This is a genomic window from Pseudarthrobacter sp. HLT1-3 (assembly GCF_059383535.1).
Genome location: NZ_JBWZCJ010000011.1, coordinates 57,672 through 113,205, shown reverse-complemented (window position 1 = coordinate 113,205; position 55,534 = coordinate 57,672). Strand labels below are relative to the sequence as shown.

Annotated in this window: 54 protein-coding genes (1 of these 54 running past the window's edge); 30 read left to right on the top strand and 24 right to left on the bottom strand. The window is 66.7% G+C overall.

All coding sequences use genetic code 11. From position 1 onward, the window contains the following. Nucleotides 1-147: 147 nt before the first annotated feature. Nucleotides 148-570, bottom strand: coding sequence for a PLD nuclease N-terminal domain-containing protein (locus tag AC50X9_RS11620; protein ID WP_494893714.1), 423 nt, complete (start codon nt 568-570; stop codon nt 148-150). Nucleotides 571-731: 161 nt separating this feature from the next. On the opposite strand from AC50X9_RS11620, the gene AC50X9_RS11615 reads away from it, so the two are divergent. Then, entirely contained in the window at nt 732-1,040 is a 309-nt protein-coding gene (locus tag AC50X9_RS11615) for a DUF4229 domain-containing protein (protein WP_494893711.1), read from the top strand. Nucleotides 1,041-1,275: 235 nt separating this feature from the next. Here AC50X9_RS11615 and AC50X9_RS11610 read toward each other — a convergent pair whose 3' ends face one another. The 5 genes from AC50X9_RS11610 to AC50X9_RS11590 form a co-directional block, all read right to left on the bottom strand. Further along, nucleotides 1,276-2,157 carry a 1,4-dihydroxy-2-naphthoate polyprenyltransferase gene (locus tag AC50X9_RS11610; protein WP_494893707.1) on the bottom strand — a complete coding sequence of 294 codons (882 nt, stop codon included), beginning with the start codon at nt 2,155-2,157 and terminating at the stop codon, nt 1,276-1,278. A 49-nt stretch (nt 2,158-2,206) separates the two neighbouring features. Continuing rightward, entirely contained in the window at nt 2,207-3,361 is a 1,155-nt protein-coding gene (locus AC50X9_RS11605; protein WP_494893705.1) for an AMP-binding protein, read from the bottom strand. Nucleotides 3,362-3,371: 10 nt separating this feature from the next. Further along, nucleotides 3,372-4,325 carry a 1,4-dihydroxy-2-naphthoyl-CoA synthase gene (locus AC50X9_RS11600; RefSeq protein WP_494893703.1) on the bottom strand — a complete coding sequence of 318 codons (954 nt, stop codon included), beginning with the start codon at nt 4,323-4,325 and terminating at the stop codon, nt 3,372-3,374. Nucleotides 4,326-4,346: 21 nt separating this feature from the next. Next, on the bottom strand, nt 4,347-4,787 hold the full coding sequence (locus AC50X9_RS11595) for a VOC family protein (protein ID WP_494893701.1): 441 nt from the start codon (nt 4,785-4,787) through the stop codon (nt 4,347-4,349). 158 nt (nt 4,788-4,945) lie between these two features. Beyond that, nucleotides 4,946-5,707, bottom strand: a complete 762-nt coding sequence (locus AC50X9_RS11590) for a CPBP family intramembrane glutamic endopeptidase (RefSeq protein WP_494893699.1) — start codon at nt 5,705-5,707, stop codon at nt 4,946-4,948. A 52-nt stretch (nt 5,708-5,759) separates the two neighbouring features. Here AC50X9_RS11590 and AC50X9_RS11585 point away from each other — a divergent pair, with 52 nt between their 5' ends. From AC50X9_RS11585 to AC50X9_RS11565, 5 genes are all read left to right on the top strand, one after another. Continuing rightward, nucleotides 5,760-6,737 carry a metal ABC transporter substrate-binding protein gene (locus AC50X9_RS11585; protein WP_494893697.1) on the top strand — a complete coding sequence of 326 codons (978 nt, stop codon included), beginning with the start codon at nt 5,760-5,762 and terminating at the stop codon, nt 6,735-6,737. After that, the gene (locus AC50X9_RS11580) at nt 6,734-7,612 is read left to right on the top strand and encodes a metal ABC transporter ATP-binding protein (RefSeq protein ID WP_494893692.1); all 879 of its coding nucleotides are present in this window, start codon (nt 6,734-6,736) and stop codon (nt 7,610-7,612) included. The genes AC50X9_RS11585 and AC50X9_RS11580 overlap by 4 nt, the downstream gene beginning before the upstream one ends. 3 nt (nt 7,613-7,615) lie before the next feature. Then, a complete protein-coding gene (locus AC50X9_RS11575) occupies nt 7,616-8,494 on the top strand; it encodes a metal ABC transporter permease (RefSeq protein WP_494893685.1) in 879 nt (292 codons plus the stop codon). A 161-nt stretch (nt 8,495-8,655) separates the two neighbouring features. Continuing rightward, nucleotides 8,656-10,329 carry an ABC-F family ATP-binding cassette domain-containing protein gene (locus AC50X9_RS11570; RefSeq protein ID WP_494893681.1) on the top strand — a complete coding sequence of 558 codons (1,674 nt, stop codon included), beginning with the start codon at nt 8,656-8,658 and terminating at the stop codon, nt 10,327-10,329. Nucleotides 10,330-10,635: 306 nt separating this feature from the next. Continuing rightward, nucleotides 10,636-12,096 carry an amino acid permease gene (locus AC50X9_RS11565; protein WP_494893679.1) on the top strand — a complete coding sequence of 487 codons (1,461 nt, stop codon included), beginning with the start codon at nt 10,636-10,638 and terminating at the stop codon, nt 12,094-12,096. A gap of 314 nt (nt 12,097-12,410) precedes the next feature. On the opposite strand, the gene AC50X9_RS11560 is transcribed toward AC50X9_RS11565, so the two are convergent. Further along, nucleotides 12,411-13,160: a dienelactone hydrolase family protein gene (locus AC50X9_RS11560; protein WP_494893674.1), complete on the bottom strand. Its 750-nt coding sequence runs from the start codon at nt 13,158-13,160 to the stop codon at nt 12,411-12,413. A gap of 737 nt (nt 13,161-13,897) precedes the next feature. After that, a complete protein-coding gene (locus AC50X9_RS11555) occupies nt 13,898-14,074 on the bottom strand; it encodes a CsbD family protein (protein WP_069949555.1) in 177 nt (58 codons plus the stop codon). A gap of 277 nt (nt 14,075-14,351) precedes the next feature. On the opposite strand from AC50X9_RS11555, the gene AC50X9_RS11550 reads away from it, so the two are divergent. The 6 genes from AC50X9_RS11550 to AC50X9_RS11525 all read left to right on the top strand — a co-directional run bounded on the left by AC50X9_RS11550 (nt 14,352) and on the right by AC50X9_RS11525 (nt 19,286). After that, nucleotides 14,352-14,810 carry an SRPBCC family protein gene (locus AC50X9_RS11550; RefSeq protein WP_494893671.1) on the top strand — a complete coding sequence of 153 codons (459 nt, stop codon included), beginning with the start codon at nt 14,352-14,354 and terminating at the stop codon, nt 14,808-14,810. Further along, a complete protein-coding gene (locus AC50X9_RS11545) occupies nt 14,810-15,493 on the top strand; it encodes a pentapeptide repeat-containing protein (protein ID WP_494893669.1) in 684 nt (227 codons plus the stop codon). The genes AC50X9_RS11550 and AC50X9_RS11545 overlap by 1 nt, the downstream gene beginning before the upstream one ends. Before the next feature lie 155 nt (nt 15,494-15,648). Continuing rightward, nucleotides 15,649-16,878 (top strand): thiolase family protein, encoded by a 1,230-nt coding sequence (locus AC50X9_RS11540; protein WP_494893667.1) that lies wholly within the window; start codon nt 15,649-15,651, stop codon nt 16,876-16,878. Then, on the top strand, nt 16,878-17,693 hold the full coding sequence (locus tag AC50X9_RS11535) for an enoyl-CoA hydratase/isomerase family protein (RefSeq protein ID WP_494893665.1): 816 nt from the start codon (nt 16,878-16,880) through the stop codon (nt 17,691-17,693). The genes AC50X9_RS11540 and AC50X9_RS11535 overlap by 1 nt, the downstream gene beginning before the upstream one ends. Nucleotides 17,694-17,695: 2 nt before the next feature. Then, nucleotides 17,696-18,568, top strand: a complete 873-nt coding sequence (locus tag AC50X9_RS11530; RefSeq protein ID WP_494893663.1) for a 3-hydroxyacyl-CoA dehydrogenase family protein — start codon at nt 17,696-17,698, stop codon at nt 18,566-18,568. Between the two features lie 94 nt (nt 18,569-18,662). Next, nucleotides 18,663-19,286 carry a GNAT family N-acetyltransferase gene (locus AC50X9_RS11525; protein WP_494893661.1) on the top strand — a complete coding sequence of 208 codons (624 nt, stop codon included), beginning with the start codon at nt 18,663-18,665 and terminating at the stop codon, nt 19,284-19,286. Here AC50X9_RS11525 and AC50X9_RS11520 read toward each other — a convergent pair. Continuing rightward, entirely contained in the window at nt 19,283-20,125 is an 843-nt protein-coding gene (locus AC50X9_RS11520) for an SGNH/GDSL hydrolase family protein (protein ID WP_494893659.1), read from the bottom strand. The genes AC50X9_RS11525 and AC50X9_RS11520 overlap by 4 nt on opposite strands. Before the next feature lie 290 nt (nt 20,126-20,415). Between AC50X9_RS11520 and AC50X9_RS11515 the strand changes: the two genes are divergently transcribed. Then, on the top strand, nt 20,416-21,129 hold the full coding sequence (locus tag AC50X9_RS11515) for a tyrosine-protein phosphatase (RefSeq protein ID WP_494893778.1): 714 nt from the start codon (nt 20,416-20,418) through the stop codon (nt 21,127-21,129). Between the two features lie 9 nt (nt 21,130-21,138). After that, the gene (locus AC50X9_RS11510; RefSeq protein ID WP_494893657.1) at nt 21,139-23,796 is read left to right on the top strand and encodes a S1 family peptidase; all 2,658 of its coding nucleotides are present in this window, start codon (nt 21,139-21,141) and stop codon (nt 23,794-23,796) included. Between the two features lie 80 nt (nt 23,797-23,876). Here the strand turns inward: AC50X9_RS11510 and AC50X9_RS11505 are convergent, their stop codons facing one another. The 3 genes from AC50X9_RS11505 to AC50X9_RS11495 all read right to left on the bottom strand — a co-directional run bounded on the left by AC50X9_RS11505 (nt 23,877) and on the right by AC50X9_RS11495 (nt 26,657). Further along, nucleotides 23,877-25,085 (bottom strand): globin domain-containing protein, encoded by a 1,209-nt coding sequence (locus tag AC50X9_RS11505; RefSeq protein ID WP_494893655.1) that lies wholly within the window; start codon nt 25,083-25,085, stop codon nt 23,877-23,879. A gap of 201 nt (nt 25,086-25,286) precedes the next feature. Continuing rightward, the gene (locus AC50X9_RS11500) at nt 25,287-26,012 is read right to left on the bottom strand and encodes a DUF4397 domain-containing protein (protein WP_494893653.1); all 726 of its coding nucleotides are present in this window, start codon (nt 26,010-26,012) and stop codon (nt 25,287-25,289) included. A 228-nt stretch (nt 26,013-26,240) separates the two neighbouring features. Then, nucleotides 26,241-26,657 (bottom strand): PaaI family thioesterase, encoded by a 417-nt coding sequence (locus AC50X9_RS11495; protein WP_494893651.1) that lies wholly within the window; start codon nt 26,655-26,657, stop codon nt 26,241-26,243. A gap of 163 nt (nt 26,658-26,820) precedes the next feature. Here AC50X9_RS11495 and paaZ point away from each other — a divergent pair, with 163 nt between their 5' ends. Then, nucleotides 26,821-28,932, top strand: coding sequence for a phenylacetic acid degradation bifunctional protein PaaZ (gene paaZ / locus AC50X9_RS11490; protein WP_494893649.1), 2,112 nt, complete (start codon nt 26,821-26,823; stop codon nt 28,930-28,932). Between the two features lie 214 nt (nt 28,933-29,146). Next, a complete protein-coding gene (locus AC50X9_RS11485) occupies nt 29,147-29,554 on the top strand; it encodes a VOC family protein (RefSeq protein ID WP_494893647.1) in 408 nt (135 codons plus the stop codon). Nucleotides 29,555-30,106: 552 nt separating this feature from the next. On the opposite strand, the gene AC50X9_RS11480 is transcribed toward AC50X9_RS11485, so the two are convergent. Genes AC50X9_RS11480 through AC50X9_RS11470 form a run of 3 tightly spaced genes read right to left on the bottom strand, consistent with a single transcriptional unit; the run spans nt 30,107 to nt 31,702 of the window. Next, nucleotides 30,107-30,502, bottom strand: coding sequence for an Asp23/Gls24 family envelope stress response protein (locus AC50X9_RS11480; protein ID WP_494893645.1), 396 nt, complete (start codon nt 30,500-30,502; stop codon nt 30,107-30,109). After that, on the bottom strand, nt 30,495-31,112 hold the full coding sequence (locus AC50X9_RS11475; RefSeq protein ID WP_494893643.1) for an Asp23/Gls24 family envelope stress response protein: 618 nt from the start codon (nt 31,110-31,112) through the stop codon (nt 30,495-30,497). Before AC50X9_RS11475 ends, AC50X9_RS11480 begins: the two co-directional genes overlap by 8 nt. Next, nucleotides 31,103-31,702 (bottom strand): RNA polymerase sigma factor, encoded by a 600-nt coding sequence (locus AC50X9_RS11470; RefSeq protein ID WP_494893641.1) that lies wholly within the window; start codon nt 31,700-31,702, stop codon nt 31,103-31,105. Before AC50X9_RS11470 ends, AC50X9_RS11475 begins: the two co-directional genes overlap by 10 nt. A gap of 190 nt (nt 31,703-31,892) precedes the next feature. Between AC50X9_RS11470 and AC50X9_RS11465 the strand changes: the two genes are divergently transcribed. From AC50X9_RS11465 to AC50X9_RS11445, 5 genes are read left to right on the top strand one after another with little or no spacing between them, the layout of a single operon-like run. Next, nucleotides 31,893-32,396: an Asp23/Gls24 family envelope stress response protein gene (locus AC50X9_RS11465; protein WP_494893639.1), complete on the top strand. Its 504-nt coding sequence runs from the start codon at nt 31,893-31,895 to the stop codon at nt 32,394-32,396. A 52-nt stretch (nt 32,397-32,448) separates the two neighbouring features. Next, nucleotides 32,449-32,628: a hypothetical protein gene (locus AC50X9_RS11460; RefSeq protein ID WP_494893637.1), complete on the top strand. Its 180-nt coding sequence runs from the start codon at nt 32,449-32,451 to the stop codon at nt 32,626-32,628. Continuing rightward, nucleotides 32,625-33,053, top strand: a complete 429-nt coding sequence (locus AC50X9_RS11455) for an Asp23/Gls24 family envelope stress response protein (RefSeq protein ID WP_494893635.1) — start codon at nt 32,625-32,627, stop codon at nt 33,051-33,053. Before AC50X9_RS11460 ends, AC50X9_RS11455 begins: the two co-directional genes overlap by 4 nt. Beyond that, nucleotides 33,050-33,637, top strand: coding sequence for a DUF6286 domain-containing protein (locus tag AC50X9_RS11450; protein WP_494893633.1), 588 nt, complete (start codon nt 33,050-33,052; stop codon nt 33,635-33,637). The genes AC50X9_RS11455 and AC50X9_RS11450 overlap by 4 nt, the downstream gene beginning before the upstream one ends. A gap of 47 nt (nt 33,638-33,684) precedes the next feature. Beyond that, nucleotides 33,685-34,302, top strand: a complete 618-nt coding sequence (locus tag AC50X9_RS11445) for a hypothetical protein (protein WP_494893631.1) — start codon at nt 33,685-33,687, stop codon at nt 34,300-34,302. A 348-nt stretch (nt 34,303-34,650) separates the two neighbouring features. Here the strand turns inward: AC50X9_RS11445 and AC50X9_RS11440 are convergent, their stop codons facing one another. From AC50X9_RS11440 to AC50X9_RS11420, 5 genes are all read right to left on the bottom strand, one after another. Further along, on the bottom strand, nt 34,651-35,478 hold the full coding sequence (locus tag AC50X9_RS11440) for a DUF427 domain-containing protein (RefSeq protein ID WP_494893629.1): 828 nt from the start codon (nt 35,476-35,478) through the stop codon (nt 34,651-34,653). A gap of 150 nt (nt 35,479-35,628) precedes the next feature. After that, a complete protein-coding gene (locus tag AC50X9_RS11435; protein ID WP_494893627.1) occupies nt 35,629-36,234 on the bottom strand; it encodes a TetR/AcrR family transcriptional regulator in 606 nt (201 codons plus the stop codon). A gap of 81 nt (nt 36,235-36,315) precedes the next feature. Then, on the bottom strand, nt 36,316-37,644 hold the full coding sequence (gene paaK, locus AC50X9_RS11430; protein ID WP_494893625.1) for a phenylacetate--CoA ligase PaaK: 1,329 nt from the start codon (nt 37,642-37,644) through the stop codon (nt 36,316-36,318). Nucleotides 37,645-37,660: 16 nt separating this feature from the next. Next, nucleotides 37,661-38,182 carry a hotdog fold thioesterase gene (locus AC50X9_RS11425; RefSeq protein WP_494893623.1) on the bottom strand — a complete coding sequence of 174 codons (522 nt, stop codon included), beginning with the start codon at nt 38,180-38,182 and terminating at the stop codon, nt 37,661-37,663. A gap of 238 nt (nt 38,183-38,420) precedes the next feature. After that, entirely contained in the window at nt 38,421-38,750 is a 330-nt protein-coding gene (locus AC50X9_RS11420) for a hypothetical protein (RefSeq protein ID WP_494893621.1), read from the bottom strand. Nucleotides 38,751-38,965: 215 nt separating this feature from the next. Here AC50X9_RS11420 and pta point away from each other — a divergent pair, with 215 nt between their 5' ends. Next, entirely contained in the window at nt 38,966-41,113 is a 2,148-nt protein-coding gene (gene pta / locus AC50X9_RS11415) for a phosphate acetyltransferase (RefSeq protein WP_494893619.1), read from the top strand. Nucleotides 41,114-41,160: 47 nt separating this feature from the next. Here the strand turns inward: pta and AC50X9_RS11410 are convergent, their stop codons facing one another. Together AC50X9_RS11410 and AC50X9_RS11405 are read right to left on the bottom strand one after the other, a co-directional pair. Further along, a complete protein-coding gene (locus AC50X9_RS11410; protein ID WP_494893617.1) occupies nt 41,161-41,424 on the bottom strand; it encodes a hypothetical protein in 264 nt (87 codons plus the stop codon). 249 nt (nt 41,425-41,673) lie between these two features. Further along, on the bottom strand, nt 41,674-42,387 hold the full coding sequence (locus tag AC50X9_RS11405) for a hypothetical protein (protein ID WP_494893615.1): 714 nt from the start codon (nt 42,385-42,387) through the stop codon (nt 41,674-41,676). A 261-nt stretch (nt 42,388-42,648) separates the two neighbouring features. Between AC50X9_RS11405 and AC50X9_RS11400 the strand changes: the two genes are divergently transcribed. The 3 genes from AC50X9_RS11400 (at nt 42,649) to AC50X9_RS11390 (ending at nt 45,045) form a co-directional block, all read left to right on the top strand. Then, on the top strand, nt 42,649-43,818 hold the full coding sequence (locus AC50X9_RS11400; protein WP_494893613.1) for an acetate kinase: 1,170 nt from the start codon (nt 42,649-42,651) through the stop codon (nt 43,816-43,818). 147 nt (nt 43,819-43,965) lie between these two features. After that, nucleotides 43,966-44,199, top strand: a complete 234-nt coding sequence (locus AC50X9_RS11395) for a DUF6480 family protein (protein ID WP_494893611.1) — start codon at nt 43,966-43,968, stop codon at nt 44,197-44,199. A 645-nt stretch (nt 44,200-44,844) separates the two neighbouring features. Next, nucleotides 44,845-45,045 (top strand): CPBP family glutamic-type intramembrane protease, encoded by a 201-nt coding sequence (locus tag AC50X9_RS11390; RefSeq protein ID WP_494893776.1) that lies wholly within the window; start codon nt 44,845-44,847, stop codon nt 45,043-45,045. Nucleotides 45,046-45,650: 605 nt separating this feature from the next. Here the strand turns inward: AC50X9_RS11390 and AC50X9_RS11385 are convergent. Beyond that, the gene (locus tag AC50X9_RS11385; protein WP_494893609.1) at nt 45,651-46,937 is read right to left on the bottom strand and encodes a benzoate/H(+) symporter BenE family transporter; all 1,287 of its coding nucleotides are present in this window, start codon (nt 46,935-46,937) and stop codon (nt 45,651-45,653) included. 108 nt (nt 46,938-47,045) lie between these two features. Further along, complete coding sequence (gene catA / locus AC50X9_RS11380) at nt 47,046-47,942, bottom strand: catechol 1,2-dioxygenase (RefSeq protein ID WP_494893607.1); 897 nt, start codon at nt 47,940-47,942, stop codon at nt 47,046-47,048. A 316-nt stretch (nt 47,943-48,258) separates the two neighbouring features. Between catA and benA the strand changes: the two genes are divergently transcribed. The 5 genes from benA to AC50X9_RS11355 form a co-directional block, all read left to right on the top strand. After that, nucleotides 48,259-49,641, top strand: coding sequence for a benzoate 1,2-dioxygenase large subunit (gene benA / locus AC50X9_RS11375; RefSeq protein WP_494893605.1), 1,383 nt, complete (start codon nt 48,259-48,261; stop codon nt 49,639-49,641). 36 nt (nt 49,642-49,677) lie between these two features. Beyond that, complete coding sequence (gene benB / locus AC50X9_RS11370; RefSeq protein WP_494893603.1) at nt 49,678-50,214, top strand: benzoate 1,2-dioxygenase small subunit; 537 nt, start codon at nt 49,678-49,680, stop codon at nt 50,212-50,214. A 123-nt stretch (nt 50,215-50,337) separates the two neighbouring features. Next, complete coding sequence (gene benC, locus AC50X9_RS11365) at nt 50,338-51,909, top strand: benzoate 1,2-dioxygenase electron transfer component BenC (protein WP_494893601.1); 1,572 nt, start codon at nt 50,338-50,340, stop codon at nt 51,907-51,909. Next, complete coding sequence (locus AC50X9_RS11360; protein ID WP_494893599.1) at nt 51,909-52,736, top strand: 1,6-dihydroxycyclohexa-2,4-diene-1-carboxylate dehydrogenase; 828 nt, start codon at nt 51,909-51,911, stop codon at nt 52,734-52,736. Before benC ends, AC50X9_RS11360 begins: the two co-directional genes overlap by 1 nt. A 61-nt stretch (nt 52,737-52,797) precedes the next feature. Continuing rightward, nucleotides 52,798-55,534: the 5' portion of an AAA family ATPase gene (locus tag AC50X9_RS11355; RefSeq protein WP_494893597.1), read on the top strand. Its footprint extends 95 nt past the window's final position; the window shows 2,737 of its 2,832 coding nt (coding positions 1-2,737); the start codon lies at nt 52,798-52,800; the stop codon falls past the right edge of the window.

Here is a 55,534-nt window from a genome sequence, read left to right as displayed (position 1 = left end):
CCAAACGCTCGCGCATGGGAGTCATGGGAGTGGGGTGACCGAGTGGGGCCCAGTACGCGTGGGACCCAGCGCTAAGGTACGTGACCGAGTGGGGCCCAGGACAGGCTACGGCTCAGGACGCTCAGGGAACGTGCCAGGGGAGAGGTACTACTTGACCTCGTCGGTGCCCTGCGTGTCGCCGCTTCCGCGGGCTTCGCCTGGCTCGGAGTCGTGGGGGCCCGGGGTGCCTTCGCTGTCGGCTTTGCGCTCCTTGGCGTCCAATTCGTCCTTGAGCTTCCTGAGCCGGTCGGCCTCGGCTTGCTGGCGGCGGCGGAGTTCGAGGTTGCGCAGGAAATCGGGGTCGTCGTCGGGCGCGAGGGTGTGGGTGTACGTGGCCCGCGCGGGGGTGGTGCCACGCGGCCGGCCGATGAGGAACCATAGAATGGCGCCGATCACGGGGAGTACGATCTGCACGACAATCCAGGCCGGCTTTGAAATGCCCTTGGTCTGGCGCGGGTCGGTGCGGATCACGTCGACAAGTCCGTAGACAAAAACGACGAGAACGGCGACGGTGACCACTACACGGAGCATGTAATCAGTCTAGCGTCAGGGGGACTCTCCGGGGTCTCCCGTCGTGCCGGTCCTGGAACGGACGATTGCAGGGCGGGCGGCAGCGGCTCGGGGCCGGCGGTGTGGCGGGGCTCCAGCCACGGTGGGACCCGGGTGCCGGCGGGGGCGGCTAAACTTGGAGGGTGGCTTTCCTGAAATACTCCCTGATCCGTCTGGCGCTCTTCGCGCCGCTGTTCGCGCTGTTCGTCTATCTCCAGCTCGGATGGCTGCTGGCTGTCCTCTGTGCGGGCATGATGGCGTTCGCGATCAGCTACCTCTTCTTCCAGAAGCAGCGCGACGCCGCCGCCGCGTCGCTGCAGCGGCAGTTCTCGGGCAAGGCCAAGCCTCTGCGCAGCGCCGGGGAAATCGACGACGCCGACGCCGAGGACCGCCTGGTCGACTCGCACCCGGACATCACCGTCCACACGGACAGCCGCCCAAAGGACGCGTAGCCGACCGAAGGACGCGTGGCTCCCCACGGGATGTGGGATCCGCGGACGCCTGGTGCTCTAAGGAACCTAACCATTCCAGACTCGGCAGTGCCTCCGGAGTCCCAGAGTCCGAGGGCCCGAGGGTCCTAGATGCCGCGGTCCTGGACATCGCCGAGGGTGCCGCGGGTCCTGGACATCGCGGAGGGATCGCCGGGGTCCTGGAACCCGTGCGAGGTCCTGGAACTCGTGAGCGGTCCTAGAACCCGTGGCTGACGACCAGGCCGACTGAGAACAGCACCGCGTAGCCGAGGTTGATCAGCCCGGTTTGTTTGAGCACCGGAATCAGGCTCTTGCGACGCCGGCCCGAGATCATCAGCCAGGACGGCATCAGGCTGGCCGGGATCAGCAGCAGCACAATCAGCATCCAGGGCCGGCCGGGCGCGAGCACAATCGGCAGCAGGATCGCGACGGCCAGCATCAGCACGTAGCTTTCCCGGGCATGTTTGTCGCCGAGCCGCACGGCCAGGGTCTTCTTTCCGGCCTTCCGGTCGGTGGGGATGTCGCGGACGTTGTTGGCCATCAGCAGGGCGCAGGCGATGAGGCCCGTGCCGATCGCGCCGATGATCGCGGCGAGGCTGATCTGCCCCGCCTGCGTGTAGGTCGTACCGAGCGTGGCCACGAGACCGAAGAACACAAAAACGAACAGATCGCCCAGGCCGAGGTAGCCGTACGGGTTCTTCCCGCCGGTGTAGCCCCACGCCGCGAGGACGCAGCCCACGCCCACCAGGATCAGCCACCACGCCTGGGAGAGGATGACCAGCGCCAGGCCGAACACCATCGCCAGTCCGAACGCGGCGAACGCGGCGTACTTGACGTGCTCGGGCTTCGCGGCGCCGGAACCGACCAGCCGGAGCGGTCCCACCCGGTCCTCATCGGTGCCCCGGATGCCGTCCGAGTAGTCGTTGGCGTAGTTCACGCCGACCTGCAGCAGCAGCGCCACCAACGCGGCCAGCACGGCGTTGAGCGGCAGGAACGCGTCCAGCTCGTACGCGGCCGCCGTGCCGATCAGGACAGGCGCAATCGCGGCCGGCAGGGTGCGCAGTCGGGCGCCTTGGATCCATTGAGCGGCTGTAGCCACGTTTCAGTACCTCGTGTTGGTTTGGCGGCGCCGGGAGTGCCCGGCTTATCTATTTTCCCTGATGCAGCTCTGTGAGCCGAACCGTCATCAACAGGCGGTCCGGTTTACCGTTCGGCAGCATCGGCAGCTCACCGGCGGCCAGCACGGTCTTCGGCGCCAGGCTGCCCAGCGCCCCCGCCCACGCGGCCCCCGCGGTGAAGCCCCGGAGGCCCTCCGGCGAGCTGTCCGCCACCGCCACGTACGCGGCGAGGGCCTGGCCCCACTCGGCGGAGGGGACGCCGGCGACAAAGGCGGCGCGGACGCCGTCGAGCTTCTCCAGCTCCGCCTGGACATGCGCGGCCGAAACCTTCACGCCGCCGGTGATCACGACGTCGTCGGCCCGGCCCAGGACGGTCAGCGTCCCGTCGGCGTCGAGCTCGCCGAGGTCGTTGGTGCGGTACCAGCGGACGCCGCCGTCCTCCACGAAGGTCGCCGCGCTGAGTTCCGGCGCGTCCAGGTAGCCGGCGGCGATGGTGGCCCCGCCGAGCAGGATCCGTCCGTCCTCCGCCACCCTGACCTGGACGCCGTCGAGCGGGACGCCGTCGTAGACGCAGCCGCCACAAGTCTCGGCCGAGCCGTAGGTGGCCACCACCCGCACGCCGGCATCCCGCGCCGCCGCGAGCAGCTCCGGCGCCGCCGGACCGCCGCCGAGCAGGATCCCGTTGAAGCGGCGCAGCGCTGCGAGGGTCTCGGCCGAGGGCGCGTCCAGCAGCCGCTGCAGCTGGGTGGGCACCAGCGAGGTGAAGCGCAGCTTGTCCGTGAGCTCCAGGGCCGCGGCAGTGAAGGCCTCGGGGGTGAATCCGCCGCTGAGGTCCATCGCCCACGGCCGGGTGCCGGCGAACAGCGACCGGACCAGCACCTGGACGCCGGCCACGTACTGCACGGGCAGGGCGAGCAGCCACTGGCCCTCGCCTTTGAGCGCCAGGGCGGTGGCCATCGAGGAGGCCGCCAGCGCGTCGAGGGTCAGCACGGTCGCCTTGGGCGTGCCGGTGGAGCCGGAGGTCCGCACCACGACGGCGGCGTCCTCAACCCCGGGGGTGTCGACCAGCTGCACGACAGGGGAGCCGTCCGGCCCGGCGGAAAGTTCGACGGCGGGGCCCTCACCGCGCAGGGCAGCGGCCAGCGCAGTGAGGGCCGGCTCGATGTTCACAGCTCCGGATGTCACGAGGGCCGCCTTAGAAGTAGTACGGGAAGTTGGACCAGTCCGGGTCGCGCTTTTGCAGGAACGCGTCCTTGCCTTCCACCGCCTCGTCCGTCATGTAGGCCAGCCGGGTGGCTTCGCCGGCGAAGACCTGCTGGCCGGCCAGGCCGTCGTCGGCGAGGTTGAAGGCGAACTTGAGCATCCGGATGGCCTGCGGGGACTGCCGGGCGATGTCCGCGGCGTATTCCAGCGCCACGTCCTCGAGCCGCTCATGGTCCACGGCCTCGTTCACGGCACCGAGCCGGACCATGTCCTCGGCCGAGTATTCGCGGGCCAGGAAGAAGATTGCGCGGGCGGACTTCTGGCCGATCTGGCGGGCCAGCAGCGCGGAGCCGTAGCCGGCGTCGAAACTGCCCACCGTGGCGTCGGTCTGCTTGAACTTGCCGTGCTCGCGGGAGGCGATGGTCAGGTCCGAGACGACGTGCAGCGAGTGCCCGCCGCCGGCCGCCCAGCCGTTCACGACGGCGATCACCACCTTGGGCATGGTGCGCATGAGCCGCTGGACCTCGAGGATGTGCAGCCGGCCGGCGCGGGCCGGGTCGATGGTCTCCTGGGTCTCGCCCTCCGCATAGCGGTAGCCGTCGCGGCCGCGGATCCGCTGGTCGCCGCCGGAGCAGAACGAGTGGCCGCCGTCCTTGGCGGAGGGTCCGTTGCCGGTAAGCAGCACCGTTGCCACGTCCGGGGTCATCCGGGCGTGGTCCATGGCGCGGTACAGCTCGTCCACGGTGCCGGGGCGGAAGGCGTTCCGCACTTCGGGCCGGTTGAAGGCGATGCGGACCGTGGGCAGGTCGCGGACCACGGTGCCGTCCGCGGAACGCTCCACCTGCCGGTGGTAGGTCATGTCCTGGAAGTCGTCGAAGCCGGTCACGGTGCGCCAGCGGGTCGGGTCAAAGACGTCGGATACCTTGGCGGGGATTTCGTTGCTCACAGTCCGAGTCTAGTAATGGCCTCAGCTGATGCAGAACTCGTTGCCTTCCGGGTCCGCCATGGTGTGCCAGGAATGCGGGCCCTCGTTGGCGGTCCAGAGGAAGGTCGCGCCACGCGCTTCGAGGGCGGTCCGGACCGTGTCCTTGTCCGCGCCGGCGATGTTGACGTCCCAGTGGATCCGGTTCTTGACGGTCTTGTCTTCCGGCACAGTCTGGAACAGAATCCGCTGGGCCGGCGGCCTGGCGTCGAGTTCCGCGGGCGGGCGGATGGCGGCGCCGGTGGCCCACACGAGGTTGCCGTTGTGCAGCTTGGTTTCGTCCTCCGTGGCGAAGCCCTGCCCGATCATGGAGCGGATGAAGTTCGCGTCCTGCGGCTCCACCGCCCACTCGAGGGTCTCGGCCCACCAATCGGCGAGCTCATGCGGATGCCGGCAGTCGACGACGATCTGGATGTTGAGTGTCATGGAAAGAAACTACGACGTCGGCGCCGGCGGCGGTAGGGGGCGGCGGTGCCATCCCGGCACGCCCGTCACCCGACCAACACCACCCTAAGCAACGCGGGGTCACCTAGCGCCCATGGTGGCCGCCGGAATGGGCCGTAGGTGACCCCGCGTTGGTTGGGTCAGCCCTGGATCTGCTGGAGCTGCTCCATCAGTTCCGGCGGGATGGCGTAGATAAAGACGACCGCCAGCAGGTTCTTCGAGGCGTGCACCAAGTAGGAGAACATGACATTCCGGCCGGTCCAGACGTAGACAAACACCAGGACCACGCCCATCGCCAGGTACGGCATCAGCACCGGAAGGGTCAGCTCCTCCTGCCCGACAATGTGCAGCGCCGAGAACAGCAGCACCGACAGCACACAGCACACCCAGATGTTGACCCGCCGGCTGAGCTTGCCGATCAGCAGGTGGCGGAAGATGTACTCCTCCACGAAGGGCCCCACGAACACCAGCAGGGGCACCATCAGCCAGGCCGGCACCTGCTGCATCAGCGCCTGCAGGCCGGCCTGGTTCGCGGACATCTGCACCGGGCCCGTGAGCGAGACGAGGACGGCGGTGAGGATCATCATGGCCACCACGGCCAGCGGGACCATGAGCAGCGTGAACCAGGGCCGGGTGGCGAGAACCCTGAGGTCCCGGGCCGCAACGTGCCGGGCCGCGGCCAGGGCCAGGATGCCGATGCTGCCATAGAAGATCAGGTTGACGGAGTAGGACGCCACCGCCGGGTTCGGCGACAGCTGCAGCAGCAGCGGAACCAGCAGTCCGCCGGCCACAGCGAAGAAAGCGGCCACTGCCACATACAGGCATGCCGTGACGAAATCGAGCCGCGAGAACCGGTAGAGTTCCGGCCGCGGCGCGGGAGGTGTGCGGAGAACGGTGCCCATGCCACCAGCCTAGCGCCGTAGCGGAACGGTCGACTCCCGTATAATATTCGGTATGCCTAATAATTCGTTTCGGTGTGCCAAAGTTGTCCGCCGAACCCGTGGCCTTCGGGCCGCCGGAGCCGCTGTCGCCCTTCTGCTCGGGCTGTCGCTGGCCGCGTGCGGCAGTGCCGCCTCGGGCCAGGGCGCAGGCGCGGGTTCCGGCAAAGACAAGCCCGTCGTGCTGACCACCTTCACCGTGCTGGCCGACGTGGCGCAGAACGTGGCAGGGGACAAGCTGCAGGTCGAGTCCATCACCAAGGCCGGCGCCGAAATCCACGGCTACGAGCCCACCCCGGGGGACATCCGCAAGGCCTCCAAGGCGGACCTGATCCTGGACAACGGCCTGAACCTTGAGGCGTGGTTCGCGCAGTTCGTTGAGGGGCTGGACGTTCCGCATGCCGTGGTGAGCGAAGGCGTGGAGGTGCTGTCCATCAGCGAAGACTCCTACCAGGGCAAGCCGAATCCGCACGCGTGGATGTCGCCGGTGAACGTCCAGCTCTACGTGGACAACATGGTGAAGGCGTTCTCGAAGCTCGATCCGGACAATGCGGCGGCCTTCGAGGCGAACGGCGCGGCCTACAAGGCCCAGCTGCAGTCGGTCAAGGACGAAATGGTCCAAAAGCTCGCCACCGTCCCCGAGGCGCAGCGGGCGCTGGTGACCTGCGAGGGCGCCTTCTCCTACCTGGCGCGCGACGCCGGCCTGCGGGAGGTCTACATCTGGGCCGTCAACGCCGAACAGCAGGCAACCCCGCAGCAGATCACCAAGGCGATTGAATTCGTGAAAGCCAACAAGGTCCCCGCTGTCTTCTGCGAGTCCACGGTGTCGGACGCCCCGATGCGCCAGGTGGTGGAAGCCACCGGTTCGAGCTTCGGCGGCGTGCTGTACGTGGATTCGCTATCCGAAATGGACGGACCGGTCCCCACCTACCTGGACCTCATCCGGCACGACTCCAACCTCATCACCGAAGGCCTGACGGGAGCGGCATCATGAGCAGTCCAGCCATTCTGGTGGAGAACGTCACCGTCCACTACGGGGAGGTCCTGGCGCTCGACGCCGCCTCGCTGACCATTGAGGCCGCCCGGATCTGCGGACTGGTGGGCATGAACGGCTCCGGGAAGTCCACGCTGTTCAAGGCGATCATGGGAATGGTCAAGCCCGACGCCGGACGCGTCCTTATCAACGGCGAACCACCCGCCAAGGCACGCAAACGTGGCGGGATCGGCTACGTCCCGCAGAGCGAAGACGTCGACTGGCAGTTCCCGCTGTCCGTCCGCGACGTGGTGATGATGGGCCGCTACGGGCACCAGGGCTTCACCCGCCGCCCGTCCAAAGCGGACCGCGACGCCGTCGACCTCGCCCTGGACCGGGTGGAACTGTCCGAGTTCGCCGGCCGCCAGATCGGCCAGCTCTCCGGCGGCCAGAAGAAGCGCGCGTTCGTGGCCCGGGGAATCGCGCAGGGTGCCACCATGATGCTGCTGGATGAGCCGTTCGCCGGCGTCGACAAGCGCTCCGAAGCCACGATCACGCGCCTGCTGAAGGAGCTCGCCGCGGACGGCTGCACCATCCTTGTCTCCACGCATGACCTGCACGCGCTGCCCCAGCTCTGCGACGAGGCCGTGCTCCTGATGCGCAGGGTCCTGATGCACGGCCCGCCCGAGGTCGTGCTGCAGCCGGAGCACCTGGCCAAGGCGTTCGGCCTCGACGTCCTCAACCGGGAGCTTCCCGAGCGGGATCCTGCCGGGCGGGACCCTGCCGGGCGCGGCCCGGCGAGACCTGGCGTGCCGGACCCCGGACTTCCCGGAGCGGACCGTTCGAGCCCTGACCTTTCGAGCCCTGACCTTTCGAGCCAGCCGGGAGGGCACTGAGCCATGGATTTCCTCGACCTCCTGCTGGAACCGCTGAGCTATGACTTTATGGTCCGCGCCATCGTCACCACGGCGCTCGCCGCCATCGTCTGCGCCGTGCTGAGCTGCTGGCTGGTGCTTATCGGCTGGTCGCTGATGGGCGACGCCGTGTCCCATGCCGTGCTGCCCGGGGTGGTGCTCGCCTACATTGTCGGGGCCCCGTTTGCCCTCGGGGCGCTGGTGTTCGCGCTGATTGCGGTGACCCTGATCGGGGTGGTCCGCAACACCAGCCGGGTGAAGGAGGACGCGGCAATCGGCATCGTGTTCACCTCGCTCTTCGCCCTGGGCCTGGTGCTGATCTCCGTCACGCCGAGCCAGACCGACCTCAACCACATCATCTTCGGCAACTTGCTGGGCGTCAGCATCCCCGACCTCATCCAGGTGCTCGTGCTGGGGGTGGTTGCCTTTGCCATCCTGATCCTCAAGCGCCGGGACCTGACGCTCTACGCCTTCGACCCCGTCCACGCCCACGCGATCGGGCTGTCCCCGAAGCGCCTGGGTGCGCTGCTGCTGGGCCTGCTGGCGCTGACCTCCGTGGTGGCGCTGCAGACCGTGGGCGTGGTGCTGGTGGTGGCCATGCTGATCATTCCCGGGGCCACCGCCTACCTGCTGACGGACCGCTTCTCCCGCATGCTGGTGATCGCCCCGGTCATTTCCGCGCTGTGTTCCATCGCCGGCATCTACCTCAGCTACTATCTGGACACCGCCTCCGGCGCCATGGTGGTCCTGACGCAGGGCGCCGCGTTCGCCGTCGTCTATCTGTTCAGCCCCCGGCAGGGTCTGATCGGCACACGGCTGGCGAAGGCCCGCCGGAAGAAGGCGGTCGCGCTCGCCGCCGTCTGAGCCCCCCAGCTTGAGCCCCTGCCCGACGGCGGTACCGCCCGCCGCCGCCTGAGCCCGCCCGGCGGCGGCATCCGCCCCAGTTCCTCAGTAGTGTCGACGGTGTCATACTTGACGACGCGGGCCGCCGACGGGTAGGCCCGCCACCTACTTGCGAGGACTCCTTGAGCGAACATCTCCGCCTTTCGGGCGTATCCCATGGCTACGGGGACCGTCAGCTCTTTGCCGACGTCGACCTTGCCATCACCGCCGGTGAGCATGTGGCGATCGTCGGCGAAAACGGCGCCGGCAAATCCACCCTGCTCCGGATTTTGGCCGGGCTCGAGACCCCGGACGAGGGCACCGCCGTCAGCCAGGGCCGCGTGGGCTATCTCGCCCAGACCCTCGGCCTGCCGGACGCGTTCACCGTGAGCAACGCGATCGACGCCGCACTGGCATCCCTCCGCGCAATGGAGGCCGAGCTGGACCGCCTGGAGGACGGGCTCGCCGGCGCGGAAGCGGACGAACTGGAGCGCTACGGAAACCTGCAGACGCAGTACCAGCTCCGGGAAGGCTACGCAGCGGAATCCCGGGTGGAGGCGGCGCTGGACCGGCTCGGCCTGGGCGGGCTGGACCGGATGCGGACCCTGGGCTCGCTCTCCGGCGGGGAACAGGAACGCGTGGCACTGGCCTGCGTGCTGGCGGATCCCGCGGACATCCTCCTGCTGGACGAACCCACCAACCACCTTGACGCCAGCGGGACGGCCTGGCTGGAGGCGCGGCTGGCGGCGCACCGCGGAACCGTGGTGGTGGTCTCCCATGACCGGGTCCTGTTGCGCAAAGTGGCCACTACCGTGATTGAAGTGGACGCCGAACGCCGGACGGTCAACCGGTATGGCAACGGTTACGAAGGCTACCTGCGGGAGAAGGCCGCCGAACGCGAGCGCTGGGCGCAGCAGTACCACGGTTGGCTGGATGCGATGGCTGCCGAACGGCTCCAGGCGGACACGGTCGCGGGGAAGATGGGCTACGCCCGCCAGCGCGACAACGACAAAATGGGCTTCGACTTCAAGGCCGGCACGTGGCAAAAGGCTGCCTCCAGCAAGGTCCGCAATGCCCAGGAGCGTCTCCGCAGGCTGGAGGAAAGCCCCATCGACCGCCCGCCGGTGCCCCTGAAGCTGGCGACGGACCTGCGGGCGGACGTTGCTGCGGGGCCCGCTCTTGAAGCCCGCGGCGTGACGGTGCCCGGGCGCCTGGAACCGACGGACCTCCGCGTGGAGTCGGGCCAGAAGATCCTCATCACCGGTCCCAATGGTGCGGGCAAGTCCACGCTACTCGCCGTGCTCGCGGGCACGCTGGAACCGGCCACGGGCACCGTGGTCCGGCACGGCCGGATCGGCTACCTGCAGCAGGAGCTGGAGCTCCCGCAGCGCCCGGGGCTGCGACTTTTGCCGGCTTTCGCCGCGGGCCTGGGCGGCAACATCGACGAGCACGCCGAGGCGCTGCTCCGCCTCGGGCTCTTCCGGACCAGCGAATTCCACGTCCCGGTGGGCAGCCTGTCCGCCGGACAACAACGCCGGCTGGCACTCGCCCGGCTCCTGCTGGGCGGGTACGGCACGATGCTCGTCGATGAGCCCACCAACCACCTCGCGCCCGTGCTGGTGGAGCAGCTGGAGTCGGCCCTCTCGGACTTCGCCGGGACCCTGGTCATGGTCAGCCACGACCGGGCGCTGGGGGAATGGTTCGACGCGTGTGCCAAAAAAAGCGCAAACGCGCACGGCGCCCGGCACGGGCCCGGTGCCGGCGCGGCGGCCGGGACCTGGCTCCGGTATGCCATGCGCGACGGCGCCCTGGCGTAACGCGACGGCGCCCTGGCGTGACCGACGCCCAACAGACGGATCCACCGGGCCGGCGTCGGCCTTGGACCGAACATCGTTCGGCAATACGGCCCGGGTGGAATTTTTAATTGGGCATGAAGTCCGCCTGATGTTGTCCGCGTCACTGTCGAGCCCTTGAGGCTAGTACGATTAATGAGCCGCGCGAACTTCGACACTTGTGAGGTTCGGTACATGACTTGTGCCCCGCAAGGGCCTCAAGTCCGAATTTTGTGTACCTGAACCCACGGTCCTTTCCCGGCCATACCTCGACCTACAAGGAATACAGCTGTGTCATCACCCACCCCCACAGAACTCAAGAGCCGGCCGGCGCAACCCGCCGTCGTCGACTCGACCCTCAGCGCCGAGGGCTACGCAAAGTCCCTGAGCGGACGTCAGGTCACCATGATCGCGATGGGCGGCGCCATCGGCGTCGGCCTCTTCATGGGTGCCGGCGGGCGCCTGGCCTCCACCGGCCCCGCGCTGATCTTCTCCTACGCCATTGCCGGCGTCATCGCCTACCTGCTGATGCGTGCCCTGGGCGAACTCATCATGTACCGCCAGACCTCGGGCTCCTTCGTCAGCTACGCCGGCGAAATGTTCGGCAAAAAGGGCGCCTATGTGTCCGGCTGGATGTACTTCATCAACTGGGCCATGACCGGTATCGCCGAGCTCATCGCCATCGGCCTGTACTTCCAGTTCTTCTTCCCCAACGTGCCGGTCGAGCTGTCCGCGATCGCGGCGCTGCTGCTGCTCGTGGGCGTGAACCTCATGAGTGTCAAGGCGTTCGGTGAATTCGAGTTCTGGGCCTCCTGCCTCAAGGTCGGTGCCATCCTCATCTTCCTGGCCGTGGGCACCTTCATGGTGGTCACCAACGCGCAGGTGGGCGACGGCAATGCCTCGGTCAACAACCTCTTCGCCGCCGAAGGGGGCATGTTCCCCAAGGGTGCGCTGGTCATGATCCTGGTCCTCAACGCCGTCATCTTCGCCTACAACGGCATTGAGCTCGTCGGCATCACCGCCGGCGAGATGCAGGACCCGGCCAAGGAAGTGCCCAAGGCCATCCGCGCGGTCGTATTCCGCATCGTTGTGTTCTACGTCGGCTCCGTGACCCTCCTGGCCATGCTGCTGCCCTCGGACCAGTACGTCGCCGGCACCTCGCCGTTCGTCACCGTGTTCGGCCAGATGGGCCTCGGCTGGATGGGCGATGTCATGAACATGATCGTCATCACCGCCGCGCTGTCCTCCTGCAACTCGGGCCTGTACTCGATCGGCCGGGTCTTCCGCACCATGGCTAACAATGGACATGCTCCCCAGTGGCTGACCAAGATGTCAAAGAGCCACGTGCCGTACGCCGCCATCCTGGCGATCGGCGGCGTCTACCTCGTCGGCATCCTCCTCAACATCTGGCTCGGCGGCTCGCACGCCTTCGACCTGGCGCTGAACTCCGCGTCGATCGGCGTGATCTTCACCTGGGGCGCCATCTTCGCCAGCCAGATCGCGCTGCGCAAGACCAAGGGCAAGGTCTCGGCCCTGCCCGCGCCCGGCGGAACCCGGGCCAGCTGGGCCGGCCTGATTGCCCTGCTGCTCATCACAATCCTGATCGGCTTCGACACCATGACCAGCAAGACCGGCGAGGTCTTCCACCTCGGCCTCTGGACCCTGGCGACAATCCCGTTCTTCGCCCTCCTGCTGTGGCTCGGCTGGCAGAAGGTCAAGAACAACGAACCGAAGAACGCACTCTTCAACTAAGTCCACAGAAGTACGACGACGGCGATTGTCACCGTCCGGGGTTAACACAAAAGGGGAGCGCCGAGGCGCTCCCCTTTTGTCATGCGTTCCCGATACAGACGTGTCCGTCCACAAGCAGCGGAAGCCCCATACCCCCGCTACCTGTGTTACTGGAGTCTATGAATGAGGCTGAAGAAAACTTATGAGTAAGAAGTACTCGATTATTTAACCCGGGCTACGTGGATGCACCGCTTGAACCACGTGGGTGGTTCTCAAGGTCCCGCCGCGAAATGGTCCTCGAACCGTTGCCTGGCCTCTGCTGCCGGCGCGTCGGGCTAAAGGGCTTTTCCAAGGTGCCGGGCGAAGTGGTCCTCGATCCGCTGCCAGGCTTCTTCCGCGGCGTCGGGGTCCGGCTTGATGCCCATGACGCGGAAGAGCAGCCGGAGCGCGCGCGGGCCAACCTCGGCGTCGTCCATGAAGGCATGGCCGGCGCCTTCGAATTCCTTGACGTCGTTTTCGATGCCCAGCTTGTCCAGGACGGCTTCAAGCTTCGCCGCTGCTCTTGGCAGGGTGCGGTCGGCCTTGCCGAAGTTGCCCACCACGGGACATGCGCCCAGCAGTGCCTCTTCGGGGTTCTTGGGCAGCCCGCCGTAGTTCACGGCCGCCGCGTCGAAGCCGTCCCCGGCGATCAGCAGGGCAAACCCGCCGCCCATACAAAATCCGATGACGCCGATTTTGCCGTTGGTCCGCCCCGACCGCTCCAGCCAGGCCTGCGCATCGGACAGGTCCGTGAAGGCCTTGCCGTTGCCGGACGTGAGGGAGCGCATTGTGGAGACCATGCAGCGGCGCATTCCGCCGTCGCTGAACAAGTCCACCGCCAGCGTCAGGTAGCCGGCCCGTGCAAGCCGGTCGGCCTGGCGCCGTGAAATGTCGTTAAGGCCGAACGCCTCGTGGATCATCAGGACAGCGGGAAACGGGCCCGGTCCCTCAGGTTCGGCCAGGTAGCCGCGCAGGTTCCGCGATCCGGTGGTGGCCGGTGCGGGGCCCGCCGCACTGCCGGCCGCACTGAGGTCGATGATCGTCATGGTGCGTGCCTTCCGTCGGCGGATGCTGTTCCCCGAGAATCTCACGAAATCGAGGGGAGTCGCCCTGACAGGGCCGCTTCGTCGCAACCCTTTCTCGACGCATCGATTGGACGAAGATGGCCGCTCTGGGGGCGGCATAGCGGCCACTTGTGGCGAATCGGTGGGCCGGGCCGGTCGGCGGGGCGGTGGTTGGGTAGAGGTTGCATCGATTGGACGAGGATGGCCGCTCTGGGGGCGGGATAGCGGCCACTTGTGGCGAATCGGTGGGCCGGGCCGGTCGGCGGGGCGGTGGTTGGGCGGTGATTGCGCGGTTGTTGCATCGATTGGACGAGGATGGCCGCTCTGGTGGCGGGATAGCGGCCATGTGTGGCGAATCGGTGGCCTCGGGCGGTCGGCGGGGCGGTGGTTGCGCGGAAGTTGCATCGATTGGACGAGGATGGCCGCTCTGTTGGCGGGATAGCGGCCATGTGTGGCGAAACGGTGGCCCCGGGCGGGGCGGTCGGTGCCGGCAGTGGCGGGGCGGAGGTTGCATCGATTGGACGATGATGGCCGCTCTGGGGGTGGATTAGCGGCCACTTGTGGCGAATCGATGGGCTGGGGCGGTCGCGGGGCGGTTACGTCCCGTGGAGTGGTGCGACAGCAAGTTTCGCGCGCCCGGAGCAGCATCTCCAGCCCACACGAAAGCGGCGCCGGGCATCCCCCAAAGGAATGTCCGACGCCGCCGACTTGGTTCAGGACTAATCCTTCTTGAAGGTGTCCTTGACGTTCTCGCCGACCTTCTTGGCGTCGGCTACAACCTGGTCCTTCTGGCCTTCCGCGCGCAATTCGTCGTTGTTTGTCGCGTTTCCGGTGGCTTCCTTGGCCTTGCCGCCCAGGTGCTCCGCTTCGTTCTGAATCTTGTCTCCGATACCCATGGTGTGAACCACCTTTCGTTTCCGGTTGAAATTCAATGTTCATTCACCATAACACAAAGCATGCTTACTAATTCAAGAGCCCATCCAGGATCAAAACAGAGTAGCGGTGAGCCCCGGTTCGGCGTGCCTTCAGATCCAGCTGGACCCCGCTCCAGGACGTGGCGGATCCCTGCGTGTCCTCGCTTCACGAGTTCAGCCGGATCGCAAGGGGATCCAAAGGGGTTAATCCCGTGCCGGAGGATGAAATCTTCGACGGGGCCGGGCTAGGCTCGATTCCATGGACCACACAACCAGCCTGACCCAGCACATCAACGCCCCGGCAGAGAAGGTGTGGGCGGTCATTTCCGACATCCCCGGTTCGGCCGCCACCCTTTCCGGGATCGATTCAGTCCAGATGCTGAGCGACGGCCCGTACCGCGAGGGGACGCGCTGGAAGGAAACCCGCACCATGATGGGCCGGTCCGAAACCGTGGAGATGTGGGTGGCGCAGACCGACCCGCCGCGGAGCACCACGGTCAAGGCGCTCCAGGGCGGGGCCGACTACACCACACGTTTCACGCTGGCAGACCGCGACGGCGGTACCGACCTGACCCTGACCTTCGGCGCCGACCTGGTCAACCCCACCCGGTGGAGCAGACTGGCGATGGGGCTGTTCGGAAAACTGGGCATGCGCATCACCCGCAAGGCCCTCGCGAAGGACCTGGCCGATATCGCGGCGAAGGCCGAGTCGCTCTGATGGCGCGTGGCACCACGGCGCGTGGCACCACAGCGCACAAGGTCACCCCGCCCCGGCTCAGCCCCGTGCGGCTGGCGGACCTCCGGGACGACCCCTCCCCGGATTTCCAGTCGGGGGAGCGGTACGACGGCGTCCGGTACAGCAGGGCATCGGCCGACGGGCTGGAGCTCGGCGGCACCGACTTCGCCGAATGCGACTTCCAGGGCGTGTCCTTCAACGAGACCCAGCTGCGCGGCGCCAGCTTCCGCGACTGCATTTTGGCCGAGGTCTACGCCCCCGTGTTCAAAGCGCCCCGGAGCACCCTGCGCGACGTCGAGATCGGCAACCCGCGCTGGGGTTCCGCGGAACTCTACGAAAGCGGCTGGCAGTCCGTGCGGATCGACGGCGGCAAGCTCGACTACGTGAACCTGCGCGGCTCCAAGCTCACCGACGTGGAGATCAGCGACTGCATCATCAACGAACTGGACCTCGGTTCCTGCGCGGCGACCCGGGTCGCGCTGAAGAACTGCACCGTCGGCACCCTCGACGTCGCGGGCGCCCGGCTGAAGGACTTCGACATCCGGGGCACCGACTTCCGCGCCATCAGCGGGCTGGAAAGCCTCGCCGGCCTCGTCATCGACGACTACCAGCTCGGCCTGCTGGCCCCGCTGATGGCGAGCCATCTCGGCGTCGTCGTCGCGTAATCCAGCGGCGCGGCGGTTGACCGCCTTGCCCCGCAGTGTAATCTTTATAGAACGAACGGTCAGTAAATTGGCGCGCCAGCGGGTCGACCGCAGACGCCGCGGCCGAAGAGAATTCTTTCGATGACAGCGACGTTTATCGCGTGAAGGGTGTACCCATGGCATCAGCAGCAGCAGGACCACAGGCATTTCTCGTAGGCGGTGCCCGCACGGCAGTGGGCCGTTACGGCGGGGCACTCTCCGCGGTCCGCCCCGATGACCTGGCCGCCCTGGTGGTCCGCGAAGCCGTGGCCCGTGCCGGGCTGGACCCGGAGAGCATCGATGAGGTGATCCTGGGCAACGCCAACGGTGCCGGCGAGGAAAACCGCAACGTCGCCCGGATGGCCACCGTCCTGGCCGGTCTGCCGCTGCACATCCCGGGCATCACTGTGAACCGGCTCTGCGCCTCCGGCCTGAGCGCCATCATCATGGCCAGCCAGATGATCAAGTCCGGTGCCGCGGACATCGTGATCGCCGGCGGCGTCGAATCCATGAGCCGCGCCCCCTGGGTCCAGGAGAAGCCGCAGACCGCCTTCGCGAAGCCGGGCCAGATCTTCGACACCTCCATCGGCTGGCGCTTCGTGAACCCGCTGTTCCAGAAGGGTGAGCTCTCCCGCGGCGGCAAGATGACCTACTCGATGCCGGAAACGGCCGAGGAAGTCGCCCGCGTGGACGGGATCAGCCGCGAGGACGCCGACGCCTTCGCCGTCCGCTCCCACGAACTCTCCCTCGCGGCCATCGCCGCCGGCCGCTTCGCCGACGAGATCGTCCCGGTCACGGTCAAGACCCGCAAGGGCGAAACCGTCGTAGACACCGACGAGGGCCCGCGCGCCGGCACCACGATGGACGTCCTCGCGGGCCTGCGCCCCGTCGTCGCCGGCGGCTCGGTCGTCACGGCCGGAAACTCCTCCACGCTCAACGACGGCGCCTCCGCCATCATCGTCGCGTCCGAAGCCGCCATCGAACGGCTCGGCCTCACGCCCCGCGCCCGGATCATCGACGGCGCCTCCGCCGGCTGCGAACCGGAAATCATGGGCATCGGCCCGGTCCCGGCCACCCAGAAGGTGCTCGCCCGGACCGGTCTGAGCGTCGGCGACCTCGGCGCCGTCGAACTCAACGAAGCCTTCGCCACCCAGTCGCTCGCGACCATGCGCCGGCTCGGCCTGGACCCCGAGATTGTAAACCGCGACGGCGGCGCGATCTCCCTGGGGCACCCGCTGGGGTCGTCGGGCTCACGGCTCGCCATCACCCTGCTGGGCCGGATGGAGCGCGAGGACGCCCGGATCGGCCTCGCGACCATGTGCATCGGCGTGGGCCAGGGCACCGCGATGCTGCTGGAACGCGTCTAGTGGCCGCCGCGACGGGTCTGGACCCGCAGGATTTCAGCACGCTGAAGGTCGAGGAGCGCGAGGACCGGCTGGTGGTGCTGCTGAACCGGCCCGAGGTCCGCAACGCGATCGACCAGCAGATGGTCGACGAGCTGCACGCCGTCTGCGCCGCGCTGGAGCAGACCCCGAAGGTGCTGATCGTTGCCGGCACCGAGGGCATCTTTGCCTCCGGCGCGGACATCGGCCAGCTGCGCGAACGCCGCCGTGACGATGCCCTGCGGGGTATTAACTCCACGATTTTCGTGCGGATCGCCAAGCTTCCGATGCCGGTCATTGCGGCCCTGGACGGTTTCTGCCTGGGCGGCGGCGCCGAGCTGGCGTACGCAGCGGACTTCCGGATCGGCACCCCCTCGGTGCGGATCGGCAACCCGGAAACCGGCCTGGGGATCCTGGCCGCCGCCGGTGCGAGCTGGCGCCTGAAGGAACTGGTGGGGGAGCCGGTGGCCAAGGAAATCCTGCTGGCCGGCACGGTGCTGCGCGCCGAGCGGGCCCTCGCCGTGAACCTCATCACCGAGATCCACGAGGCCCCCGAACTGATGGCCGCGGCCCACGCCCTCGCCGACAGGATCGCAGGCCAGGACCCGCTCGCGGTCCGGATCACCAAGTCGGTGTTCCACGCGCCCGCCGAGGCGCACCCCCTGATCGATGAGCTGGCGCAGGGAATCCTTTTTGAATCCCAGGCCAAATTCGACCGCATGCAGGCTTTCCTCGATAAGAAGGCCGCCAAGAAGTCAGCCAAGAAGTCCGAGCAGGATTCAGACCGGAAGAAGAACTGACCATGAGCAACTCCACACTCCCCGCGAACCTGCCCGCCAACGTCGGCGTCCTGGGCGGCGGCCGGATGGGGGCCGGCATCGCGCACGCCTTCCTGATCAACGGCGCCAACGTCCTCGTCGTCGAGCGCGACGAGGAAGCAGCCGAGGCCGCCCGCGAGCGGGTGGAATCCGCGGCGGCCAAGAGCATCGAACGCGGCGCCACGGACGGCAACCTGGACGAAATGGTCTCGCGGCTCTCGGTGACGGTGGACTACGACGACTTCAAGGACCGCCAGCTGGTCATCGAGGCCGTCCCCGAGGACTGGGACCTTAAGGTCAGTTCGCTGCGCGGGATCGAGGAACGCCTGAACGCCGACGCGTACCTCGCCTCCAACACCTCGTCCATCTCGGTCAACGCGCTGGCCCGCGAGCTGCAGCGCCCGGAGAACTTCCTGGGCCTGCACTTCTTCAACCCGGTCCCGGCGTCGACCCTGATCGAGGTCGTCCTCGGCGAGCACACCTCCGAGCCGCTGGCCCAGGCCGCCCGCGGCTGGGTCGACGCGCTCGGCAAGACCGCCGTCGTCGTCAATGACGCCCCCGGCTTCGCCTCTTCACGGCTCGGCGTCGCGATCGCCCTCGAGGCAATGCGGATGGTCGAGGAGGGTGTGGCATCCGCGGAGGACATCGACAACGCCATGGTCCTGGGCTACAAGCACCCCACCGGACCGCTGCGGACCACCGACATCGTGGGCCTGGACGTCCGCCTCGGCATCGCCGAATACCTCGCCTCGACCCTGGGGGAACGCTTCGCGCCGCCGCAGATCCTGCGCGACAAGGTCGCCCGCGGCGAACTCGGACGCAAGACCGGCAAGGGCTTCTTCGACTGGACCAGCTGACCGCTGGCCGGTCGGCGGCCGGCCAAATAATAAGCGGGTGCGGGCGTCCTGAGGGGCGTCCGCACCCGCTTCTGTCTCCGCCTAAGATGGTGCGGTGACTTCCCTGGACCGGGCGGCGATCGCCCCCATTACCCTGACCGGCCAATACGTTGTTCTGGAGCCGCTGAGCCCGGACCACCACGACGGTCTCGTCGAGGCGGCCCGGGACGGCGAACTCTGGCAGCTCTGGTACACCAGCGTGCCCGCCCCGGAGCAGATGGCCGCCGAGATCGAACGGCGCCTGGCCCTGCAGGACAGCGGCTCCATGCTGCCCTTCACCACGCGGCTGATCGACCCCGCCACCGGCGGACCGGGCCGGATGGTCGGGATGACAACCTACATGAACATCGACGCCGCCACGCCCCGGGTGGAGATCGGCTCCACCTGGAACGCGGCGTCCGTGCACGGCAGCGGCAGCAACCCGGACTCCAAGTTGCTGCTGCTGCGGCACGCCTTCGAAACGCTGGGCTGCCCCGCCGTCGAGTTCCGGACGCACTGGCTCAACCACCAGTCCCGCGAGGCGATCTCGCGGCTGGGCGCCAAGCAGGACGGGGTGCTCCGCAGCCATACCCGCAGCCGCGACGGCTCACTGCGGGACACCGTGGTGTACTCCATCCTCGAACACGAGTGGCCGATGGTCCGGAACGCCCTTGAATTCAGGCTGGCGAAACGGCGCTAGGGTGCCGAATAAGCTCCGGCCTCGCTCAGTGCCGTGTAGTACGCCTCGTAGCCCTCAGCGTTCGGATGGAAGCTGTCGGCGGGGCTGTCCGGGATGGCGCCGTTGATCCACGGCTCGTCCGAGTTGATGCCGTGGCCGGCGAAAGCGGTCCTGACGTCGACGTACTGTATCTCGGTGGTCTCGGTATCGGTGGCGTCGACGGCGGCGGCGATGGATCCGTTCAGTCCGTCAGCCAGGGCAGCGGCCTGGAGGATGAACGGGGTCATCGGATCGGCCGGATTGAGGTTGAACGGGTCGTAGAGGTAGGGGTAGCCGGTCACCACAATCTTGGCGTTCGGCGCGGCCGCCTGCACGCTCTGGATCATCGCGGCCACGTCAGCGGACAGCGGTCCGCTGAGCTGGTCCATCGCGTCAGTGGTGGCTTTGGCGCACGCCGCAATAAGGATGGGATCGGTAGAGCCGCAGCTGGTGACGATTTTCCCAAACCCGAGGTTGTTGCCGCCGGCCGTGATGGTCACCAGCTGTGTGGTTGTGTTCAGCTGGAGCAGCTGGGTGGCAACGACCTGCTGCGTCGTCTTGCCGCTGCAGGCCGCGTTGGTGATCAGTTTGATGGCTTTGGTGTCAGCCGCGAGTTCGGAGTAGGTGTTCTCACTGCGGTAACAAGGATCGTTCTTGTACGGTCCCGCGCCCTGACCCGCGGCGTAGGAGTCGCCGAGCGCGATGTACTTGGTCTTGTCCACGGCCTGCGCCGGGGCCGCAGCCAGACCGGCAGCCAATGCGAGAGTGGCGAGACCGGCAGCCACCGCCGTTTTACGGCGACGAAGTTTCAAAATTCCCATGGTGTTCCCCTCAGTAGCACGTAGGGTCAGCGCCCTGCGCCGTGAGCTTGTGACACGCGAATTAGTGACCCAGTCCCGGCGGCAGGCAAACCCAAAAGAGCCCGGCGGCTACCGGGTTCACCGTCACCTTACGCGGACGTTCCCGACCCGCACCATGCCTATAGTCCCTAATGTGGGGAACTTTTCAGTTGGTGGTTTGTCGTGAATCCCCGCCCGTGGATCGACGCCGGGACGTGTGCTTAGCTGTCAGGATGATGATCCCTCACGCGCGCGGAGACCGAGCCCGGGGGATGATCGTGCCCGGAGCAGTGGACCCCGGAGCGGTGGACTGGGACGGGGCGGTCAACGCCTGGCAGGTGGCCGGCAGCGTGGTCCGGATGGGACGGCGCGAGTGGCTCACCGACGCCGGCTGGCAGCAGGCGTACGACGGCGGCATCCGGACGGTCATCGACCTCCGCAACCCGGACGAGATCCGCCGCCGCGAGACCGACCCCCAGGTGAGCGGCGAGATCCTGGCAGCGTTCGCCGTCGTGCACGCCCCCACCGAGGACCCCGGCAACAGCGAGTTCCGCGAGCTTTGTGTGCCCTACCTGAACGATCCGGCGTCGTACCCGGACAATGCCCGGATCTTCCCCGACAAGCTGGCCGCGGTGTTCCGGGCCGTGGCGGCGGCGCGCGGCGGCGTCGTGATCCATTGTTCCGCCGGCCGGGACCGCAGCGGGATGATCGCGGCCATGCTCCAGGACCTGGCCGGGGCGGGCGAGGATGCCATTGCCCGCGGCTACGAGCGCGCCATGCGGGGCATCAACGAGCACCACCGGGTGTCGGGGATTCCGCATCCGCATGAGCGGTATCTGCCCGAGGAGGTCCTCGGGCCGGTGCTCGAAGCCCGGGTGGAAAGCCTGTTGCGGTTTGTCCGGAGCGTGAGGACCCGGGATTTCTTACGGCACAATGGCGTAACGGACTGGGAGCTGACTGCCATTCTGGCCAAATTGGGGCGCTAGAGTGACCGGGTGAAGACTCCGAGGTATCAGCTGACAGTGCGGGCGGTGGCGGCTGCCGCCATCGCGCTCGCGGGATCGTTCTATGCAGTTCCTGCGATGGCCGAGGCCGGGGGAGCCGACCCCGCCCCAGCCGTGTCGCCGACGGCGGCAACCGGCACAGTGGCGCCCGGCCCGGCAGGTGCAATCGCGCCGGGCACCAGCCCCGCAACCGCGATCGCTCCGACTGTGGCTTCGGCTCCGTCAGGAGCTCCGGAAATCAGCGACGCCGGACTCGCTGCGGCGGTCCAGCGCGACTTGGGCATGACCCTCGAGGAGTTCAACGCCGCTGGCCAGCTCGCCAGGACCGCCGCCGACGCGGTTCCTTCCCTGCGGGAGCTCCCCGGCTACGTCGGGATCAGCCTGCAGGACGGCAGGATTGCCGTCGAAGGCAGCGGCGCCGAATTGCAGGCCCGCGTCGATGAACTGAACGCACCCGGAACCGCAGCAGTGTTCGTCCTCGTGGCGCCGGCTGTTGCGCCTTCCGCTGATCCCTCCGCTGGCCCTTCGGCATCTCCTTCCGTCACCCCTTCCGTCACCCCTTCGGCGGATCCCTCGGCGCCTCCCGCGAATGTCCCCTCCGCGGCGGAGCTGGTGGCCTCGAACACCGATCACCTCTTCCAGGCCTATGTCCGCGAGGTCGGTCCGGCCGGACTGCAGGCAGTGGCCTATTCCGGCGGTCGCTTCATCATCCGCACCGGCGGGACGAATGCGGCGGAAACCGGCGTCTCTCAGGCTCCAAACCCGCAGACCGCGCCCTCAACCACGACCCCGACCGCCGGGGAGCCCGCAACCGCGAACGCGACTCCCGCGGCGCCCGGCAAAGTCTCCCCGGCCGACTTCGTGGCCCGCTACGCGAACGTCCAGCTGGAGCAGGGGCCCCCGGCCGCCACCGAGGCGGATGTCTACGGCGGGGAGGGCTATGCCGTCGACCGGAAGACCATCTGCTCGACCGGATTTGGCGCGTTCAGCGCGGCGGGACTGCCGGTCGTCCTGACGGCCGGGCACTGCGCCGAGGACGGTAGGGCCCTGATCACCGAGCTGGAGCCGCCGACCTCCGCCACCGCGGGCGGGTCGGCGCCCCTGCCCGGCACTCTCGTCCCGCTCGGCAGCTTCGGCTTCAGCCAGTTCGGCGGACCGCTCAACTCCTGGATCTCGGGCACCGAAGAAGCCCCCGGCAATGTGGGGACCGATATCGCGGTCATCGAGAAACTCAACGCCGGGCTCGACCTTCAAGCGGCCGCGACCACCTGGGCAGCTCCAGCCAACCCGAGCGCCACCGCAGTGAAGATCATTGGCACAGTTTCCCCATTCCAGGGCCAGGAAGTGTGCCGCTCCGGACGCACTGCAGGCTGGTCCTGCGGCCAGGTGGAGGAAACCGGCATCTACGTCGTGGGCGGACGAACCACCGCGGCGGCGGACCTGCGGGCCTTCCGCGGCTTCCTCTCCAGGAACGTCCAGTCCAGCGGCGGAGACTCCGGGGGACCGTGGATCAGCGGTAACTTCGCCGTCGGCACACATTCGGCCGGCGAGACATCCGGGGCGAACTTCGCCATCGCGACGACGCTCGAGGACGCCCTCACCAAGTTCCCGACGGCCGTGCAGCTCCAGTTGTTCCTGAACAAGCCCGAGCTCGTGGGGCCGGAAGGCGCGTCCGTAGCCGCCGGAGACCTCATCAGGGGGCGAGTTCCCTCGCCCGCGGGTTCGCCCCGGGCGGCCGACTCCAAGGTCCGGATTACTGTTGCCGGCCATCAGCCGCTTGAGGTCCCTGTCGACTCCACTGGGGAGTGGTCGTTCGTGGCACCATTCCCCGTCGGAGCCCTGAGCTTTTCGGCCGAGACGGTCCACGGATTCAGCCGATCTGGCGCCGTCGAATTCAGCGTCACTGTGGCGCCTTCCTCCCTGGCGGCCCCGGTGATCACGTCACCCTCTGAGGGCGAGGAGGTCAGACAGCCCGTCGCTCTAGGAGGCACGGGGGCGCCTGGCGCCCGGGTGATTTTCTCCGGCGATGCCGCAGGTAGCGCCGTCGTGGGACTCGACGGTCACTGGAGCATGCCCGCGGATGGGTCCGTCTATGGCCGGCTTACCGTAAACGGCGTTCAAACCTCCGGCGGCGTTGCTGACAGTCCATCCGCCGCCCGGAACTTCACCGTCACGCCGCCAGCCCCGGCCGTTTCTTCGATTAGGGACGGTGAGCATTTCAGCGAGGACTCGCTCCCCGAGCAGATTTCCGGAACGGGGATCGATGGTGCCGACTTTGCAGTCCTGGTAGACGGGATACCGGCGGGCGCAAGGCAAGCTGTTGACGGCACTGGCGGGCGCTGGAGTGTACCGTTTCCGGCAGGCCTTGCCGTGGGAACGCACATCCTTTCGGTCAGCCAATCAGTCGATGGCATCGCCTCGGAGCCGCTTCTCGTGACTTTCACCATCGACGCCCCGGCCGTTGCGACTCCGGTACCCGATAGTCCGGCTGCTGTTCCGGCCGCCCTGACTCCGGTGCTTCCGGCAGGCTCCGGCCAGCTGCCGGACACCGGCGCTGGTTCGCTGCTCCCGACGGCGGGACTCGCCGGCGGAGCGATCCTACTGGGCGGCGTCCTGCTGGCGGCCGCCAGGCGTCGACCGGTCGCCTAGCCACCGCCGCCGCAGGCGGACAACCCACTAGCTAACGCGGGCTGCGGGTCGCCCGGTGTCGCCGGGCGACCCGCAGCGACCTACTGGAAGTCGGCCAGCCAGAGGTCCGGGCCGAACACCTCGTACTGGATGTCTTTTGCCGGGACGCCGCGGGCCACCAGCGCACTCCGGACGGACTTCAGGAACGGCAGCGGGCCGCACAGGTAGTACTCGGCGTCCTCGGGCAGATCCGCCGCCCCGACGTCCATAAAGCCGGAGAACTCGGAGTCGGACGCCGTCCCGCCCGCGGCGGGATTGAGATACCACGTCTTCAAGGTCCCGTCCGGAAAGGTGGCCAGATCCTCCCGGACCTGACCCCGGAGCGGGAAGGACGCCTCGCTGTCATCGGCGTGCAGCATCAGCACCTGGCGCTGGGAGCCGGACTTGACGAGGTGCGAGAGCATTCCCGCCATCGGCGTGATCCCGATCCCCGCGCTGGCCAGGACCAGGGGCCGGTCCGTGTACTCCAGCACCACATCGCCGAAGGGCGCCGAGAGCACCACCTCGTCGCCCACCTGGACCTCATTGTGCAGCAGGTTGGACATCTCGCCGTCGGGAGTCTCAAGTCCGTGGACCCGCTTCACCGCGAACTGCCGGTGCTGCCCGTCGTCGGCCTTGGTGAGGCTGTACTGCCGGGGCTGGTGCACGCCGTCGTGCATCCGCATCTTGATCGTGACGTACTGCCCGGGCAGGGACGGCTTGACCTCGCGCTCGTCCATCCGCTCGACCACGAACCTGACGACGTCGTCCGTCTCTTGGATTTTCTCGGCCACCCGCCAGGTCCGCCAGATCGTCTCCGGGCTGAGGTGCACCGCGTTGTACAGGCCCCGTTCCTTGTTGATGAGCATGTTCGCCATCAGCCAGTAGACCTCGTCCCACGCCGCGGCGACATCGGGCGTCACGGCATCGCCGAGCACATCCACGATCGACCACATCAGGTGGTCATGGACAATCTGGTACTGGTCCGGGCTCAACCCCAGCGAAACGTGCTTGTGCGCGACCCGGGACAGGAGATGGTCGGGGACCTGGTCCACGTTGTCGACCAGCAGCCCGGCGAACGCCGCGATGGAACCCGCGAGTGCCTGCTGCTGGCGGCCGTCCGCCTGGTTTCCGCGGTTGAAGAGTCCATCGAGCAGATCCGGCCGCGCCTCGAACATGTGTTTGTAGAAGCGTTTGGCGATCTCCTCGATGTGCTCGCCGACAACAGGCAGCGTTGCCTTGATGACGGGAAGTGAGGTGTCTGAGAGCATGGTGGATCCCTTCCGTGCGACCGGTTAAACCAGTGGTGTCGGCTGAATCAGCACTTCCACGCTAACAGTCCGCTCCCGGGGTCCAGCGGGTCCATCGGCCCTACACCTATCGGCGGGATGGGTGTAGGCCTGACCGGCAGCGCATCCCTTACCAGATGCGCTGCCGGTCGGCACGCTTTTCAGTACTACCGGGCCGACGGCTCAGCGGTCATGACGGTCGTGGTCCCGCCATTTGGCCGAGTCGACCACCTGGACCGCGACGCCGAGAGTTCCGTCGTCCAGGCTGCCCCAGGCGTACACAATCGTGTTCTTACCCTTTGTGACCGGAACATCTGCCGGGCCGATCAGGGGCTCGGTGGTGCCGGCGGCCGCAACCGAAGCGGACACCTTCCCGGCCTTCAGCGTCAGCACCTTCTGCTCGGCGTTCGTCAGGTCCGTGATGACGGCGGTATCGCCGGCAAGGACGTCGACGGCGGGCGCCGCAGCTACGTGCCGGACGGTCAGCTTTCCCTCGCCCCTGGGGCTGGCTGAGATGTTGTTCTTGAACAGGGTTGCAGTGGGTGCGCCGGAGGCATCCAGGTGCGCGACGGCGGTGTAGTTCCGGCCCTCCTCGAGATGGACCTTGAACGGGCCGATCACCGGGTTGTCGGCGCTGGTGGCATCGGCGGCCGTGATGGCGATCTTGTAGCTGCCGTCGTCGAGCTTCAGCGGACCTTCGAGGCTGCCAGGTTCGAAGTCGTCCAGGGTGAGCTTGCCGTCCACCCACACATCCACGGTGAGGCCCGGCACGCCGTGCAGGACGGACAGGAGGGCGTCGTCGCTATGGTGGCCGCCGCCGTCGTGCGTCCCGCCGGCTTGGGCCGGGGCAGCGAAAGTGAGCGCCGCCAGCATGGACAGGGCCCCGGCGGCATATACGGTTTTGCGCATTTCAAACTCCTCGTTGAGTTGCCCGGATCGGGCGGTGATTTGCTTACACCGTTACTACCGGCCGGGAGCCCCCTTTGGATGCAGCCGGCGGGACTTTTGCCCTTCGCCGGGTTCGCCGGACAACTTCGCGGTCGCCGTATGCTCACCGCGTCCCCGCAGCTTTGGGGCGACCCCGGCGAATCCTGGTGGCTGGGCCGACCCCGGCGGCCGCCGGTCGCCGAGCCCCGCTCAGCCCTTCCGGTCCATCAGCAGGTTGGTGATCCGCAGGGTGCAGAGCCGCTCCCCGGCCGCATTGGTGATCACCACGTCGTGGGTGGTGAGGGTGCCGCCCAGATGGATGGGCGTGGCCGTGATGGTGATGAGCCCCTCGCGGGCGGACTTGTGGTGCGTGGCGGAGACATCGACGCCGACGGCCGTTTTGCCGAGGGTGCTGGCGTGGATGACGGCAGCCCAGGAGCCCACGGCCTCCCCGACCGCCAGCGAGGCGCCGCCGTGCAGCAGCCCGAAGGACTGCCGGTTGCCCTCCACCGGCATGGTGGCGACGACCCGCTCCACGGATTCCTCGACGATCTTCACGCCCATTTTCTCGTCGAGCTCACCGAGAGTGATCTTCCACAGCTCGGTGTTCCGGGGTTCCGGCGTCATAGCGTTCTCCTCTTTGGCCGGAAATCCAAGGGCTCAGGCCGGATCGGGCCGCCGCAGCTAGTGTGCGTCAAGCCTCATTCATGTACTGTAGACATATTACCGAACGGACGGTCAGTAATGCTGGCCGTGTTGATCTTGCCCCCGTTGGAAGGACCCGTCAACGATGACCACCACTGCAACTGCTCCGGAACCCACAGTAGACACTGTCGAGATCGTTCCCAGCTTCATCAAGGATTCATGGTGGACGCCCGACGCCGCCTCCGCTACCGGCGCTGCCTCCGTTCTGGACGCCAGCACCGGTGAACTTCTGGCCAAGGTGAGCACCGAGGGACTCGACCTCGCCGCCGTCGTGGACTACGGACGCACCACCGGCCAGGCGGAACTCGGCAAGCTGACCTTCCACCAGCGCGCGCTGAAGCTCAAGGAGCTCGCGCAGTACCTCAACGGCCGCCGTGAGGAATTTTACGCGTTCTCGGCCCAGACCGGCGCGACCAAGATCGACTCGATGGTCGACATCGACGGCGGCATCGGCGTGCTCTTCACCTTCGGCTCCAAGGGCCGGCGCGAGCTCCCGAACTCGCAGGTGATCGTGGACGGCCCGATGGAGGTGCTGTCCAAGGACGGTTCCTTCGCCGGCGAACACATCTACACCCGCGTCCCCGGCGTCGCCGTGCAGATCAACGCCTTCAACTTCCCGGTCTGGGGCATGCTCGAGAAGTTCGCCCCGGCCTTCATCGCCGGCGTGCCCACCATCGTCAAGCCCGCCACCCCCACCGGCTATGTCACCGCCGCCGTGGTCAAGGCGATCATCGAATCCGGCATCCTGCCCAAGGGTTCGCTGCAGCTGATTTCCGGCTCGGTCCGCACCATGCTGGACCACCTCGACTACCGCGACATCGTGGCCTTCACCGGCTCCGCCTCCACCGCCAACACGCTCAAGTCCCACGCCAATGTGGTCAAGGGCGGCGTCCGGTTCACCTCGGAGACCGACTCCCTGAACGCCTCGATCCTGGGCACGGATGCCGTCAAGGGCACCCCCGAATTCGACGCCTTCGTCAAGTCCCTGGTCACCGAGATGACCTCAAAGGCCGGCCAGAAGTGCACCTCGATCCGCCGCGCCATCGTGCCGCAGGACCTGGTGCAGGACGTCGTTACAGCCGTCGGGGAGCGGATCAACGAGCGCGTCGTCCTCGGCGACCCGCGCGCCGAAGGCGTCAACATGGGCGCCCTGGCTTCCCTGGAGCAGCTCGCCGATGTGCGCGCAGCCGTCCAGTCCATGCTCGACGCCGGCGGCGAACTCGCGTACGGCACGCTCGATTCGCCGAAGGTCACCAGCGCAGACGGAACCGTCGGCGTCGTCGAAGATGGCGCGTTTATGTCCCCCGTGCTGCTGAGCTGGGCGGACCCGGAAGCCGACGAGGTCCACTCGCTGGAAGCCTTCGGCCCGGTCTCCTCGGTGATCGGCTACACCGACCTGGCCGACGCCGTCCGCCTTGCCGCCCGCGGCGGCGGATCCCTCGTCGCCACGGTCTGCACCAACGATCCTGACGTGGCCCGCGAACTCGTCACCGGCATCGCCGCCCACCACGGCCGGGTGCACATGCTCAACCGTGAGGACGCACGCAGCTCCACCGGCCATGGTTCACCGGTCCCGCATCTGGTCCACGGTGGTCCGGGCCGCGCCGGCGGCGGCGAGGAGCTCGGCGGTATCCGCTCCGTCCTGCACCACATGCAGCGCACCGCGATCCAGGGCTCCCCGAACATGCTGACCGCCGTCACCGGCGTCTGGCACACCGGGGCCGACCGCAACTTCACGCTCGAGACCGAAGGCCAGCACCCGTTCCGGAAGCACCTGAGCACGCTGCGCATTGGTGACTCGATGCGCTCCGAGCTGCGCGAAGTGACTCTGGACGAGATCACGAAATTCGCCAACTCCACCGGCGACACCTTCTACGCCCACACCAACCAGGCGGCCGCCGAGGCCAACCCGTTCTTCCCGGGGATCGTCGCGCACGGCTACCTGCTGCTGGCCTGGGGCGCCGGGCTGTTCGTTGAGCCCGCGCCGGGTCCGGTGCTGGCCAACTACGGCCTGGAAAGCCTCCGGTTCATCACTCCGGTGGCCGCCGGCGACTCCATCCGGGTCACCCTGACCGCCAAGAAGATCACCCCGCGCGAGACGGACGAGTATGGCGAGGTGGCCTGGGACGCCGTCCTGAACAACCAGAACGACGAAATCGTAGCCACCTACGACGTCCTCACCCTCGTGGAGAAGTAGCCCTTTCCCACTCGCGCACCACCACCCCGCCGAGCCACCGTTGCTGAGGTGAGACTTGACGCCCGCACCGCCACCCCCCGCACCACCCGCCGAGGTGGGATTTCGCGCCCATTGTCCCCGCTGACATGGGCGCCAAATCTCACCTCGGCGCTTTAAGTGGCCGGTTCTTTCCACCCCGCACCGGCGTAAAATTTGCCTCGTAGGAGGTGGCGAAATGACCTTAGTTCTGAACAAAGCCACAACAGTCCTGCCAGTCGATGATGTCGAGCGCGCCCACCGCTTCTATGCGGAAACGCTGGGCCTCCCGGTCCGCGGCAAGGCAGACGATGGAAGTGAACTATTCGGCAGCGAAGGCGGCCCCATGCTGCAGTTGATGCCCGTCAGGGACGGAAAGCATTCCGAGCACACGACCCTGAGTTTTGAAGTCTCCGAGATCGAGCGGACCGTCCAGGAGATGGAAGCCAAAGGCGTCCATTTCCAGGACTACGACCAGCCGGATCTCAAGACCGAGAACCACATTTGTACGACAGATTCCGAGAAGTGCGCCTGGTTCATGGACACCGAGAACAACATCCTCTGCGTCCACGAGAACATCACCACGGCGGCTGATTACCAGCTCTAGCCGCCAGCATTTCACCCAATTCACCCAACCAACAGCGTCCCGGCCTGCCGGGGCGCTGTTCTCTTGCTCCGGGGCTGCCTCCGCCCTCGCCTGTCCGGGGCCGCACTGGGGAGCCATCCGCCAGGTCCCAGCCTTCGCCACCTGCACGGCCGGGGGAACTTTGGCGCGGAAACGCCGGTCTTCGTCGGCGGAACGGGTGCTTCGGCCGTCAAAGTGCCCCCGGACCGCTCAGGCGGGATTTGCGCCGCGCCATCGCCGAGGGCAGGGGCGTGGGGAACGGCAACTGTTATGGGTCTCGGTGGTCTTCATCGGGGTCCTGGGCCGTTGCGTCCCCGTCCGCGGCCTGTCGTTTGTCATGTACCCGTTTTTCGCCTCTGCGCCGGCCCAAAGACATTAGCGCGGCCAGCACCACCAGGACGGCGATGATTCCGGCGATGATCAAGACGAGCTGAACCGGCTCCAATGTTGTGCCTCTCTCGTTTTATCCGTGCGGCCGGGTCTCCGCCGGCCCTGCTGGCTTCGAACGGTGTGCAGCCGGTGACTACACCCGGGTTACAGCATTGTGGTGCCGGGGTGGGGCTCTATGGCGAGGATGGTGATGTCGATTGTGCCTGGGGTGAGGCCGGTATGGCTGATGCTTTCGCGCACGCGTTGCTGAACTGTTTCGGCGACCTGGAGGGCGGTGTAGGCGATGTCGGTGGCGATATCGAGGTGGACGCGTGCAGTGCCGTCGCTGATTGTCGCCGTGACGCCGTTGTGCCGGTAGGTGCCGTTTTGGCTGCCGGGATTGCGGAGGTTGTGCAAGGCGGCGGGACCGAGCCGGGCCAGGAAGCCTTGGATGGTGGGCTCGAGTCTGAGGACTCCGGGTGTTTCCAGGGTCGTGCGGGAGGCGAGGGAGGCAATGAGCTGGCTGGTGATGATGGAGCCTCGGAGGGGCTGGTCAGACATCGTAAAGGTCCTCCACGGTGATGTTGACGGTTCCTGCCCCAATGCCGACGCCGGCCGGAATTGCGTTGCTGATCTCTTGTCGTAGCGCCTCCGCCATGAGGGGAATGACGATTCCCGGGGCGGCGGCAACCCGAAGATTGACAATGAGGCGCGGACCGGCGTCGGCGGGGGTGCCGGTGGTTCCGGACGGGTGGTCTTCGCCGGCGAGGCTGGCGGCGGCTGAGCGTATTTCGATGCGGCAGCGTCGTGAGTGGACACCGGGGACCGCTGCTGCCGCGAACCGGATGACGGAGCTCAGCGCCTGCTCGCTGATCTCCGTGGTGCCGTTGTCTGCGCTGCGCAGGAGGATTCTGCTGCCGCGGCGGACTTCCGCGCGGGCCACATCCATGATGGCGTTTTTGATCCCGGGACGGGGTTTCAGCGCGAGATTGTGAAGGTCGCTTTCGCGCAGTGAGCGTGTTGCTTTCCTCAGTCCTTCCAGCTGGGTTCTGGCGGTTTGGCATTGTTTGCACTGTTCTTCGTGTGCGGTGGGAGGCCGGTCGATGGTGGCCCAGATGCGGTCGATGCTACGGCCGCAGCCGAGCCGGGGGACGTCGTCGTCTAACGCCATTGGCTCATCCCTTCTGCTATCTGGTGCCGTGCCCGGGCGAGTGTTCCGCGAACCGCTGTGGGGCTGATCTTCAGTGTGACACCAATCTCGGCGTAACTGCGTCCGTGCATTTCCCGCAGCAGCCAGCAGGCCCGTTGCGCAGGGGGGAGCGTGTTCAGGACTGCGGTCAGGCCATCCTGTTCGGCGGACCATTCAGCCTCGTGGGCCGGATCCTCTCCGGCCGACACCGCGCGGGTGCGGGCTTCTGGAACGGTGTCCATGTCGTCCGAGTCGATGATGTTCGTGGTGGCATGGGCGGACCGCTTGCGCAGCAGGTCCAGGCATTTATTCGTCGCCAGCCGGTAGATCCAACCGCCGAAAGCGTCGACATCAGCGAGCATGGGAAGACCGCGCCAGCTCGTTATCAGAGTCTCCTGCACGATGTCTTCGGCTTCGCCGCGGTCGTTGAGCATCCGATACGCCAGCCGAAAGAGTCCGTACTGATAGGCGAGCACGAGGTGTTCGAAGGCTGCCAGGTCGCCGTCCTGGGCACGGGCGACGATACTGCCCTCGTCCAGGTCCGGTTTGAAGCCGGGGCGATGATCATCCATGCGCTGTCCATCCCGTCCGGTAAGTTACCGGTGCCTGGCCCAAATATGCCACAGCCGAAGAACGCCGGGAACCGAACCGCGGTTCTTGACCCGTGAGAAAAGCAATCTGCGCTGTCACGTGACGATTCCTGTCGGGCTTCGTCTATATGGGTGTAAGCACGATCACGAGTACCACGAGGAGATGTTTTCCATGACAGAGACACCCAGGACCCCCGGAGCTTCCAGCGACGTCATGACGACATCCGAGGAGCAGAAGCACAGCAGCGATTTGGAAAAATCGAAGGTGAGGGACGCACTGCACACTGATCGTGGTGCCACCACGATCGAGGAAACCGTGGTGCAGAAGCTGGCCGGCATGGCCACCCGCGAGGTTCCCGGCGTGTACGCCATGGGCAGTGCCGGCCGGCGCGCGTTCAGCGCCCTGGCCGAACGCATTCCCGGTTCGCAGACCAATGTCAGCGGCGGTGTCAGTGTGGAAAAGGGCGAACGTCAGACGGCCATCGATGTCTCCATCGTCGTCGAGTACGGGTTCTCCGTGGTGGAGGTCAGCCAGGGTATCCGCCGCAACATCATCCAGTCCGTTGAGCGCGCCACTGGGCTGGAAGTGCTGGAAGTGAACGTCAATGTCACCGATGTCCACCTGCCCGAAGACGAACACGACGACCAGCAGGTCCAGAAGACTCAACTGCAGTAACCACCCAATATCCCCCGCGAAGGGGAACGGGACGATGAAGAAAAGGATGGCTATGTCTACTACACGATGGTGCCTGACGATAGGTCTCGTACTGGGAATTGTCCTGGGCTTCGGCGGCTGGCTGGCGCTGCTGACCGCGGTAATCCTCGGATTCATCGGTCTGATGGTCGGTCGGGTCGCGGAAGGAAAACTCGATATGCAGGCCCTGTTCGGTAGAGCATCGAGCCGATGAACCCGCAAGGAGACCACGCGCTGCCTCTGCCCTTGGCTGGGGCCGCCGGCGAGGACTTGGGCGAGACGGGCACGCGGGGGCAGACCGTCGTGGCGGCCAGGGTGATTGAGAAAATCGTCGGCCAGGTCGCCAGCGACGAATCATCCGCCGGCGGTTCCTCTGGCGGGTTTCTGGGCATCGGAAGCCGTGCTGATCTCTCCGCCCGGCCTAAGGCGTCCGTGGAACTCACCGGGAACATCGCGACCCTAAGAGTCGAAGTCGGGATGCTGTATCCGGTGCCGTTGCGCCAGGCCACCGAGGAACTGCGCAACCGGATCGCGGCCCGGGTGACAGAGCTGACTGGAGTTGACGTCCGGCAGGTCGACATCAGGATCTCCTGGCTGACCACTGGCACCGACACCAACGGACGAAGGAAGCTGCTATGAGCCGGTACGACCAACGGTCCACGCGCCTGCGGCACCGGCCCAGCCGCGCCGTCCCGGCACTCATCGTCGGAATAATGCTCCTGGCCGCCGGTGTCGCCCTGGTCTGGCTGAGCCTCAGCCGGTTGGTCAACGGCTCGTGGCCCACCCTGCTGCAGGGACCACGCGACTGGCTCGCCGCGATGGCATGGAACGACCCCGCCGTCTGGCAGCTGGCAATAGCCGCCGTCGTCGCTGGGGTGATCCTGTTACTGTGCGCCATCGTTCCCGGAGGGTTCAGCGCCCTCACCATCGATGATTCCGGCACTGGCGCCGGAGATGGGGCGCCACCGGTGCGGGAGCAGGAAACAGTGATGACCCGCCGTGCCGTCGCTCGCCTGGCCAAAGCCCGGTGCCTGCAGATCGACGGCGTCGGCTCTGCCTCGGCGACAGCCACCACTCGGCGCGTACACGTGAGCGTGACGACTTCCCTGCACGAGCCCGGCGACCTGCGCACCAGGATCACCGACGCTGTCCGGGTCCGACTGGAAGAGACCGGGCTCTCGCCGGTTCCGCAGGTTACCGCCACGGTCCGGTCCGGAGACTAAGATTTTCGCGCACCCGCCCACTGCGACTAATTGAAGGATGGCTTCCGATGAGACAGACCGCAGGAACCCTGAACCGGATCTGGCTGACGATTCTCGGCATCCTTGTCCTGGCCGCCGGCACCGCACTGCTCCTGCAGGCCAGCGGGACCCTGCATCCTCTTCTAAACACCGCCCCCGCAGGGACATCCGTCGTCACCGGTGGTCTGCACGCGGTCTTCGCGCCGCCGTGGGTGGCGGCCATCTTACTGATCATCGGAGTCATCATCGGGGTCCTTGGGCTGCTGTGGATCATCGCCCAGATCCCGAGGAAAAACACGGCAGGTGCCTACCGCCTCCATGACGACGGCAGTCAGGGATTCACCCTCTGCGACCCTTCCGTCCTAGCCGCTGCCGTCGAAAGGCAGCTCGACACCCTGCCCGGTGTCGTCACTTCCGCGGCCCTGCTGCGAGGAACGGCCAACGCCCCCGACCTGACCTTGAAGGTGACGGTCAACGACAGGGCCGACGTCCAGGACCTCATCCACCGCATCCAAACATCCACCCTGCCGGAGCTCTCCAACGCACTGGAGGCGCCCCTGCAGCGCAGCCGGCTGCAGATCGACATCAGCGGACGAACCCAAAGCACCGGAACCGTTGTCCTTACCACCGGCACCGTCGTCCACTAGCATCTGAACCTTTTATGCGACGGAGCGCTCCTGTCGGGTTCAGTTGTGTCTGCACAGATGTCGCATTAGGAAGTGCCTCGCCGTTTTCCTTCAACATGGCCGAGGACCCGACCTCAGTCTCATTGCCGTCAGGCGGGGCAGGGGCCGCCGGCCGGGCGATGCGGGCGCCAGACGTCGGCCGTGCGGGGGCACATTGACACGGACACGCCTGCCCTAGGCCGCCGCAACGCCATCCGCGCCCCTCAAAGTGCCCCCGGTCCGCCGGTCCGCCGGTCCGCCGGCCCGCAGGGGCACTGGACCGCCGGACCGCTGCGGCTGGAGGCTGGGGCAGGGCGGCGCCCGCAGCCGTCAGGCCGCCTCCGGGCCGGGGCGCGACCAGGGAGTCACCGGTTTGGGCTGCAGAACGCCTGCCACCGTCAGGTCGACCCGCTCATTGAAGAAGCTGATAAGACCGTGGATCTGCGCGGCGTCGAGGAACCGCCGGTCGTAGCTCCACGCGACGTTCCGGCCCTTCACGGAGCCCGGGTGGCTCCAGTAGCTTGCCTGGCCCTTGTACGGGCAGACGGTCCGCTTCGGGCTCTCCTCCAGCAGGTCCAGCCGGACGTCCGCGGGCGGGATGTAGTACCGCACGGGCAGTAGCGTCTCGTAGAGCAGCTGCGCGCCGTTCGTGCGGGCCAGCGTCACGCCGTCGAGCGCCACCTCCACATCCTGGGACGACGCGCGGATATCCACGCGGTGGAACGGGTCGCGGGGGTGGCCGATGATCTCCTCATCGTCCTCGAGCCAGCTGAAGAGTTCGAAATCCAGCACGATATATCCGGCCAGATCCGGGTCCTCGGGCCGGAAGGCGGCGCGGGAAGCCGTCGCCGCTGCCGTCATGACGTCGAGCTCTTCGCCAGCGATGGTGTGTTTGCCAAACGCCGTGGTGGGGTCGAGCATGGTCGGGGTCGCGCCCTCCCGAATCGCGAACGGGTGCTCCACGACAGAGGCCGCCGGCAGGTCCGGTGCGGTGAGGTAGGCCTGCAGATCCTGCTCCGGCACGGCAAAGATGGGGGTGACCCGCCGCGGTTCCCACACCAGGCAGGCCTGCAGGGTGTCGACGACGGGGTCCCGGCCGAGGCTCGCACGGACCCTCTTGGCGGTGGGCTCGTAGCGTAGTTGGGGGATTGTGCCCATGATTACTTGGGATAATCTCGTGGCCATCCTCCCAGCGTGGCCCCGGTGCTGGGTGCCGTCAATGGGATTCTGCGCGGTCCGGCCCGGGTGCAACGTGGGCGCAAAACCCGGGCGCAATGTTGGCACAGAAGCGGCCCGGAAGCGTCCGGCCTACTGCGGGACGTGCAGGCCGTGGAAGGCCATGGTGATGACGTCGTCGGCGAGTTTCTCGGGGGAGAGGGAGCCGCCGGGTTTGTACCACTCGACGATTGAGTTGATTGTGCCGAAGAGCAGCCGGGTGACGGTTCGCGGGTCGATGTCCTGCCGGAGCGAGCCCTCGTCGCGGGCGGCGGAGATCAGGGCCGCGACCTTGTGGTCGAATGTGCGCCGGCGTTCCATCGCGTCGCGTTCGATCTCGGTGTTGCCGCGCAGCCGTAGCAGCAGGGTGACAAACGGCAGCCGCTCCACCAGCACGGAGATGGTCTCGCGAAGCACGAATTCCAGCCGGGCCTCGGCGGTGCCGGTCTGGGCCTGTGGCTCTTCGAGGATGCCCTCGAGGCCGCCCAGTGCGTGGTTCAGGGCCAGCTTCAGCAGGTCACCCTTGGACGGCACGTGGTGGTAGATCGCCGACTTCGAGATGCCCAGGTTTTCGGCGAGGATGCCCATCGACGTGGCGTCGTAGCCGTGGCGGTTGAAGACGTCGACGGCGATCAGCAGCACCGACTGCTGGTCATAGCCGGGACGGCCGCGCTTCGTGCTGGTGGCTGTTGTGGGCATAGTCGCTGGTTCTCACTGTCAGGAGATGGGCCAGCCCGCCGGGGCCCGGGTGGGCCGCCCGGCGGGCTGGACTCGAGGTGGTCAGGCCTTGGGACGCATGTCGTAGATCCGGCGGAGCTTGCCGTTGGACCGCTCCAGGGAGCCGGGCTCGACGACGTCGACGGAGCAGGAGGAACCGACGTGGATCTTGATCTGCTGCTGCAGGACCTTGGCGGCCGAGAGAACACCCTCGGCTGTGACGGTCTCGCGGCGTTCGATCTTGACGGTCAGCTGGTCCATCCGCTGGCCCTCGGGGCGGGTGAGCTCGAGCTGGAAGTGCGGGCTCAGCTCGGGGATCCGCAGCGCGATCTCCTCGATCTGCGAGGGGAACAGGTTCACTCCGCGCAGGATGATCATGTCATCGCTGCGGCCGGTGATGCGGCCCATGCGGCGGTGCGCGGGGCGGGCGGTGCCGGGCAGCAGGCGGGTGAGGTCCTTGGTGCGGTACCGGATGATCGGCAGCGCTTCCTTGGTCAGTGAGGTGAAGACCAGTTCGCCGGGTTCGCCGTCGCCCAGGACCACGGAGGAGTCGAAGGCGTCGATGATCTCGGGGCGGAAGTGGTCCTCCCAGATGTGGCTGCCGTCCTGGGTTTCCACGGCCTCGCCGGCGACGCCGGGCCCCATGACCTCGGAGAGCCCGTAGATGTCACAGGCCTTGATGTTCATCATCACTTCGAGCTCGTGGCGCATTTCCTCGGTCCACGGCTCGGCACCCAGCACCGCGTACTTGAGCGAGGTGGAGGCCGGGTCGATGCCCTGCTTCATCATCGCGTCGGCAATGGTCAGCAGGTAGGTCGGGGTGGCCAGGATTGCGTCGGGCTTGAAGTCCTGGATCAGCGTGATCTGGCGTTCAGTCTGGCCGCCCGAGATCGGGATGACCGTGCAGCCAAGGGCCTCGGCGCCGGCGTGGGCACCCATGCCGCCGGTGAACAGTCCGTAGCCGTAGGCGTTGTGGACCTTCATGCCCGGGCGGACGCCGGCGGCGCGCAGTGAGCGTGCCACGAGCTTGGCCCAGTCGGCGAGGTCCTTCTTGGTGTAGCCGACAACGGTGGCGCGGCCGGTTGTGCCGGAGCTGGCGTGGATGCGGGCCACCTCGCGCTGCGGCACGGCGAACATGCCGAAGGGGTACTCCAGGCGCAGGTCTTCTTTGGTCGTGAACGGGAATTTGCCCAGGTCGGAGAGCTCGCGGAGGTCGGTGGGGTGGACGCCGGCCTCGTCGAACTTGCGCTTGTACAGGGGCACACGGTCGTAGGCGTAAGCCACGGTGTGCTGCAGGCGGCTGAGCTGCAAGGTCTCAAGCTCGTCGCGGGAGATGGTTTCTTCGCGGTCCAGGACGGCATCACTGGTGCTGGCGACGGTTTCTTGGGTCATCTGGGGTTCCCTGTTTCTATTTCTTGGAGATGGTGCGGCTGCGGCCGCGGAACTCGGCGACGAGTTCGCCCGGGAGGATATCGGTGGGGAGTTCGCCCGGGACCGTGGCGGCGGGCGCCGGGCGGTCGGCGGAGGCCGACGTCGCGGTGTCCGTGCCGGGATCGGCGGCGTAGATCTGGATGTCGTAGAGGCCGCTGCGTCCGGTGCTGGCGCGGCGGTTGGCGACGGCGGTCAGAATCTGGCCGCGGAAGGCGGGCTTGAGGAAGTTGATATCGACGCCGGAGGCCACGGTGATGTTGCCCTCGTCGGCCGGGCTCGGGCTGGTCTGGTTGCAGGCCAGCGCGAAGGCTGTGTCACCGAAAGCGAAGATCATTCCGCCGTGGGCCATGCCGAACCCGTTCAGCATTTCCTGCCGGAGCGGCATGCGGATTGTGGCATGTCCGTCGTCCAGCGCCACTACTTCGATGCCCATCCACTCAGACGCGTAGTCATCTTTAAGGATGGGGTGGATATCACCTGAAACCGTCGATCCAGCCATGCGTCATTGCCTCCAGCTTTATTTACCGAATGTTCATTAGGTAATCCCATTATGGCGCCTTCTGTCAAGAGCGGGCGACCTGTGGGCCCGCCCAGCAGACACATTTCGGGGCTGGCAGGACTGGCGTGGGCAGCACCCAGGACTGGCGCGGGCAGCACAGGGCCAGGGTGGACTGGCGCCAACGCCGGTGCAAACTCTGCCGACGCGCCGGCCGCAGGATGCCGTGAGGGACTGCGGTTCAGCTCCGTTCGAAAGTCAGAGTCCAGGGTTCGCTTCCGCTGCCGGCCTGGGTCCATCCGTCGTGCCGGATGTCGCTGACGAGCTCTTCCAGGCAACGGGTCATGCCCGGGGCCCATTGTTCTTCCGGCGGCATTGGCGAGATCGGCGTCGGGGACACGAAAGTGGAGCTGGAATAGCGGACCTCGTCGGCCACGCGGCGCACGAACCGGAACTGCGTGCTGCCGAATTGGGACGAGAGGGTCGTGAGGATGCGGGCCCACCAGGCTGTGCCACCAATATCCTGCAGTTCAACATGAAGCGTTTCCACGCGTTCCCCTGCCCTGTCCATCCGATGCGCCTTCGCCGACGGCCGTCCCGATCACAATCGCCCACGCTTGCCACGGGTGACGTCAGCGCCTGCCCTTCACACTGGCTGGCGGGCGTCGGATGGGCAAGGGGCCAAAGTCCTGCGGGCGGCCTCCGGGCGCCGCATGGAGAAACCCCCGCAACAGGTGAAAGTATGGAGGGACCGAGCATCACCACGGCACAACCTAAGGGCGAACCATGGCCAAAGGAATCTACGTCAGCGCGACCACCCCGGGCTCGGGGAAGTCGCTTATAGCCCTGGGCCTGGCGGACACCCTGCACCGGCATGCGGACCGGATCGGGTTCTTCAAGCCAGTCGTCAACGGACACGACGCCGCCTCGGACCCGATGGTGGCGCTGATGAAGTCCCGGTTCAACCTCGACGACGAACGCTGCCGCGGCGGGCTGACCTTCCCCGAGGTCCGCAGCCTGCTGGCCGAGGGAAAGCGCGAGGAGATCGATTCGCGCTGCGTGGAGATCTTTGCGGAGATGGCCCGGCACTGTGACGTGGTGATCGTGGAGGGCACCGACCTGACCGGCCAGGACGCCGCCGTCGAGTTCGACCTCAACGCCCGGCTGGCCAACAACCTCGCCGCCGCGGTCGTCGCCGTGGTCGGTGCGAAGGGCCGCACCGTCGCGGAAGCGGTCGACGCCGTCGAAGTCGCCCGCAAGGAACTCGTCGCCGAGCGCTGCACGCTGCTGGCCATCATGGTCAACCGCGCCGATCCGGAGGACCTCGAGGCCATCGCCGCCGCGGTCCGCCCGGGCGCCTCCGGCCGGCCCGTGTATGTCCTGCCGGAACTGGAGGAGATCGCCCGGCCCACCACCGGCGAGGTGGCCACCGCCATGGGGATGGGCCAGGTGGCCGGACTCGCCGACCTGGAGCGCGACGTGCGTTCGGTGAAGGTCGCGGCGATGAGCGTGGCCAACTTCCTGCACGTGCTCGACGACGGCGCGCTGGTGATCGTGCCCGGTGACCGTGCCGACGTGCTCGTCGCCTGCCTGGCGTCCTCGTTCTCGCCGGAGTTCCCGGTGCCGTCCGCGCTGATCCTCACCGGCGGCCTGGCCCCGGACCCCACCATCTATTCGCTGCTGGCGCAGGCCCCGTTCCCGATTTTCGCCGCCCCCGACGACACCTACGTCACCGCCAAGCGCGTCTCCGAGGTGCGCAGCGAGATCTGGTCCGGGCACCGCCGCAAGGTGGCCTCGGCGCTGGGGCTGTGGGCCCGCCGGGTGGACGAGGCGGAGCTGCTGGAGCGGCTGCACCTGCCGCGGCTGGAGCGGATGACGCCGCTGCGCTTCCTGCACGACCTGATCGAACGCGCCCGCTCCGAGCGCCGCCACATCGTGCTGCCGGAGGGCACGGATGTCCGCATCCTGCGGGCCGCGGAGATCCTGCGCCGCCGCGACGTCTGCGACCTGACCGTGCTGGGCCGCGAATCCGACGTCCGAGAGCTCGCCTCCACCCAGGGCATCGACCTCACCGGCATCAACATCATCGATCCCGCCACCTCTGAACTGCGCCAGGGCTTCGCGGAGAAATACGCCGAACTCCGGGCGCACAAGGGCGTGGACCTGGCCAAGGCCCTCGAGGTCATGCAGGACGAGAGCTACTTCGGCACCATGATGGTCCAGCTCGGCGTCGTCGACGGGATGGTCTCCGGCGCCGCGCACACCACGGCGCACACCATCCGGCCGGCACTGGAGTTCGTCAAAACCCGGCCCGGCGTCAAGATCGTCTCCTCGGTGTTCCTGATGCTGATGCCGGACCGGGTGCTGGTCTACGGCGACTGCGCCGTGAACCCGGAGCCCAACGTGGAGCAGCTCGCGGACATCGCGCTGGCCTCGGCGGACACCGCGGCCCAGTTCGGCGTGGAGCCGCGCGTGGCCATGCTGTCCTACTCCACCGGCGGCTCGGGCGCCGGTGAGGCGGTGGACGCGGTCCGGCAGGCCACCGAGCTGGTGCGGGCACGCCGCCCGGATCTCGCCGTGGAAGGGCCCATCCAGTACGACGCCGCCGTCGACGCCGCCATCGCCGAGTCCAAGATGCCCGGCTCGACCGTGGCGGGGCAGGCGACGGTCTTTATCTTCCCGGACCTCAACACCGGCAACAACACCTATAAGGCGGTCCAGCAGTCCTCCGGAGCGGTGGCCGTCGGGCCGGTGCTGCAGGGCCTCCGCAAGCCGGTCAACGACCTTTCCCGCGGCTGCACGGTAGAGGACATCGTCAACACGGTGGCCATCACCGCCATCCAGGCCCAGTCCACCGACGGCGACGGCGGGCCGGTAGCTGCGGCAGCCGGGGCCGCAGCCGGGGCGGACCAGGCCGCGGCCGTCCGCGCCTAGCAACAGCGACTCCGCCGTCTGGCCAAAGCGCCAGGGGCGGGATCAGGTCAGCTGTTTTCCGGCTCCGCGGGGCTGTCGGGATCTTCCTGCTTGGCGGGCTCATCGGACAGGCCCGTCGGCGTGAGATCCAGGTCCTCGAAATTCTCGGGGGCCTCGGGCGCCTCTCCGGTCTCGGCGGACTTGAGCTTCCCGGTGTCGTCCAGCGCCGGGTTCGCGCCCTCGACGCCGGTGGGATCCGGCTTACCGGACCCGCTGGTTGACCCGCTGTTCTCCGGCTCGTTGGCCTCTGGCTGGATCGGCTGATCAGTCATGAAAATCCCTTCGTGCGTTGTCCAGGTGGTCCGCCGACTCTAAGCGCCCGCCGCGGCTGTGCGCAACGGCCGGGCGGCTCCCGCACCGCTCCGCTGGCGTAGCTGGAAAGTACTTGACGGATGGAGGAAGCGGTCCAGGCTGCCCGGGAAGACGCACGGAGGCGCAGGCCCGTACAACGTTGCCCCTCATCGGATGCGGAACACCGGAGTCCGTGTCCCGGCTGAGAGCGAACTTCGCCTTTGTCGTTTTCAGAGGTCGTGGGGACAAATTTCAGTGCCCGCTAGCTCAGGCCTTCCCGGTCCGTATGAGGGGTCGTCGTCGCTTCCGGCCCAGACGACACCACCTCCAGGGCAGGGCATCACATCGAACGCCCGGCCATCAAGCTGCGCCCGCAGGTGGCGCCCGTCATCCTCGACCACTACCCAGCCCGCCGCTGGCAGCGCTGCACGATAGTGCTGCAACACATCGACGTCTCCTGAGAGCACAAACCCGCGGGTACAGCCGGCGACACCACTCATGCCGCCACCACTGAAATAGCCGATGTGCTCGATGGAATCGAACGCCCGCTGGGACTCACGATCTGCAGTGGCCATGGGCTCATCCGAGCCCTCGGTCACGCATTGCGGAGTCGAGTCGAACTGCACCTCAATCCGCTGCCCAAGTGCCGCGGGGGTGACAGCGAACATCCCGATCAGCATGAGGACCGGGATGGCCACGGCCGTCAGCCGCATCCACCGCCGTGTCGAGAGCATCAAGCCGATCACGGCAACGACCGCGACCAGACCGAACGCCAATCCGGAGGGACCGGCCGTCAACCCCCAAGTGAGCCCCTCGAACGCGGTACCGCTGACATCGCCGTATATTCTCATGAATTCGTAGTGGACCAGCACAGCCAGCAGCGCCAGTACTGCCCCAATGACGAGCAGCACCGCGGCGGAGACGACTCGGCCGGTCATGGGCATGGCTCATTTTAGTTCCGCCTCACCAAATGTCCACAGGAGCCGATCGCAGAAACCGTCACCCCCGAGATCGCTGACGCAGCCCGCGAGGCACTCCACAAACAACGTGCTGCATCCGGTGTGGGCGGCCGGGGCGCGGGGCCGGTTCGTGCCAGCCCTCATCTGGGTCCGGACCTATAGTGGGTCCTGTGGAGCGCTCGGCAGGCTGCGGCCTGACGCCAAGCGTTGCACCAACTCAGCATCAGCCAAGCCTTAGGAGGCCCAGTGCTCGTCCTCGTCATCAATTCAGGTTCGTCCTCACTGAAGTTCCAGGTCCGCGACGTCGAGGCCGGCAGTGTGCTCGCCGAGGGGCTGGTCGAGAAGATCGGGATGGGCAACGGCGGCGAGGGCGACGGCCAGATCGAGGGACCCCGCGACCACGCCGAGGCGCTGGAGCAGGTCGACGCGGAGATCCACGCGGCGTTGGGGGACCGGACGCTGGATGCCGTCGGCCACCGCGTGGTGCACGGCGGCGAGCGCTTCGGCGAGCCGGTGCTGATCGACAACGAGATCACCCGCGCCATCGAGCGGCTCAACCCGCTGGCACCCCTGCACAACCCGGCCAACGTGCTGGGCATCCGCGCCATCGCGAAGAAGTGGCCGGACATGCCGCAGGTGGCCGTGTTCGACACCGCCTTCCACCGCACCCTGCCCGAGCACGCTTGGCGCTACGCGGTGCCGGATTCGCTGTATACAAACCACGGGATCCGCCGCTACGGCTTCCACGGCACCTCGCATGAGTACGTCTCGCACCGGGCCGCGGCGCTGCTGGATGTCCCGGTAGACGAGTTCGACGCCGTCATCGCCCACCTCGGCAACGGGGCCTCGGTCACGGCGATCCGAGGCGGACAGTCCGTGGACACCTCGATGGGCTTCACCCCGCTCGAGGGCCTCGTGATGGGCACCCGCTCCGGTGACCTGGACCCGTCCATCCTCGTCTTCCTCGGCCGGGCCGGCTGGACCCCGGAGGACCTCGATTCGATGCTGAACCGCGAGTCCGGGCTCAAGGGGCTGGCCGGCAACAACGACATGCGCTCCGTGGTGGAGGCCGCGGAAGCCGGCGACGCCAGGGCTGCCATGGCGCTCGCGGTCGCCTCCTACCGGCTCGCGAAGTACATCGGCGGCTACCACGTGGCCGTCGGCGGGGCGAAGGCCCTCGTCTTCACCGCCGGGATCGGCGAGAACTCGCACCAGTTCCGCACCCTCGTCGCGGACCGGCTCGGCGCCCTCGGCGTGCAGCTCGACGCCGGCCTGAACCGGGAGCGGTCCAAGGATCCCCGCGTGATCTCCACTCCGTCTTCGGCCATCCCGGTGCTCGTGGTCCCCACCGACGAGGAGCGGGCCATCGCCGAGGCCACGGCCGCCGTCATCACCCACCCATCGACTGCTCCGTAGCGGCCCTTTTCGCGGCTCAAAACGGCGCGTAGGGAGCAACGGATTCCGCTTCGCCCACGCCGGGATGCAGATCAGCGGAGCCATGGCCCTGCCGACTGCGCCGATTACGCTGAACAGAGCATCAGGCCGGTAACCAAGGGAGTGGACGTGTCAGGAAGCAACCCGGACCCGGAGGAAGACAAGATCACTGGCCTTGAGCCGGGAGGTGGGGTGCCTCCGGGCGAGACCCCTCCGGGCGAAGCGTCAACGGCCGGCCCGCAGGGTCATGAGGAGCATGGCACCAGGATGAGCACCCAGGTTATCTGGATTGCCGCGATCGCCGTCGTTGTCGCGCTGTGCTTGCTGTTCTTCGTCGGCTACATCGTGGGATTCTTCGACTAAGGTCCGTTCTCACCACCCATCGACTGCTCCGTACCCACCCTTTTCGCGGCCCAAACCGCAACCTTCGGAGCAGCCGATGAGACTCATGACTGCGCGCCGGCGGGCCTGAGTTAGGCTCACAATATGAAGCCTCGGGGGATACTTTTGCCAGCCGATCCTCTTGACCAACCCGGGAATGCGTCCGGGTCGATTGAGAGCGTGACACTGAAGCAGGCCTTCCGGGCGCTGATGTTTGTCGCCTGTATCTTGCGGTCCTGACCGCGGGAGTCCTGGTCGTGGGGCTTTCCGGCCTCGTTGATTTCACGCCCGAGTCCGCCGTTCTAGTGATCATCTGCGGCGCCACGGCGGCGGCCATGCTGGCACTCTACTTCCACCTGCTCCGGAGGAACGGCCTCACATTGCGCGGGCTCGGGTTTCGGCGGTTCAGGCTCAGAATGCTCCATCTGTTCTGGCAAATCCCGTCTGCCATAATCATTGCCGCCTGCCTGCGAGGTCTCACCCTCGCCGCCCTCAGCCAGTTGGGGATAGACGCCGGTCCGCCGGCTCCCAGAACGACCCGCTGTCCAACATCGTGGATCTGCCGACACCGCTCGTCGTACTGGGCTTCCTATCCATTGCTGTGCTCTCACCCCGTTGTGGGAAGAAGTGCTCTTCCGGGGCGCCCTCCTCAGCGGCTTCGCCGGGCGCTTCAGGCCCCTCGTGGCGGTCGTGCTGTCGGCAGCGCTGTTCGCTGCCTGTCACCTGGTGCTGCTCACCTTTCCCTACCTCTTCGCCCTGGGCATCGCGCTGGCACTCGTCAGACGGTTTCATAGAACCTGTGGGCTCCGGTGCTGCTCCACGCCGTGAACAATGCGCTGGTGGTGCTGATCGTGATGGCGGCCGCCTGAGGCCTCGCGCCCTGCGTTCCTCTTCAGGGGCCGTCGGTCAGCGTAAAGCCAGAACCGCAATAATTACAGCTCTTTGGGCCTAAACAACGATGCTGTAATCCCTGCGGCGGCCAGCGATTGTGGTCGTCATCAGCGCGGCGGGGTGCCTACCCTTACTCGGCGGCCCCCGCTCTCGTTACAGGGCGGTGACCGGGACCTTCAGCCCGTTTCTTGTTCAACGGCCCGGCCCCCTTCGAATGCAGCCAGCCCGTTCGGTGGCGAGGGAGCGGTTAAGGCGCTCGTCACGGTCGGAAACCCGGACGCCTCCGCCGGATCGTCACAGCCGGAACGCTACCGCTGATGCTCAGTGCCGGAAACAGCGCGGCCGCCCGCGCAGTATCTGCTGATACTGGAGCCACTGCAACGGTCTGCTTCAAACGCGACACCGGGCCGCATACACCTACGAGGTATTCGCGCAGACCTATACCTATGGATCGTGGAATAGCGTTGCTTCGACCCGGTCGGTCAGCGGCTGCAGCACGTGGACGTTGCCCACCGCGGGCGAGGCCTCAGGAAAACCACGGGTCAGGATCCGGCATTATGGTCCGCGCGCTCAAGCACACGGGACACCGTGTAGCCGATGACAAGGCCCCAGAATGCCGGGTGAATGTTGAAAAGGCTCATTCCAGACATGGTCACCACGAATGTCACTAGGGCCCCCAAGGTGAACGTCGTGGCGAAGGCGGTCACGAAGGCTTGCTGGAGGGCGCGCAGCATGGCAATGCCGCCGAGGGCAAGGATGAACTCCCTGGGCGTGGCGAGCATGAGCCGGGTGAGGGTGGGGGCCAAGAGGGCGCAGGCCATGGCCAGGACGCCGAACACCACGGCAGAGGTGTACTGGCGCTTGGTGGTTCCTGAGGACGTCATGAGGGCGTTGGTAGGGCCGGTCACGCAGGCTGAGACGGCGCCGCAGCCCGCATTGAGCAACGAAAACGCGCCCGAAACGATGGCGAAGACGTTGACCGGCGGGTTGTGGCCGGCGGCACGGAGAACCGCGATGCCCTGGCCGTTCTGGACGAACAGCACGGTGAGGGCCAGGGGAACAACCAGCTCGAGCTGGGCAGCCCAGGTGAACTCGGGAAGGGTGAAAACCGGGGTGGCCAGAACCGGCCCGCCTTTTTGGAGGGCAAATTGGCCACTTGCCGCCACGGCGAGGCACCCAACCGCGAGGGTGCCGAGCACCGGCGGAAGGAATCTGCCGAGGGCGGGAACGGCCGTGAGGACCAGGAATGCGACCGCCATGGGGGCGGCCACCACAGCGTTCGTCTGGGTTGCGGTGACGATGTCCGTGCCGAACTTTAGGAATACAGCGGCCACCATAGCCATGACGATCTGCATCGGAACCACTGCCATGATCCGCCGCACCACTCCGGTGGCGCCCAGCGCGAGGACGAGAGCTCCGGACGTGAAGAAGGCCCCCACAACTTCCGGAAAGGACAAGTGCAGCAGGGACGGACCCAGGAGCACCGTGCCGGGAATGGACCAGGCGAAGCCAAGGGGCTGTCGATACAGGAGCGACATGACCAGAGTCGCCGCCCCGGCCGAAAAAAGGATGCCAAACACCCAAGATGCCAGTTGGCCTTCGGTAAGTCCTCCCGCCGCTCCGACGGCCAGGGTAACGGCTATCGGGCCGGAGGCGGAGAAGATGAGGCCGATCACCCCGTTGGAAACATAGGACAGGCCCAGGTCACTGACGACCTGGCGTAGGCCTGCGGGGCGAACGCCAGGGCGTTCAAGCAGGGGTTGGGGTACCGGATCCGCAGCCGCTGCCACGGGGGCGACGGCGGGTGGGTCCTGACGGGATGGCGGCATTCGGGCTCCTCGCAGCGGCGGCAAAAATATAGGCGCCCCGGAGTATGCACTCCAGGGCGCCTTCGGTGCCGGGGCGGAGGCGCCGGCGCCGAGTGTCAGCGGTGGCTCTTACTTGTGCTGGCCTTCCTTGGCCAGGACGTAGTCATAGACCACTTCTTCGCCGGCCTGGCCGTCCGTGCGCGGCTTGGGGTCCAGCATCAGTTCAGGCTTGACTGCCGAGGCGATGTCGTCGACGTTGTGCGGGTCGCCGGGGAAGTACAGCTGCTGGGTTACGGGCTGGAAGCCAGGCGCGGAGACCTTGATGTGGATGTGCGCCGGGCGCCAGGCGTGCCAGCCTGCTGCGCTGATCAGCTGCCCGCAGGCCCCATCCGTGGGAATCTGGTAAGGTGCCGGGCGCATCGTGTTGATTTCGAAGCGGCCGTCGTCGTCTGCCTTGACCGTGGCGCGGAAGAGCCAGTCAGGGAGGCCCGGGGCGTACTGGGAGTAGAAGCCGGCGCTGTCGGCGTGCCAAATCTCCACCTGGGCGTTCTGGATGGGGTTGCCGTCAGTATCGGTGAAGCGGCCGCTGAAGTGCAGCGGTGTGCCCTCCTCGTCCTCTCGCATCTCCACGGTGGCCGGAGTCTGGAGTTCCGGGGAGCCCGGCACGTAGTAAGGCCCCTCGATTGTACCTACGGTGCCGGGGCGGTCCTGGGAGTTGACGTCCTCCACAGTGTGCTCCAGCCACACGTCCAGGAATAGCGGCCATTCACCGTCAGTTCCGACTTTAATGAGCCAGGCTTTGAGTGCGTTGTATTCCTCGTAGGTGACCTCGTGCTCGACGACGATGTCGTTGGCGGCTTTGATGAGAGCCCCCGCCAGCAGGCTGACCCTCTCCTTCGGAACATCCAGTTGCGCGAGCTTTCCTGAGGCGGTGAAGCGCTCGGTGGCCTTTGAACCGGCTTCGACGGCAGTGCCCTCGTTCTCCTTGCGGGCGACCTCTTCGGTTTCAGTCATGGTGATCTCCATACTTCTCATTGAACAGGGTCAGGAGGCTTTCCTGCACCCTTTGCGAACCTGCGGGGCACCTTCTGAATCTGCCCCCGCGGCCACGCGTGATGTCCGTCTCATCGTAGGCGGGATATAAGGACGCTACAAATATCGATTCTTCCTATTTTCGGTCATGAGGCGAACATAAAGACACCCTTGGCCGATGCTAGGTGTTTGCCTGATGTGAGTGCGGTCACGGTAGGGGAGAATTGCCTGACAACGTCCCTCTGGGCACTGCGGGTTGGCCTGGACCTCCCGCTCATCCGTCCAGCACTCTCCCATGAAGGAGTACGCCATGATCGAGAACCTGGCCCATGTCCGCGAGGTCCTTGCCGACGCCGTGATCGACGACCGTGAAAATGGTGTCATCCGTGCGAAGCGCGAAATCTTTACCGATCAAGAGATTTTCGAACTGGAGATGAAACACATCTTTGAAGGCAACTGGGTTTATCTCGCCCATGAGTCCCAGATCCCCAACGTGGGGGACTACTTCACCACGAACATCGGCCGCACTCCCGTGGTGATCACCCGCGACAAAGAAGAAAAACTCAACTGCATCGTCAACGCGTGCTCCCACCGCGGCGCCATGCTGTGCCGGCGCAAGACGGATAACCGCACCACTTTCACCTGCCCGTTCCACGGCTGGACGTTCAAGAACTCCGGTGAGCTCCTGAAAGTGAAAGACTCCCGCAACGCCGGCTACCCGGAAACCTTCAATAAAGAGGGCTCCCACGACCTCACCAAGGTTGCCCGTTTTGAGTCTTACCGTGGCTTCCTGTTCGGTTCCTTGAAGGCTGACGTTCTCCCCCTCGAAGAGCACCTGGGTGACGCCACCAAGGTTATCGATTCCATCGTGGATCAGTCCCCGGAGGGACTCGAAGTGCTGCGTGGGGCATCCACGTACACGTACGACGGCAACTGGAAGGTGCAGGCCGAGAACGGCGCCGACGGCTACCACGTCACTGCCGTGCACTGGAACTACGCCGCCACTACGGCCCGCCGCAGCGCCGGCGACTCAGCCAACACGACCAAGGCCATGGACGCCGGTAAATGGGGCAAGGTCAAGGGCGGTTTCTATTCCTACGACCACGGACACCTGCTGCTGTGGCAGGAATGGACCAACCCGGAGGACCGCCCACTGTGGGACCGCCGCGAGGAGCTCGTTGCAAAGTATGGCGAGGAGATGGCGAACTTCATGATCAACATCTCGCGAAACCTCTGCCTGTACCCGAATGTCTACATCATGGACCAGTTCTCCTCGCAGATCCGCCACTTTCGTCCCATCTCCGCGGACCAGACCGAGGTGACGATTTACTGCATCGCACCCAAGGGCGAATCGCAGGAGAACCGGTCCAAACGCATCCGACAGTACGAGGACTTCTTCAACGCCACGGGCATGGCCACCCCCGACGACCTCGAGGAGTTCCGGTCCTGCAACAAGACGTACTGGGCCACCTCGGCGCCATGGAACGACATGACCCGCGGGTCCACCCACGAGATTGCAGGACCCGACGCGCAGGCCCAGGCGCTGGGCATGACCAAGGTCATCGCGTCCGGGCTGCGCACCGAGGACGAGGGGCTCTACCCCATCCAGCACGGGTACTGGAAGGAAGTCATGGACCGGGCCCTGGCGGAAGAGGAGCAATCCGCACTGGATACCGTTCCCGTCACCGCCTGACCCAGACCACGTGGAACCAGAGAGAGTGCATAACCCATGACAAACCTGATCAGAGCAGTTGCGGCGCTCAAGAGCGCCGAGGAGATTGCCACCCTTGAAACCGTCCGAGCCTTCTTGTACAAGGAGGCCCGTCTGCTGGATGAGCGCCAGTTCGATGAATGGCTTCAGTGCTACCACCCGGACGCCGAGTTTTGGATGCCTGCATGGGACGTCGACGACCGGTTGACCGAGGACCCGCAGAACGAGATCTCGCTCATCTACTACGACAACCGCGGCGGCATTGAGGACCGTGTCTTCCGGATCAAAACAGACCGGTCGTCAGCGACGTCCCTCCCGGAGCCTCGCACCGGGCACAACCTCACAGACATCGAGATCGTGGAGCACGACGGCGCCCAGGTGAAGGTGCGCTTCAACTGGTTCACCCTGTACTTCCGCTACAACACAACGGACACGTACTTCGGGACCAGCTTCTACACGATCGACCTCTCCGGCGGGGAGCCGGTCATCATGAAGAAGAAGGTCGTCTTGAAGAACGACTACATCCACCATGTGGTGGACGTCTACATGATCTGACGGCCGCGCGCCGGTGCCCGGCACTTCCTGGGCACCGGCGTGGACGGTTCTGAACCCCGTGCCCACCGGGCACATCCGCACTTTTCCGGGTCGCGACGACGCGACCCCCAGCAGGAGGAATTCATGGGCCACAAAGTAGCCCTCAGCTTCGAAGACGGCGTCACTAAGGTCATCAAGGTCGGCGACTACGAGACGGTGATGGACGCCGCATACAAGGCACGGATCAACATTCCGTCAGATTGTCGGGACGGTGCCTGCGGCACCTGCAAGGCCTTTTGCGATTCCGGCTCCTTCGACCCGGGGGACTACATTGACGACGCGATGACGGAGGAGGAACTCGAAAAGGGCTACATGCTTACCTGCCAGGCGGTGCCGGAGTCGGATCTGGCCATCCAGATCCCTGCCACGTCGGCATCCGCGAAAACCTCAGCCACCACCTTCACGTCCACCATGACGGAGCTCAACAAGCACTCGGAAACCACGGTTTCCTTCAGCCTGGAGGTCGAAAACCGCGACGCTCTGGCCTTCCTCCCGGGCCAGTACGTCAACCTCAAGGTCCCCGGAACCGACGCGGAGCGCTCCTATTCGTTCAGCAGCGGCCCCGAGGTTCACACTGCCTCCTTCATGGTGCGGGTAACGCCGCAGGGCGCGATGTCCGAATACCTGCGCGACAGGGCAGCGGTGGGCGACACCATCGAACTCACGGGTCCGTACGGCTCGTTCTTCCTGCGGGAGCCCAAGCGCCCCCTGCTGCTCCTGGCAGGCGGCACCGGGCTGGCACCGCTCCTGTCCATCCTCGAGAAGCTCGCCGAGAACCCGCCGTCGACACCGGTCCATCTGATCTACGGGCTGACCCGCGAGGCGGACATCGTCGGCCTGGACTGGCTGCGGGCATACGAGGCGAAGGTGCCCGGATTCACCTGGGACTACATTGCTTCTGAACCCGGCACGTCCGCTCCCCACACGGGCTATGTCACACAGATCATCGAGCCATCCCACCTGAACGACGGGAATGTTGACATCTACCTGTGCGGCCCGCCCCCCATGGTCAATGCCGTTTCGAAGTGGCTGGACGCCGAGGGCATCAAGCCCGTCAACTTCTACTTCGAGCGCTTTGCCCCGAAGGAGGCCACCGGCGGCGACGCCGAGACGGGTGCACCGGCACCCATGGAGAAGATCCAGGCCGAAGGCGACACGATGACCCGCAGCGAGGCCGTCTCGTCCATGGAGACCGGCCGGCTGGATTTCCGCAAGGAAGACAGCTTCGCCCAGTTGGACGCCCGCATGGGCCTGGAGCTCGCGGTGAGCGAGCTGATGCTGGGCCGCCTCAGCGAAGAACAGTTGCACCAGTTCCGGCGGCTCGCCGAGGCCACCACGCGCTCTGTGGCTGCGGGCATCGTTCAGGAACCGGGTGAATTCGCGCGGACCAACGAGGAGTTCCACGAATACCTCTTCATGATCTGCGATAACCCCATGCTGCTTGAGTCCTACCGCCGGCTCGACGTCCACGCGCAGATGGCTGCGGCCTTCGAGGCCGGCACCCGAATCTTTGAGCGGGTCACACAGGACCACCTAGATATCGTCTATGCCTTCGAGCGCCAGGACAAGGCACGGGTGCGGGAGGTCATCATGGCCCACGCTCGGGACGCCAAGGAAACCATGGCCGGGGCGATCGACGCCAAAGATAACCGCTGATGGCACGGCCATATGCGGGACAGTTCGTTACTCCGGGCCGGTACGCCGACAAGGTGGCCGTCGTAACCGGCTCCGCACAGGGTATTGGCCAGAAGGTGGCAGAGCGGATCGGTGCCGAGGGGGGCGCTGTTGTCCTGGTGGACCGCGCCGAGTTGGTCCACGAGGTGGCGCAAGGGATCCAGGAAGCCGCACAGGGTTCCGGTTCAGGCGGTTCGGCGACCTCGGTGACCGCTGATCTGGAGACCTTCGCCGGAGCGCAGCAGGCCGTCGAAGCGGCGCTGGCCGCCCACGGCCGGGTGGACGTCCTGGTTAACAATGTTGGCGGCACTATCTGGGCCCGTCCGTACGAAGAGTACGACGAGGACCAGATCGAGAAGGAGATCCGCCGCTCACTCTTTCCCACCCTCTGGACCTGCCGGGCCGTGCTGCCGGCCATGCTGCGGCAGGGCTCGGGCACTATTGTCAACGTTTCCTCGGTAGCCACCCGCGGGATGCACCGTGTGCCGTACGCGGCTGCGAAGGGCGGCGTCAACGCTTTGACCCAGTCCTTGGCCATGGAGGTCGGCGGACGTGGTGTCCGCGTGGTTGCAACCGCCCCGGGCGGCACCGAAGCGCCGGTCCGCAAGGTCAAACGAGGGCCGGAGGCTGAATCCCCCACGGAAAAGGCCTGGTACCAGGCGATCGTTGACCAAACCGTGGAGTCGTCCTTTTTGAAGCGCTACGGAACCTTGGACGAACAGGCCGCGCCCATCGTATTCCTCGGATCAGATGAAGCGTCGTACCTGACCGGCAGTATCCTTCCAGTCGCTGGCGGGGATCTAGGCTAAGGCCCCGGTGATGGATGCCCGCCGCCGGGGCCGTGCGGGCCCCTCCGGTAGGCTTGGCTTCATGACGGCGGGCTCAATATACGGTGAAATGGCGGAGGGCTTGCCGCTCGTTGGCCGGACCGGGGTCTCCGAGGAGCTCCTGGAAATTCTCCGCTCGGTCCGCAAAGGCAATGTGGGCGCAGTGGTGATCACCGGTCCCTCCGGGTCCGGGAAGACCGCAGTGCTGGAGGTCTTCCTTGAGCACTGCCGCACTGTCGCCCGTGGTGTCCGCGTCCTGTCCGCCATGGGCGATGAATGGGAGGCGCAGTTCCCCCTCGCCGGCTATTCCCAGCTCATGCTCACGTTGCCGCTGCGCTCGGCAAAGGATTACGACGGCGGCCCGGCCTTGCCCGCTGGCCCCGTCGCGGCTCTCACCCCCGCCCAGGTCCTCGATTACGCCTCGATCCTCACCACCCACCTCGAAGGACTGCAGTCCCACGGCAGCGTAGTTGTCGCCGTCGACGACGTTCACAAACTCGACGTGGAGAGCCTGCGCATCCTCACATTCGTCATGCGACGGCTGCACGGAAAACGGATCATGTTCGTGCTCACGCTTAACCCCGAGGCGACGCCCCGCGTCCCCGCCGATGTGCTGGACTTCCTCACAAGCCACCAGGTCGCCCGTATCCCGCTTGATCCGCTCACCCCGCAGCAAGTCCAGGATCTCGCCCGGCGGGTGCTTGGTATCGACCTCAGCCTGACGGCGGCGTACGGGCTGGTCAAGCACACAGGAGGGCTTGCCCAACCGATCCTGGAGCTGCTCCGCGAGTTGCCGGCGGAGACCTGGCAGACCTGGTTCCCCTCCCTGCCTCCGACTTCCCGGGTGCGTGCCCGGGTGCGCAGTGTGCTCGACGCCGCGTCCCACGGGCTGGTCTCTATAGCGGAGGCGGCTTCCGTGCTCGGGCGCAGCGCCGGCCTGGCAGAGGTTTCCCGGGTCAGCGGGGTGGAGTCCGTCATGGAGGTACTCGATGAGGGACACCGCGCTGGGCTGCTGGGCTTGTCTGTTGATCAGGCCCGTTCCGCGGTCGTGTTCTTTGAACCTGCCACCGCCGAGGCCATCTACGAACAGATCGTTCCCAGCCGGCGCATTGCACTGCATCGGCTGGCCGCTGAGACAGTGCAGCCCGAGGGTGAACGGCTGGGCCACCGTGTCTCCGCGACGCCCGGTGCAGACGAGGCCCTGGCCGAGGAATTGGAGGAATTCGCCCGCTCCCAGGCCCTGGTGGGAGCGTGGCAGGATGCCTCAACAGCTTTGTTCTCCGCGTCCCGACTTTCCCGGGACATCCGTTCCCGGAACGATAGGCTCCTGAGGGCCGTGGATGCCCTTGTGGGTTCCGGCGACATTGCCCAGGCGCAGATCTGGGCCGCGGCAGTGGACGCCCTGCCGTCCTCGTCGCTTCGCTCCTCCGTATTGGGCTACCTCTCCACGGCATCGGGGCAGAACGGCAGCGCGCAGACGCAGCTGGAGATGGCGTGGGCCACCTGCAACCAGCAGCGTGATCCCTCCGCCGCCGCGCAGGTGGCGCAGCGCTTCGTTCTGCACGGGGTAGCGTCCTGGGACGGGCCGCTGATTACCGGTTGGGCAGAGCGGGCCATGGCACTTACGCAGCCGGGCACCCCCGCCTACATTGAGACAGAGGCCATCTACGGCCTGGGCCTGTATGCGCAGGGCCGGCTTTCGGAGGCGGAGGCCTCCTACCACCGGGCCTTTGAACATGCTGCCGAGAACGCCCAGAAGCAGCGGGTCCAGATGGGTGCGGGCTGGCTGGCACTGCGCCTTGACAACGTTGAGTCAGCGCTGGTCAACTTCGAGTCCGCGGCTCCCACGGAGTACCGGGGCGGTTCGATGCGGATTTCCCTGTGGGCAGAGGCCTGGCTGGCGCGCACCCACCTGGTGCTTGGCAACTGGGATGCCGCCGCCGCCACCGTGGCGCGCGCATCCGTGCGCCTCGAGACCTCGCGGATGCCGCTGGTCCGCCCTCTGCTCTACTGGACTGCGGCGGAGCTCTGGTCCATGCGGGGAGACTGGGAGCGGGCCCGGTACTACGTTTCGCAGGCCGCGGTGCAGCCTGGGACGTACCGTGCCATGCAGGTGCCGGCAAGTCTCGCCCGTGCCCGTTTCCACGAGGCGAGGGCGGACTATGAAAGCGCTTTGGCTGTGCTGCAGCCGCTGACGGAGCTGGACCCGTGGACGGAGAACCGGGTGTCCTTCTGGCCCTGGCAGGACACCTACGTCAACGCCCTTGTCATGACTGACCAGCTCGACGCGGCCGACTCGTTCCTTACTGCGTTTGAGCGCGTGCCGCGGGAGCGGGAGGTACCCTCGGACTTGGCGCGGATGGCGTGGGCGCGAGGCCGGATCGTGGCCGCGCAGGGGGACCCCGACACTGCCAGGGAACATTTCGAGGCGTCGCTTGGCCACCTCAGGGGCCTCAACCGGCCGTATCTGCGGGCACGGGTTAGTTTTGCCTTCGGCCAGAGCATGCGCCGGGCGGGCAAACGGCGCCTGGCGTCGACCGTCCTGCGCGCGGCCCGCGACTTATACGACTCCCTGGGTGCGGCCACGTATGTGGAACGGTGCGACCGGGAGCTCAAGGCAACAGGCCTCGACATCGGGAACATGCCGGACCCTGCCGACCCGGTGCTCACTGCCGTCGGCGACCACCACCTCCAGCTCACAGCACAGGAACGGGCCGTGGCCGAGTTGGTAGCGAATGGCGCCACCAACAAGGAGGCGGCGCGGGCTTTGTTCCTGGCGG

What these genes read in the sequence shown, in the direction of transcription:
- AC50X9_RS11620 (WP_494893714.1), bottom strand. Translation starts at nt 570, where the DNA reads ATGCTCCGTGTAGTGGTCACCGTCGCCGTTCTCGTCGTTTTTGTCTAC.
- AC50X9_RS11595 (WP_494893701.1), bottom strand. Translation starts at nt 4,787, where the DNA reads ATGACACTCAACATCCAGATCGTCGTCGACTGCCGGCATCCGCATGAG.
- AC50X9_RS11590 (WP_494893699.1), bottom strand. Translation starts at nt 5,707, where the DNA reads ATGGGCACCGTTCTCCGCACACCTCCCGCGCCGCGGCCGGAACTCTAC.
- AC50X9_RS11585 (WP_494893697.1), top strand. Translation starts at nt 5,760, where the DNA reads ATGCCTAATAATTCGTTTCGGTGTGCCAAAGTTGTCCGCCGAACCCGT.
- AC50X9_RS11580 (WP_494893692.1), top strand. Translation starts at nt 6,734, where the DNA reads ATGAGCAGTCCAGCCATTCTGGTGGAGAACGTCACCGTCCACTACGGG.
- AC50X9_RS11575 (WP_494893685.1), top strand. Translation starts at nt 7,616, where the DNA reads ATGGATTTCCTCGACCTCCTGCTGGAACCGCTGAGCTATGACTTTATG.
- AC50X9_RS11560 (WP_494893674.1), bottom strand. Translation starts at nt 13,160, where the DNA reads ATGACGATCATCGACCTCAGTGCGGCCGGCAGTGCGGCGGGCCCCGCA.
- AC50X9_RS11555 (WP_069949555.1), bottom strand. Translation starts at nt 14,074, where the DNA reads ATGGGTATCGGAGACAAGATTCAGAACGAAGCGGAGCACCTGGGCGGC.
- AC50X9_RS11550 (WP_494893671.1), top strand. Translation starts at nt 14,352, where the DNA reads ATGGACCACACAACCAGCCTGACCCAGCACATCAACGCCCCGGCAGAG.
- AC50X9_RS11545 (WP_494893669.1), top strand. Translation starts at nt 14,810, where the DNA reads ATGGCGCGTGGCACCACGGCGCGTGGCACCACAGCGCACAAGGTCACC.
- AC50X9_RS11540 (WP_494893667.1), top strand. Translation starts at nt 15,649, where the DNA reads ATGGCATCAGCAGCAGCAGGACCACAGGCATTTCTCGTAGGCGGTGCC.
- AC50X9_RS11530 (WP_494893663.1), top strand. Translation starts at nt 17,696, where the DNA reads ATGAGCAACTCCACACTCCCCGCGAACCTGCCCGCCAACGTCGGCGTC.
- AC50X9_RS11520 (WP_494893659.1), bottom strand. Translation starts at nt 20,125, where the DNA reads ATGGGAATTTTGAAACTTCGTCGCCGTAAAACGGCGGTGGCTGCCGGT.
- AC50X9_RS11515 (WP_494893778.1), top strand. Translation starts at nt 20,416, where the DNA reads ATGATCGTGCCCGGAGCAGTGGACCCCGGAGCGGTGGACTGGGACGGG.
- AC50X9_RS11505 (WP_494893655.1), bottom strand. Translation starts at nt 25,085, where the DNA reads ATGCTCTCAGACACCTCACTTCCCGTCATCAAGGCAACGCTGCCTGTT.
- AC50X9_RS11500 (WP_494893653.1), bottom strand. Translation starts at nt 26,012, where the DNA reads ATGCGCAAAACCGTATATGCCGCCGGGGCCCTGTCCATGCTGGCGGCG.
- AC50X9_RS11495 (WP_494893651.1), bottom strand. Translation starts at nt 26,657, where the DNA reads ATGACGCCGGAACCCCGGAACACCGAGCTGTGGAAGATCACTCTCGGT.
- paaZ (WP_494893649.1), top strand. Translation starts at nt 26,821, where the DNA reads ATGACCACCACTGCAACTGCTCCGGAACCCACAGTAGACACTGTCGAG.
- AC50X9_RS11485 (WP_494893647.1), top strand. Translation starts at nt 29,147, where the DNA reads ATGACCTTAGTTCTGAACAAAGCCACAACAGTCCTGCCAGTCGATGAT.
- AC50X9_RS11480 (WP_494893645.1), bottom strand. Translation starts at nt 30,502, where the DNA reads ATGTCTGACCAGCCCCTCCGAGGCTCCATCATCACCAGCCAGCTCATT.
- AC50X9_RS11475 (WP_494893643.1), bottom strand. Translation starts at nt 31,112, where the DNA reads ATGGCGTTAGACGACGACGTCCCCCGGCTCGGCTGCGGCCGTAGCATC.
- AC50X9_RS11470 (WP_494893641.1), bottom strand. Translation starts at nt 31,702, where the DNA reads ATGGATGATCATCGCCCCGGCTTCAAACCGGACCTGGACGAGGGCAGT.
- AC50X9_RS11465 (WP_494893639.1), top strand. Translation starts at nt 31,893, where the DNA reads ATGACAGAGACACCCAGGACCCCCGGAGCTTCCAGCGACGTCATGACG.
- AC50X9_RS11460 (WP_494893637.1), top strand. Translation starts at nt 32,449, where the DNA reads ATGTCTACTACACGATGGTGCCTGACGATAGGTCTCGTACTGGGAATT.
- AC50X9_RS11455 (WP_494893635.1), top strand. Translation starts at nt 32,625, where the DNA reads ATGAACCCGCAAGGAGACCACGCGCTGCCTCTGCCCTTGGCTGGGGCC.
- AC50X9_RS11450 (WP_494893633.1), top strand. Translation starts at nt 33,050, where the DNA reads ATGAGCCGGTACGACCAACGGTCCACGCGCCTGCGGCACCGGCCCAGC.
- AC50X9_RS11445 (WP_494893631.1), top strand. Translation starts at nt 33,685, where the DNA reads ATGAGACAGACCGCAGGAACCCTGAACCGGATCTGGCTGACGATTCTC.
- AC50X9_RS11440 (WP_494893629.1), bottom strand. Translation starts at nt 35,478, where the DNA reads ATGGGCACAATCCCCCAACTACGCTACGAGCCCACCGCCAAGAGGGTC.
- AC50X9_RS11435 (WP_494893627.1), bottom strand. Translation starts at nt 36,234, where the DNA reads ATGCCCACAACAGCCACCAGCACGAAGCGCGGCCGTCCCGGCTATGAC.
- paaK (WP_494893625.1), bottom strand. Translation starts at nt 37,644, where the DNA reads ATGACCCAAGAAACCGTCGCCAGCACCAGTGATGCCGTCCTGGACCGC.
- AC50X9_RS11425 (WP_494893623.1), bottom strand. Translation starts at nt 38,182, where the DNA reads ATGGCTGGATCGACGGTTTCAGGTGATATCCACCCCATCCTTAAAGAT.
- AC50X9_RS11420 (WP_494893621.1), bottom strand. Translation starts at nt 38,750, where the DNA reads ATGGACAGGGCAGGGGAACGCGTGGAAACGCTTCATGTTGAACTGCAG.
- pta (WP_494893619.1), top strand. Translation starts at nt 38,966, where the DNA reads ATGGCCAAAGGAATCTACGTCAGCGCGACCACCCCGGGCTCGGGGAAG.
- AC50X9_RS11410 (WP_494893617.1), bottom strand. Translation starts at nt 41,424, where the DNA reads ATGACTGATCAGCCGATCCAGCCAGAGGCCAACGAGCCGGAGAACAGC.
- AC50X9_RS11405 (WP_494893615.1), bottom strand. Translation starts at nt 42,387, where the DNA reads ATGCCCATGACCGGCCGAGTCGTCTCCGCCGCGGTGCTGCTCGTCATT.
- AC50X9_RS11385 (WP_494893609.1), bottom strand. Translation starts at nt 46,937, where the DNA reads ATGCCGCCATCCCGTCAGGACCCACCCGCCGTCGCCCCCGTGGCAGCG.
- catA (WP_494893607.1), bottom strand. Translation starts at nt 47,942, where the DNA reads ATGGAGATCACCATGACTGAAACCGAAGAGGTCGCCCGCAAGGAGAAC.
- benA (WP_494893605.1), top strand. Translation starts at nt 48,259, where the DNA reads ATGATCGAGAACCTGGCCCATGTCCGCGAGGTCCTTGCCGACGCCGTG.
- benB (WP_494893603.1), top strand. Translation starts at nt 49,678, where the DNA reads ATGACAAACCTGATCAGAGCAGTTGCGGCGCTCAAGAGCGCCGAGGAG.
- benC (WP_494893601.1), top strand. Translation starts at nt 50,338, where the DNA reads ATGGGCCACAAAGTAGCCCTCAGCTTCGAAGACGGCGTCACTAAGGTC.
- AC50X9_RS11360 (WP_494893599.1), top strand. Translation starts at nt 51,909, where the DNA reads ATGGCACGGCCATATGCGGGACAGTTCGTTACTCCGGGCCGGTACGCC.